The organism is Methylobacterium sp. CM6246 (assembly GCF_054818005.1).
Genome location: NZ_JBTXKY010000001.1, coordinates 3,056,785 through 3,111,721, shown reverse-complemented (window position 1 = coordinate 3,111,721; position 54,937 = coordinate 3,056,785). Strand labels below are relative to the sequence as shown.

Annotated in this window: 52 protein-coding genes (2 of these 52 running past the window's edge); 30 read left to right on the top strand and 22 right to left on the bottom strand. The window is 70.9% G+C overall.

The genetic code is table 11. The features are described from left to right. Together ACYQPG_RS15255 and ACYQPG_RS15250 are read left to right on the top strand one after the other, a co-directional pair. Window positions 1–305, top strand: partial view of a hypothetical protein gene (locus ACYQPG_RS15255; RefSeq protein WP_147908400.1) — the 3' portion only. The gene continues 34 nt to the left of window position 1, outside the view; the window shows 305 of its 339 coding nt (coding positions 35–339); its start codon lies beyond the left edge, outside the window; the stop codon is at window positions 303–305. Window positions 306–420: 115 nt separating this feature from the next. Beyond that, a complete protein-coding gene (locus ACYQPG_RS15250) occupies window positions 421–1,371 on the top strand; it encodes a DMT family transporter (protein WP_147940028.1) in 951 nt (316 codons plus the stop codon). Between the two features lie 30 nt (window positions 1,372–1,401). Here the strand turns inward: ACYQPG_RS15250 and ACYQPG_RS15245 are convergent, their stop codons facing one another. Continuing rightward, complete coding sequence (locus ACYQPG_RS15245; protein ID WP_147908398.1) at window positions 1,402–1,671, bottom strand: hypothetical protein; 270 nt, start codon at window positions 1,669–1,671, stop codon at window positions 1,402–1,404. Window positions 1,672–1,998: 327 nt separating this feature from the next. On the opposite strand from ACYQPG_RS15245, the gene ileS reads away from it, so the two are divergent. The 5 genes from ileS to ACYQPG_RS15220 all read left to right on the top strand — a co-directional run bounded on the left by ileS (window position 1,999) and on the right by ACYQPG_RS15220 (window position 9,522). Further along, entirely contained in the window at window positions 1,999–4,977 is a 2,979-nt protein-coding gene (ileS, locus tag ACYQPG_RS15240; protein WP_461231199.1) for an isoleucine--tRNA ligase, read from the top strand. Window positions 4,978–5,197: 220 nt separating this feature from the next. After that, on the top strand, window positions 5,198–5,728 hold the full coding sequence (lspA, locus tag ACYQPG_RS15235; protein WP_419829736.1) for a signal peptidase II: 531 nt from the start codon (window positions 5,198–5,200) through the stop codon (window positions 5,726–5,728). Window positions 5,729–5,888: 160 nt separating this feature from the next. After that, window positions 5,889–6,551: a hypothetical protein gene (locus ACYQPG_RS15230; protein WP_147857338.1), complete on the top strand. Its 663-nt coding sequence runs from the start codon at window positions 5,889–5,891 to the stop codon at window positions 6,549–6,551. A 160-nt stretch (window positions 6,552–6,711) separates the two neighbouring features. Beyond that, on the top strand, window positions 6,712–8,121 hold the full coding sequence (locus ACYQPG_RS15225; RefSeq protein WP_147910485.1) for a M16 family metallopeptidase: 1,410 nt from the start codon (window positions 6,712–6,714) through the stop codon (window positions 8,119–8,121). A 108-nt stretch (window positions 8,122–8,229) separates the two neighbouring features. Beyond that, on the top strand, window positions 8,230–9,522 hold the full coding sequence (locus ACYQPG_RS15220; RefSeq protein WP_419829735.1) for a M16 family metallopeptidase: 1,293 nt from the start codon (window positions 8,230–8,232) through the stop codon (window positions 9,520–9,522). Window positions 9,523–9,525: 3 nt separating this feature from the next. On the opposite strand, the gene ACYQPG_RS15215 is transcribed toward ACYQPG_RS15220, so the two are convergent. Beyond that, complete coding sequence (locus tag ACYQPG_RS15215) at window positions 9,526–9,846, bottom strand: HigA family addiction module antitoxin (protein ID WP_147856867.1); 321 nt, start codon at window positions 9,844–9,846, stop codon at window positions 9,526–9,528. Window positions 9,847–9,977: 131 nt separating this feature from the next. Between ACYQPG_RS15215 and ACYQPG_RS15210 the strand changes: the two genes are divergently transcribed. Both ACYQPG_RS15210 and ACYQPG_RS15205 read left to right on the top strand, forming a co-directional pair. After that, complete coding sequence (locus ACYQPG_RS15210; RefSeq protein ID WP_461231198.1) at window positions 9,978–10,928, top strand: ring-cleaving dioxygenase; 951 nt, start codon at window positions 9,978–9,980, stop codon at window positions 10,926–10,928. A gap of 241 nt (window positions 10,929–11,169) precedes the next feature. Then, complete coding sequence (locus tag ACYQPG_RS15205; RefSeq protein WP_147910481.1) at window positions 11,170–11,943, top strand: ferredoxin--NADP reductase; 774 nt, start codon at window positions 11,170–11,172, stop codon at window positions 11,941–11,943. 128 nt (window positions 11,944–12,071) lie between these two features. On the opposite strand, the gene ACYQPG_RS15200 is transcribed toward ACYQPG_RS15205, so the two are convergent. Further along, entirely contained in the window at window positions 12,072–15,587 is a 3,516-nt protein-coding gene (locus tag ACYQPG_RS15200; RefSeq protein ID WP_419829733.1) for a YhdP family protein, read from the bottom strand. A 175-nt stretch (window positions 15,588–15,762) separates the two neighbouring features. Here ACYQPG_RS15200 and ACYQPG_RS15195 point away from each other — a divergent pair, with 175 nt between their 5' ends. From ACYQPG_RS15195 to ACYQPG_RS15160, 8 genes are all read left to right on the top strand, one after another. Continuing rightward, window positions 15,763–16,230, top strand: coding sequence for a peroxiredoxin (locus ACYQPG_RS15195; protein ID WP_147910479.1), 468 nt, complete (start codon window positions 15,763–15,765; stop codon window positions 16,228–16,230). A 77-nt stretch (window positions 16,231–16,307) separates the two neighbouring features. Continuing rightward, window positions 16,308–17,603, top strand: a complete 1,296-nt coding sequence (locus ACYQPG_RS15190; RefSeq protein WP_461231197.1) for a peptidoglycan DD-metalloendopeptidase family protein — start codon at window positions 16,308–16,310, stop codon at window positions 17,601–17,603. A 149-nt stretch (window positions 17,604–17,752) separates the two neighbouring features. After that, window positions 17,753–17,968, top strand: coding sequence for a hypothetical protein (locus tag ACYQPG_RS15185; protein ID WP_419829731.1), 216 nt, complete (start codon window positions 17,753–17,755; stop codon window positions 17,966–17,968). Window positions 17,969–18,029: 61 nt separating this feature from the next. Next, window positions 18,030–18,593, top strand: coding sequence for a Uma2 family endonuclease (locus tag ACYQPG_RS15180; protein ID WP_147939422.1), 564 nt, complete (start codon window positions 18,030–18,032; stop codon window positions 18,591–18,593). Window positions 18,594–18,655: 62 nt separating this feature from the next. After that, window positions 18,656–18,997, top strand: coding sequence for a hypothetical protein (locus ACYQPG_RS15175; RefSeq protein ID WP_147910761.1), 342 nt, complete (start codon window positions 18,656–18,658; stop codon window positions 18,995–18,997). A gap of 144 nt (window positions 18,998–19,141) precedes the next feature. Further along, on the top strand, window positions 19,142–19,993 hold the full coding sequence (locus tag ACYQPG_RS15170) for a DUF1206 domain-containing protein (RefSeq protein WP_147910760.1): 852 nt from the start codon (window positions 19,142–19,144) through the stop codon (window positions 19,991–19,993). A gap of 91 nt (window positions 19,994–20,084) precedes the next feature. Next, window positions 20,085–20,243 (top strand): hypothetical protein, encoded by a 159-nt coding sequence (locus tag ACYQPG_RS15165; protein WP_187193597.1) that lies wholly within the window; start codon window positions 20,085–20,087, stop codon window positions 20,241–20,243. 109 nt (window positions 20,244–20,352) lie between these two features. Next, the gene (locus ACYQPG_RS15160) at window positions 20,353–22,353 is read left to right on the top strand and encodes an SDR family NAD(P)-dependent oxidoreductase (RefSeq protein WP_419829730.1); all 2,001 of its coding nucleotides are present in this window, start codon (window positions 20,353–20,355) and stop codon (window positions 22,351–22,353) included. A gap of 51 nt (window positions 22,354–22,404) precedes the next feature. Here ACYQPG_RS15160 and blaOXA read toward each other — a convergent pair whose 3' ends face one another. From blaOXA to ACYQPG_RS15135, 5 genes are all read right to left on the bottom strand, one after another. After that, complete coding sequence (gene blaOXA / locus ACYQPG_RS15155; protein ID WP_419829729.1) at window positions 22,405–23,211, bottom strand: class D beta-lactamase; 807 nt, start codon at window positions 23,209–23,211, stop codon at window positions 22,405–22,407. A gap of 59 nt (window positions 23,212–23,270) precedes the next feature. Further along, window positions 23,271–24,206, bottom strand: coding sequence for an NAD-dependent epimerase/dehydratase family protein (locus ACYQPG_RS15150; RefSeq protein ID WP_147939420.1), 936 nt, complete (start codon window positions 24,204–24,206; stop codon window positions 23,271–23,273). After that, on the bottom strand, window positions 24,203–25,240 hold the full coding sequence (locus ACYQPG_RS15145; protein WP_147910611.1) for an MraY family glycosyltransferase: 1,038 nt from the start codon (window positions 25,238–25,240) through the stop codon (window positions 24,203–24,205). The genes ACYQPG_RS15150 and ACYQPG_RS15145 overlap by 4 nt, the downstream gene beginning before the upstream one ends. Window positions 25,241–25,310: 70 nt before the next feature. After that, window positions 25,311–27,353 carry a protein meaA gene (locus ACYQPG_RS15140; RefSeq protein WP_147910612.1) on the bottom strand — a complete coding sequence of 681 codons (2,043 nt, stop codon included), beginning with the start codon at window positions 27,351–27,353 and terminating at the stop codon, window positions 25,311–25,313. Between the two features lie 177 nt (window positions 27,354–27,530). Next, a complete protein-coding gene (locus ACYQPG_RS15135) occupies window positions 27,531–28,637 on the bottom strand; it encodes a DUF3616 domain-containing protein (RefSeq protein WP_419829728.1) in 1,107 nt (368 codons plus the stop codon). A gap of 390 nt (window positions 28,638–29,027) precedes the next feature. Here ACYQPG_RS15135 and ccrA point away from each other — a divergent pair, with 390 nt between their 5' ends. Further along, window positions 29,028–30,314, top strand: a complete 1,287-nt coding sequence (ccrA, locus tag ACYQPG_RS15130) for a crotonyl-CoA carboxylase/reductase (protein ID WP_147857214.1) — start codon at window positions 29,028–29,030, stop codon at window positions 30,312–30,314. 212 nt (window positions 30,315–30,526) lie between these two features. Beyond that, a complete protein-coding gene (locus ACYQPG_RS15125; RefSeq protein ID WP_419829727.1) occupies window positions 30,527–30,832 on the top strand; it encodes an alkylphosphonate utilization protein in 306 nt (101 codons plus the stop codon). A gap of 32 nt (window positions 30,833–30,864) precedes the next feature. Here ACYQPG_RS15125 and ACYQPG_RS15120 read toward each other — a convergent pair whose 3' ends face one another. Continuing rightward, window positions 30,865–31,041 (bottom strand): hypothetical protein, encoded by a 177-nt coding sequence (locus ACYQPG_RS15120; RefSeq protein WP_187193595.1) that lies wholly within the window; start codon window positions 31,039–31,041, stop codon window positions 30,865–30,867. Window positions 31,042–31,345: 304 nt separating this feature from the next. Between ACYQPG_RS15120 and ACYQPG_RS15115 the strand changes: the two genes are divergently transcribed. Continuing rightward, window positions 31,346–32,725, top strand: coding sequence for a trypsin-like peptidase domain-containing protein (locus ACYQPG_RS15115; protein WP_419829726.1), 1,380 nt, complete (start codon window positions 31,346–31,348; stop codon window positions 32,723–32,725). Window positions 32,726–32,835: 110 nt separating this feature from the next. Here the strand turns inward: ACYQPG_RS15115 and ACYQPG_RS15110 are convergent, their stop codons facing one another. The 7 genes from ACYQPG_RS15110 to ACYQPG_RS15080 all read right to left on the bottom strand — a co-directional run bounded on the left by ACYQPG_RS15110 (window position 32,836) and on the right by ACYQPG_RS15080 (window position 38,542). Continuing rightward, window positions 32,836–32,991, bottom strand: coding sequence for a hypothetical protein (locus ACYQPG_RS15110; protein WP_007563230.1), 156 nt, complete (start codon window positions 32,989–32,991; stop codon window positions 32,836–32,838). A gap of 123 nt (window positions 32,992–33,114) precedes the next feature. Beyond that, window positions 33,115–34,164: a cysteine synthase A gene (locus ACYQPG_RS15105; RefSeq protein ID WP_419829725.1), complete on the bottom strand. Its 1,050-nt coding sequence runs from the start codon at window positions 34,162–34,164 to the stop codon at window positions 33,115–33,117. A 39-nt stretch (window positions 34,165–34,203) separates the two neighbouring features. Then, a complete protein-coding gene (locus ACYQPG_RS15100) occupies window positions 34,204–35,268 on the bottom strand; it encodes a sulfate/molybdate ABC transporter ATP-binding protein (protein ID WP_246692708.1) in 1,065 nt (354 codons plus the stop codon). After that, the gene (gene cysW, locus ACYQPG_RS15095; protein ID WP_419829724.1) at window positions 35,246–36,127 is read right to left on the bottom strand and encodes a sulfate ABC transporter permease subunit CysW; all 882 of its coding nucleotides are present in this window, start codon (window positions 36,125–36,127) and stop codon (window positions 35,246–35,248) included. The genes ACYQPG_RS15100 and cysW overlap by 23 nt, the downstream gene beginning before the upstream one ends. Further along, window positions 36,120–36,974, bottom strand: coding sequence for a sulfate ABC transporter permease subunit CysT (gene cysT, locus ACYQPG_RS15090; RefSeq protein WP_147939412.1), 855 nt, complete (start codon window positions 36,972–36,974; stop codon window positions 36,120–36,122). Before cysT ends, cysW begins: the two co-directional genes overlap by 8 nt. A 10-nt stretch (window positions 36,975–36,984) precedes the next feature. Beyond that, complete coding sequence (locus tag ACYQPG_RS15085; protein WP_461232469.1) at window positions 36,985–37,971, bottom strand: sulfate ABC transporter substrate-binding protein; 987 nt, start codon at window positions 37,969–37,971, stop codon at window positions 36,985–36,987. A 385-nt stretch (window positions 37,972–38,356) separates the two neighbouring features. After that, window positions 38,357–38,542, bottom strand: coding sequence for a hypothetical protein (locus ACYQPG_RS15080; RefSeq protein WP_147939411.1), 186 nt, complete (start codon window positions 38,540–38,542; stop codon window positions 38,357–38,359). A gap of 146 nt (window positions 38,543–38,688) precedes the next feature. Between ACYQPG_RS15080 and ACYQPG_RS15075 the strand changes: the two genes are divergently transcribed. The 5 genes from ACYQPG_RS15075 to fdhE all read left to right on the top strand — a co-directional run bounded on the left by ACYQPG_RS15075 (window position 38,689) and on the right by fdhE (window position 45,230). Next, window positions 38,689–39,030, top strand: coding sequence for a hypothetical protein (locus tag ACYQPG_RS15075; protein WP_147908862.1), 342 nt, complete (start codon window positions 38,689–38,691; stop codon window positions 39,028–39,030). Window positions 39,031–39,181: 151 nt separating this feature from the next. Continuing rightward, window positions 39,182–42,262: a formate dehydrogenase-N subunit alpha gene (gene fdnG, locus ACYQPG_RS15070; protein ID WP_419829723.1), complete on the top strand. Its 3,081-nt coding sequence runs from the start codon at window positions 39,182–39,184 to the stop codon at window positions 42,260–42,262. A 14-nt stretch (window positions 42,263–42,276) separates the two neighbouring features. After that, window positions 42,277–43,215 carry a formate dehydrogenase subunit beta gene (gene fdxH, locus ACYQPG_RS15065; RefSeq protein WP_147908864.1) on the top strand — a complete coding sequence of 313 codons (939 nt, stop codon included), beginning with the start codon at window positions 42,277–42,279 and terminating at the stop codon, window positions 43,213–43,215. A gap of 299 nt (window positions 43,216–43,514) precedes the next feature. Continuing rightward, the gene (locus ACYQPG_RS15060; RefSeq protein WP_147939409.1) at window positions 43,515–44,237 is read left to right on the top strand and encodes a formate dehydrogenase subunit gamma; all 723 of its coding nucleotides are present in this window, start codon (window positions 43,515–43,517) and stop codon (window positions 44,235–44,237) included. A gap of 3 nt (window positions 44,238–44,240) precedes the next feature. Next, window positions 44,241–45,230, top strand: a complete 990-nt coding sequence (gene fdhE, locus ACYQPG_RS15055; protein ID WP_419829722.1) for a formate dehydrogenase accessory protein FdhE — start codon at window positions 44,241–44,243, stop codon at window positions 45,228–45,230. Between the two features lie 67 nt (window positions 45,231–45,297). On the opposite strand, the gene ACYQPG_RS15050 is transcribed toward fdhE, so the two are convergent. From ACYQPG_RS15050 to ACYQPG_RS15040, 3 genes are all read right to left on the bottom strand, one after another. Further along, on the bottom strand, window positions 45,298–45,645 hold the full coding sequence (locus ACYQPG_RS15050; RefSeq protein WP_419829721.1) for a hypothetical protein: 348 nt from the start codon (window positions 45,643–45,645) through the stop codon (window positions 45,298–45,300). Between the two features lie 273 nt (window positions 45,646–45,918). Next, window positions 45,919–46,404 (bottom strand): SRPBCC family protein, encoded by a 486-nt coding sequence (locus ACYQPG_RS15045; RefSeq protein WP_147857467.1) that lies wholly within the window; start codon window positions 46,402–46,404, stop codon window positions 45,919–45,921. Between the two features lie 169 nt (window positions 46,405–46,573). Next, window positions 46,574–47,215 carry a L,D-transpeptidase gene (locus ACYQPG_RS15040; protein ID WP_461231196.1) on the bottom strand — a complete coding sequence of 214 codons (642 nt, stop codon included), beginning with the start codon at window positions 47,213–47,215 and terminating at the stop codon, window positions 46,574–46,576. Between the two features lie 333 nt (window positions 47,216–47,548). On the opposite strand from ACYQPG_RS15040, the gene ACYQPG_RS15035 reads away from it, so the two are divergent. Beyond that, on the top strand, window positions 47,549–48,838 hold the full coding sequence (locus ACYQPG_RS15035; protein ID WP_419829719.1) for an ArgE/DapE family deacylase: 1,290 nt from the start codon (window positions 47,549–47,551) through the stop codon (window positions 48,836–48,838). A gap of 70 nt (window positions 48,839–48,908) precedes the next feature. On the opposite strand, the gene ACYQPG_RS15030 is transcribed toward ACYQPG_RS15035, so the two are convergent. Then, window positions 48,909–49,970: an SDR family oxidoreductase gene (locus tag ACYQPG_RS15030; RefSeq protein ID WP_419829718.1), complete on the bottom strand. Its 1,062-nt coding sequence runs from the start codon at window positions 49,968–49,970 to the stop codon at window positions 48,909–48,911. A gap of 435 nt (window positions 49,971–50,405) precedes the next feature. Beyond that, entirely contained in the window at window positions 50,406–51,740 is a 1,335-nt protein-coding gene (gene aptA, locus ACYQPG_RS15025; RefSeq protein ID WP_147908871.1) for an omega-aminotransferase AptA, read from the bottom strand. Between the two features lie 152 nt (window positions 51,741–51,892). On the opposite strand from aptA, the gene ACYQPG_RS15020 reads away from it, so the two are divergent. The 4 genes from ACYQPG_RS15020 to ACYQPG_RS15005 all read left to right on the top strand — a co-directional run bounded on the left by ACYQPG_RS15020 (window position 51,893) and on the right by ACYQPG_RS15005 (window position 54,726). Continuing rightward, window positions 51,893–52,453, top strand: coding sequence for a cupin domain-containing protein (locus tag ACYQPG_RS15020; protein WP_147939403.1), 561 nt, complete (start codon window positions 51,893–51,895; stop codon window positions 52,451–52,453). A gap of 6 nt (window positions 52,454–52,459) precedes the next feature. Next, a complete protein-coding gene (locus ACYQPG_RS15015) occupies window positions 52,460–53,101 on the top strand; it encodes an alpha/beta hydrolase (protein ID WP_147939402.1) in 642 nt (213 codons plus the stop codon). A 33-nt stretch (window positions 53,102–53,134) separates the two neighbouring features. Further along, window positions 53,135–54,454 carry an MFS transporter gene (locus tag ACYQPG_RS15010; RefSeq protein ID WP_147939401.1) on the top strand — a complete coding sequence of 440 codons (1,320 nt, stop codon included), beginning with the start codon at window positions 53,135–53,137 and terminating at the stop codon, window positions 54,452–54,454. A 74-nt stretch (window positions 54,455–54,528) separates the two neighbouring features. Then, entirely contained in the window at window positions 54,529–54,726 is a 198-nt protein-coding gene (locus ACYQPG_RS15005; protein WP_147908875.1) for a hypothetical protein, read from the top strand. 6 nt (window positions 54,727–54,732) lie between these two features. Here ACYQPG_RS15005 and ACYQPG_RS15000 read toward each other — a convergent pair whose 3' ends face one another. Then, window positions 54,733–54,937, bottom strand: the end of a protein-coding gene (locus ACYQPG_RS15000; RefSeq protein WP_419829717.1) for an amidohydrolase family protein. The gene runs 665 nt beyond the window's last position; 205 of the gene's 870 nt are visible here — the last part of the coding sequence; its start codon lies beyond the right edge, outside the window; its stop codon occupies window positions 54,733–54,735.

Sequence of the window (54,937 nt, the reverse complement as noted above, 5' to 3'; positions counted from 1 at the left end):
TCCTCGGGATCGCCGCTCTCTCGACCGCCGCCCATTGGACGTTGCGCGTGCAGCGCGAATCCACCCCCGCGAGTCCGATCGCGGCCTTTGCCAGCTTGCCCGATCCAGCCGCGACCGGCTCGATCGAGCCGCGCCGGCCCGCGAGCGCGGCCGCCCTCGCGCCGGCCCCCGTGCCGGCTCCGGCCGCGGGCCTGGACCAGGGGCATCTGGCCGCGCTGATCGCCGGAGCGGCCCCGGCGAAAGCCAAGGTCGCCAAGACGGCGACGAAGACGGCGGCCGCCGACAAGGTCGCGGCCAAGCGCTGAGCCCGGCATCGGCGCCCGACGCCGTGCCGGCTGCATGGTTCCCCTGCGCGGCGGCGGGTGCCGCCGCGGGTGCACGCGTGGCAGATAAGCAGGCCTCCACCGAGATTTGGCAGGCATGAGCACGCAGGTCGCGACATCCGTCGCCAACGACAGGGCCTCCGCGCGTGCGGTCCCGTCACCCGACCTCGCGCACCGCCGGCGGATCGTCGGCATCGCCTTGATGTGCGGCGCGGTCGCCTTCTTCGCGAGCCTCGACGCCTGCGCCAAGACGCTGGCGCGGGCCGAGGTCGACCCGCTGGTCACCACCTTCATGCGCTACGCCGCCAGCGTCGCGATGATCTCGCTGTTCATCAACCCGGTGCGCACCCCCGGGGTGGTGAAGAGCCGGCGGCTGACGCTGCAGATCGTGCGCTCGCTGCTGCTGTTCGCCTCCACGGCCCTGAACTTCCTGGCCCTGCGCTACCTGCAGCTTGCCGAGACGATCTCGATCCAGTTCGCCGCCCCGCTCACGGTGGCGCTGCTGGCCGGGCCGCTGCTCGGCGAATGGTCGTCGCGGGCCCGGATGGCCGCGATCGGCGTCGGGTTCCTGGGCGTGCTGGTGATCGTCCGCCCGGGCCTCGGCGGGATGCACCCGGCCGCCCTGCTGTGCGTGGCCAACGTCGTGGTCTACGCCTTCTACGCGATCATCACGCGCAAGCTCGCGGCCTACGATTCCACCGCCACCACCATGTTCTACACCGGGCTGGCGGGCTTGGCGCTGATGGCGCCACTTCTGCCCTGGATCTGGACGAACCCGGCGAGCCTGACCCATTGGGCGTTGCTGATCGGGGTCGCGCTGTTCGGCACGCTCGGGCACTGGCTGCTGGTGATGGCGCATGCCCGCGCGCCGGCCAACGTGCTGGCGCCGTTCATCTATACGCAGCTGCTGTGGTCCGTGACGCTGGGCTTCCTGCTGTTCGGCGACGTGCCGAGCCGCTGGACGGTCGCCGGCGCCATGATCGTGGTTGGCTCCGGCCTCTATCTCCTGGCGCAGGAGACGATCCGGCGGGACAGGCCGGCCGCCTGAGGGCGACCGGCCGATGTCCGAGGCGGGGCTTTAGCGGCCCATGCGCTCCTGGCGGTCCATGCGCTCCTCGCGGCGGTTCTCGCGGGCGCGGCGGGCCGGATCCGGATCGGTGCCGAGCACGCCGCCGACAGTGCCGGTGGCCGCACCCACCGCGCCGCCCACGACGCCGCCGACCGGGCCGGCCGCAGCCGAGCCGTCCTCGACGCCGCGCTGGGCGCCCCTGGCCGTGCCCTGGGCCTCGGCACCGGTCGCGAAGGCCAGCGGGGCGAGGGCGAGGGCGGCGATCATCAGCTTCTTCATGGTCAACTCCTGGTCGTCGTTCGGGACGAGTTCCGCGACGTGCGCGTCGCGGAGGACGTACCGGTCAACGGTTCAAGCGCCGAAAGGTCTCATCAGGCATCGCAGGGCCGCCCGCTGGCATCGGGAAGGGGCCGCTGCTAGAGAACGGGTCATGTTCGCTTCGCATGCTCTTCGCGGCCTGGGCCGCAGGCTTCGAATTATTGGCCCGGCCTCCGCGTAAATGAGTGCCCGCTTCGGCGAGGCCGCGCGGAAGTCCGGGATCCTGCTGCCGCCCGCCCTGCCCTTGCCGGCCCATTGCCGCCGGCCCGACCGCCGATGCGAGATCCGATGACCACCCCCGAGACCGCGGCTGCCCGCGACTATTCCAAGACCCTGTTCCTGCCGCGCACCGAGTTTCCGATGCGCGCCGGCCTGCCGACCCGGGAGCCGCTGCTGCTGGAGCGCTGGGCCGCGATCGACCTCTACGGGAAGATCCGCGCCGCCGCTTCGGGCCGGCCGCGCTTCGTGCTGCACGACGGGCCGCCCTACGCCAACGGCAACATCCATATCGGCACGGCGCTCAACAAGATCCTGAAGGACGTGATGGTGCGCTCGGCCGGCGCCCTCGGCCTCGACGCCAACTACGTCCCGGGCTGGGATTGCCACGGCCTGCCGATCGAGTGGAAGATCGAGGAGCAGTACCGCGCCAAGGGCCGCAACAAGGACGACGTGCCGGTGATCGAGTTCCGGCAGGAATGCCGGACCTTCGCGGCCCACTGGCTCGACGTGCAGCGGGCGGAGTTCAAGCGCCTCGGCGTCACCGGCGACTGGGACCATCCCTACGCGACCATGGCCTACCCGGCCGAGGCGGTGATCGCCGACGAGCTGATGAAGTTCTCGATGAGCGGCCAGCTCTATCGCGGCTCCAAGCCGGTGATGTGGTCGGTGGTCGAGAAGACCGCGCTGGCCGAGGCCGAGGTGGAGTACGAGGAGCATGTCAGCGACACCGTGTTCGTCGCGTTCCCGATCCGGCAAGGAGCCGATGACGGGGCCGATGCGGCGCTGAAAGACGCCCGCGTGGTGATCTGGACCACCACCCCCTGGACCATGCCGGGCAACCGTGCCGTCGCGTACTCCAAGAAAATCGCCTACGGGCTCTACCGCGTCACGCAGGCCCCGGCCGAGAACTGGGCCACCCCCGGGCAGACCTACCTGCTGGCCGACAGCCTGGCCGCGACGGTGTTCAAGGCGGCCCGGGTCGAGGCGTTCGAGCGCGTCGGCGATGTGCGGCCGGAGACGCTGTCCGGCCTCACCCTGGCGCATCCGCTCAAGGGCCGCGGCTACGACTTCGCCGTGCCGATGCTCGACGGCGACCACGTGACCGACGAATCCGGCACCGGCTTCGTCCACACGGCGCCGAGCCACGGCCGCGAGGATTTCGATCTCTGGATGTCCAGCGGCCGGCTGCTGCAGGAGCGCGGCATCGACCCGGCGATCCCGTACACGGTGGATGCGGACGGCGCCCTGACCAAGGCCGCGCCGGGCTTCGAGGGCACCCGGGTGCTCACCGACAAGGGCGAGAAGGGCGACGCCAACAAGGCGGTCATCGCCGCGCTCACCGAGGTCGGGGCGCTGGTCGCCCGCGGCGTGCTGCGCCACCAGTACCCGCATTCCTGGCGCTCCAAGAAGCCGGTGATTTTTCGGAACACCCCGCAATGGTTCATCGCCATGGATCGGCCGGTGGACAGCCTGGGCAACCGCTCGCTGCGGGAGGTCGCGCTCCAGAGCATCGAAGAGACCCAGTGGGTGCCGCCCCAAGGAAAAAACCGCATCAACGGCATGGTCGGCAATCGGCCCGACTGGGTGGTCTCGCGCCAGCGCGCCTGGGGCGTGCCGATCACTGTGTTCGTCCACCGGGAGAGCGGCGAGATCCTCAAGGACGAAGGCGTCAACGCCCGGATCCGCGACGCCTTCAAGGAAGAGGGCGCCGATGCCTGGTTCCGGGACGACGCGGCGCAGCGCTTCCTGGCCCCCGACCACGACCCGGCCGCCTACGAGAAGGTGACGGACGTCCTCGACGTCTGGTTCGATTCCGGCTCGACCCATGCCTTCGTGCTGGACGATCCGGAGGCGTTCCCGGCGCTCGCCGGCGTGCGGCGCGTCCGCGACGGCGGCCAGGACCGGGTGATGTACCTGGAGGGCTCCGACCAGCACCGGGGCTGGTTCCAGTCCTCGCTGCTCGAATCCTCCGGCACCCGCGGCCGGGCGCCCTACGACATCGTCCTGACCCACGGCTTCGTGCTCGACGGCAAGGGCCTGAAGATGTCGAAGTCGAAGGGCAACGTCGTCGCGCCGCAGAGCATCATCAAGGATTCGGGCGCCGACATCCTGCGCCTGTGGGTCGCCGCCTCCGACTACACCGACGACCTGCGGATCGGCCCGGAGATCATCAAGACGTTCGCGGAGACCTACCGGAAGCTCAGGAACTCCCTGCGCTGGATGCTCGGCTCCCTGGCGCATCGGATCCAGGGGGATGACGTCGCGTTCCAAAATATGCCGGAGCTGGAGCGGCTGATCCTGCACCGGCTGGCCGAGCTCGACGGCGAGATCCGTGAGGCCTACGCGACCTACGACACCAAACGGGTCGTGGCGCTGCTCAACGGCTTCATGACCGGCGACCTGTCGTCGTTCTACTTCGACGTGCGTAAGGACGCGCTGTACTGCGACCCGATCTCGTCGGTGACCCGCCGGGCGGCCCTACAGGTGATCGACGAGACCTTCCGCCGCGTGGTGGTCTGGCTGGCGCCGGTGCTCGCCTTCACGGCGGAGGAGGCCTGGCTCGACCGCTACCCGTCCGCCGACGGCTCGGTCCACCTGCAGACCCTGCCGGAGACGCCCGCGGCCTGGCTCGACCCCACCCTGGCGGAGCGCTGGCAGAAAATCCGGAAGGTGCGCCGGGCCGTGACCGGCGCCCTGGAGATCGAGCGCGCGGCCAAGCGCATCGGCGCGAGCCTGGAGGCGGCCCCGACTGTCTACGTTGCGGACCCGGAGCTGCTCGCCGCCCTGGAGGGCTGCGACTTCGCCGACACCTGCATCACCTCCGCGATCACGGTGGAGGCCGGTGAGGGCCCGGCGGAGGCGTTCCGGCTCGACGAGGTGCTCGGCGTGGCCGTGGTGCCGACCCTGGCCGAGGGGCGCAAATGCGTCCGCTCCTGGCGGGTCACCCCGACGGTGGGCGGCGACCCGGACTACCCGGACGTCACCCCCCGCGACGCCCAGGCCCTGCGCGAGTGGGACGCGGCGCACCCGGAGGCGAGCGCGGCGTGAGGGTTTTGGGGGCCTACACCGCCGACGCCTCCCTCCCTCCTCTGCGGGGGAGGGTGGGCCTCGCGTCAGCGAGGGTCGGGAGAGGGGAGCGCCGTGTCCGGAAAGCGCGCGACACGCGTGAAACCCTGAAGCGTCGCGCTGCCCCTCTCCCCCCCTGCTTCGCAGGGTACCCTCCCCCGCAGAGGGGGGAGGGAGAGGCGCGTGTGTCCGGTCCCCGCCCATGACCCCCACCCGCGCCGGCCTGCTGGCCCTGTTCCTCACCCTGGTCCTCGACCAGACCTCCAAGCTCGGGCTCTATTTCGGCACCGACCTCGTGCTGACCCAGCCGTGGCGGCTGGCGCCGTTCGCCGACTTCGTGGTGGTCTGGAACCGGGGCGTCTCCTACGGCCTGTTCCAGCAGGAGAGCGGGTTCGGGCGCTGGTTCCTGGTGATCCTGTCGCTCGCCGCCGCGCTCGGCCTCGGCATCTGGATGACCCGGGCCGGGTCGCGGCTGCTCGCCGTGGCGCTGGGGCTGATCGTCGGGGGCGCGCTCGGCAACGCCATCGACCGGGCCGCCTACGGGGCGGTGTTCGACTTCGTCCACCTGCATGCCGGCGGCTGGTCCTGGTACGTGTTCAACGTGGCCGACGCGGCGATCGTCGCCGGGGTGATCGGGCTGGTCCTCGACAGCCTGAGCCCAGCCGGGCGCGGTACGTCCAAGGATCCGGCCAAGACCGGCCCGGGCCGGACCGATACGGCTCCGCGCCTATGATTCGCGCAACACACAGGCCCCAGTTGCCTCAAGGCTCTGGTGCGATGCGGTCAAGGCGCCATACGATCGCCGGAAACCGGTCCCACCCCGGGACCTGTCGGATCAGGCCGCGTGGCGGCCATCCCCGCGCCGGATTTCCGGCCGGAACCCGTGAGGCAGCATGACCGGGCATCGCAGGCTTCGTCTCATCCTCTCCGCGGCGGTCGCGCTGGCGCCGCTGCTGGCCGGCGGCGCGCAGGCGCAGGAGCGCGGCGAGTTCATGCGCGACGCGCTCTCCGGCATCGGCCTCCTGGAGAAGCGCCAGGACCCGATCGACTATCACGAGCGCCCGCCGCTGGTGATGCCGCCCAAGCTCGACGGCAAGGTCCTGCCGCAGCCCCGGGCCCGCTCCACCAGCACCGCCTGGCCCAAGGATCCCGAGATCGTCGAGCGCGAGCGCGCGGCCGCCGAGCGGCGCCGCCCGGTGGGCAACCAGGCACGCGGCCGCTACGACGACAACAACGCCACCTTGTCGGTGGACGAGATCCGCAACGGCCGCCGCGCCGGGGCGAGCGTCACCACCGAGGCCGAGCGCAAGCCGGGCGACACCAACCGCGACGACAGCCTGCTCAGCCCGTTCGACCTGCTGAAGGGCAAGAGCGCCAACGCCGAGCCCTCGGATGTCGAGCCGGCCCGGGACATCCTGACCGATCCGCCCACCGGCTACCGGCAATCTCCGAAGAAGCTGGCCCAGCCGCCGTCGCGGGACCCGATCAACAACGCCAGCCGCGAGCGCGACGAGGCCGACCCCCGGGCCTACCAGCGCCAGCGGGCCCAGCAGTAACCATCAGGCTGTGGCGCCGTTGCAACGGCGGCCCGGCATGGCAACATGACATGTCTGTCCCGGTACGGCTCTTGCCGGCCGGAGACGAGGACGGCCCCGATCCACGCGGGCGTTCCGGTCAGGGGCGTCGCCGGCACGGGGCCGGCAAAAGGAAAGCGGAATGCACCTGTTCAGGAAGGCGACGCCCACCCTCTTCCCGCCGCGTCCGGGCTCGCCCTACGGCGGCAGCGCCGGCCGGGGCGAGGCCGCGCCGTTCGGACGCTCCGAGGCGGGTGGACCCGAAGTCACGGCCTTCACCCTCGACAACGGCCTCGACGTGGTGGTGGTGCCCGATCACCGGGCCCCCGTCGCGACCCACATGATCTGGTATCGCAACGGCTCGGCCGATGATCCGTTGGGCCAGTCGGGCATCGCCCACTTCCTCGAGCACCTGATGTTCAAGGGCACCGAGAAGCACCCGGTGGGGGCCTTCTCGAAGGCGGTCTCGGGCCTCGGCGGCCAGGAGAACGCGTTCACCAGCTACGACTACACCGCCTATTTCCAGCGGGTCGCCCGCGACCATCTCGGCACCATGATGGCGTTCGAGGCCGACCGCATGGGCGGCCTCGTCCTCGACGACGCCGTGGTCGCCCCCGAGCGCGACGTGGTTCTGGAGGAGCGGCGCATGCGGGTCGAGACCGACCCCTCCGCCCAGCTCTCCGAGGCGATGGCCGCCTCGCTGTTCGTGCACCACCCCTACGGGATCCCGATCATCGGCTGGATGCACGAGATCGAGGGCCTGAATCGCGAGCACGCGCTGGCCTATTACAAGCGCTTCTACACCCCCGAGAACGCGATCCTGGTGGTGGCCGGCGACGTGACCCCGGACGAGGTCCGCAGGCTCGCGGACGAGACCTACGGGCGCGTCGCCCCCCAGGGCACCCGTCCCGAGCGCCTGCGGGCGCGCGAGCCCGAGCCCAAGGCCCTGCGGCGGGTCGCAGTCGCCGACCCGAAGGTCGAGCAGCCGACCCTGCAGCGGCTCTACCTGACCCCCTCCTGCATCACCGCCCGCGACGGCGGCTGCCACGACCTCGAGCTGCTCGCCGAGGTGCTGGGCGGCGGGTCGACCTCCTACCTCTACCGCAAGCTGGTCATGGAGACCGGCCTCGCGGTGAATGCCGGCGCCTGGTACATGGGCTCGGCGATCGACGAGACCCGGTTCTCCGTCTACGCGGTGCCGGCCGAGGGCGTCTCCCTGGAGGCTCTGGAGGAGGCCGTGGACAAGATCCTGCGCCGCGCCCCCGCGGAGGCGCTCGGCGCCGAGGCGATCGAGCGGGCCAAGACCCGGCTGGTCGCCGAGACCGTCTACTCCTCCGACAGCCAGTCCTCGCTCGCCCGGATCTACGGCTCCGCGCTGGCGATCGGCGAGACCATCGAGGAGGTCCGCCGCTGGCCGACCGACATCGAGGCGGTCTCGCAGGAGCGCCTCAAGCTGGCCGCCGAGCGCTGGCTGACCCCGGCCCGCTCGGTCACCGGCTACCTGACCAAGGCTCAGGACCCCGACGCCCCGGTCGCGATGGCCGCGGAGTAGTTCCTTCGGGCGCGGCCCGGCGGGCGCTTTCTCGCGCCGCCGGGACCTGCGTCAGGACGAGAGCTTGCTCCGCCTCCGCCCGTGACACGATAAGACAATGAGGTTCCCATGAGCGTCGCCGAGAACTTGGTCGACACCGCCGCCCCCGCCAGCTCGCCCACCACGGCCCTGCCGGTGACGACCGCCGCGGGCATCGAGGCGTGGCACGTCGAATCCCCCGTGGTGCCGATGATCGCGCTGGCCTTCACGTTCGAGGGCGGTGCCGCCCAGGATCCCGCCGGCAAGGCCGGCTGCGCTCAGATGCTGGCCCGGCTCCTCGACGAGGGCGCGGGCGACCTCACCTCCGACGCCTTCCAGGAGCGGCTGGCCGCCCGGGCGATCGAATTGTCCTTCCATGCCGGCCCCGACGCGGTCGGCGGCTCGCTCAAGATGCTGGTCAAGCACGCCGACGAGGGCATCGCGCTCCTCGCCCTGGCGCTGGCCAAGCCGCGCCTCGACCCGGACGCGATCGAGCGCGTCCGGGGCCAGGTCATCGCCGGCCTGCGCTACCAGCAGAACGACCCGGGCGTGCTGGCCTCGCGCCGGTTCTTCAAGGAGGCGTTCGCCGGCCACGCCTATGCCCGGCCCTCCTCGGGCACGGTCGAGAGCGTCGCCACCATCACCCGGGACGACCTCCTGGAGATGCATGCCCGCATCATCGGGCGCGGCCGGGTGAAGGTCGCGGCGGTGGGCGCCATCGGGGCCGAGCAGCTGGCCGAGGGCCTGAACCGCGCCTTCGGGGCCCTGCCCGAAGCCGGGACGCTGAAGGCGGTGCCGCGGACCGAGGTGCAGGATCTCGGCCGGCGCATCGTGGTCGACCTCGACGTGCCGCAATCGGTGATCCGCTTCGGCATGGCCGGCGTGCCCTGGCGCGACCCGGACTTCATCCCGGCCTACGTCCTGAACCACATCCTGGGCGGCGGCGCGTTCACCTCGCGCCTGTTCCAGGAGGTGCGCGAGAAGCGCGGCCTGGCCTACTCGGTGGGGACCTCGCTGGTCAGCCACCGCTCGGCCGCGATGACCTGGGGCTACACCGCCACCAAGAACGAGCGCGTCGGCGAGGCGCTGTCGGTGATCGGCGACGAGATCGGCCGGCTGATCACGGATGGCCCTGACGACGACGAGCTGCAGAAGGCCAAGGACTACCTCACCGGCTCCTACGCGCTGGGCTTCGACACCTCGACCAAGATCGCCCACCAACTGGTGCAGATCGCCTTCGAGGAATTGGGTATGGACTACATCGCCCGCCGCAACGCCCTGGTCTCGGCCGTGACCCAGGCCGACATCCGCCGCGCCGCCGCCCGGACCTTCGCGGACGGGAAGATGCTGGTGGTGGCCGCCGGCCGGCCGGTCGGGCTCTGAGGTTCAGGCCGCCGCGGGGGCGAGCGGCGCGATCCGCGCGATCTCCGGCCCGATGCTGAGGCTCAGCGTCTCCACCTCGTACTGACGCTGGAGGTTGAGCCAGAACTCTGCGCTCGTGCCGAAATAGCGGCTAAGACGCAGCGCCGTGTCGGTCGAGACTCCGATCTGCTCGGCGGCGATCCGTTCGATCCGGGTCCGCGGGACCCGGCAGGCCCGCGCCACCGTGCCGGCCGACAGGCCGAGGGGAATCAGGAAGTCCTCGCGCAGCACCTCGCCGGGATGCAGCGGCGGCAGGACGGTGTCGGTCTCGTACGCGACGGCCATCGGGTGTCTCCCAGAGGCGTGGGGCATCGCAGTCTACCCCCTTACGCCCACTGCAATCCAGCTTTGCGCTCGCAACGCCGTCGTCCGAACCCCACCTGAGGCGCCTCAAAGCGGGGCCCACACGAAAAGCCATGCAACTCACCGGCATCCATCATCTCACCGCGGTGACCGCCCGCGCCGCGGAGAACGTGGCGTTCTACACCGGCACGCTCGGCCTACGGCTGGTGAAGAAGACCGTGAATCAGGACGACGTCTCGGCCTATCACCTGTTCTACGCGGATGGCCTGGCGAGCCCGGGCACCGACATCACGTTCTTCGACTGGCCGGCGCCCCCCGAGCGGCGCGGGTCGAACAGCATCACCCGCACCCACCTGCGCGTGCCGGGCGAGGGCGCGGTGGCGTGGTGGCACACGCGCCTGCGCGATGCTGGTGCCGTGGCGGCCGAGCCCGCGCTGCGTGACGGACGCCTCACCGTGGATTTCGAGGATCCCGAGGGCCAGCGCCTCGCCCTGGTCGATGACGGCGGCACCGGCCCGGAGCACCCGGGGGACGCCTCCCCGGTGCCGGCGGCCTACCAGATCCGCGGCCTCGGCCCGATCCGGCTGTCCGTGCCGGCCCCTTCCCGCACTGCTGCCGTGTTGACCGATCTGCTCGGCATGCGCCTGTCGCGGCGCTTCAAGACTGCCGACGGCCCGGTCGAGGTCTACGCCATGGGGTCCGGGGGCCCGGCCGCCGAGGATCAGCTCCTCGCCGACGCCGCCCCGGCGGCGCAGCAGGGTGCGGGCGCGGTCCACCACGTCGCCTTCCGCATCCCCGATGCGGATTACCAGGCCTGGGCCGACCGGCTGAAGGCCGCCCGGGTGCCGAGCAGCGGGCCGGTGGACCGCTACTATTTCCGCAGCCTGTATTTCCGCGAGCCCAACGGCATTCTGTTCGAGATCGCCACCGACGGGCCGGGCTTCACCGCCGACGAGCCGTTGGAGAGTCTCGGCGCGCGCCTCGCCCTGCCGCCGTTCCTGGAGCCGCGCCGCGCGGAGATCGAAGCGGGGCTGAAGCCGCTGCGGCCGGTCACCGCCGGTTAAATATTCGAACGATTCCAGGCGATTCACTTCTTCGGCAGGTGTGATCCTGGTGCGCCTTGACGAGCGTGCTGCAACTGCGAAAGAAGCATCCGATCAGGGGTTCGACGTCCGGATCCCGGCGAGATCGCTCCCGGGGGTCGCCCCCGCAGCCGCGGGGCGGCGGTCGCCCGCCGAACCCCATGCGCCCTGATTCATCGGGGGCATGGGCCGAGCATCAGAGGATTCGAGGACTGATCCGTCGATGAGCAAGTTCTACGAGGAGCGCGTTCTGTCGGTGCATCACTGGACCGACAACCTGTTCTCGTTCCGCACCACGCGGGATCCGGCGTTCCGGTTCCGCAACGGCGAGTTCACCATGATCGGCCTCGAGGTCGAGGGGCGGCCGCTGCTGCGCGCCTACTCGGTGGTCTCGGCGAACTACGAGGAGGAGCTCGAGTTCTTCTCAATCAAGGTGCAGGACGGTCCGCTGACCTCCAAGCTCCAGCACCTCAAGGTCGGCGACCCGATCATCGTCGGCAAGAAGCCCACCGGCACCCTGGTGCTCGACAACCTGCTGCCGGGCCGCAACCTCTACCTGCTCGGCACCGGCACGGGGCTCGCGCCGTTCCTGTCGATCATCAAGGACCCGGAGACCTACGACCGGTTCGAGAAAGTCGTGCTGGTCCATGGTTGCCGTCAGGTTCAAGAGCTGGCCTACGGCGAGACGATCAACGAGTCCCTGCCCAAGCACGAGTTCCTGGGCGAGATGATCTCGAACCAGCTGATCTACTACCCCACCGTGACCCGCGAGCCGTTCCGCAACCGCGGCCGGATCACCGACCTGATGGTCTCGGGCAAGCTGTTTGCCGATATCGGCCTGCCGGCGATGTCGGTGGAGAACGATCGCTTCATGCTCTGCGGCAGCCCCGACATGATCCGCGACACCCGCGAGCTGCTGAGCAACGGCGGCTACGAGGAAGGCAATCACGGCGAGGGCGGCCACTACGTGATCGAGAAGGCCTTCGTCGAGAAGTAGTTCTTTGGGACTTTGGGTTCAGCCCGGTGCGGTCCGCCGCGCCGGGCTTTTTCATGCCGACCCAACCGCGTTCACAGTCGTCCGCCGGCAAGGACGGTGCTGCTCGAAGACGTGCCGGCGGCCACGCCTCACCGCTCCCCCTGCGGCACCGGTGGCAGGCCGTCCGCGAAGGGGCCGCCGCCGGCGCTGAACAGCTTGCGCAGGAAGCCCGGGGCGATCGCCGAGAGCGGGTTCACGCTCACGTCCGGCGAGGCGAGCTTGCCGGAGACGCGGAAGTTGACGGCGAACAGCCCCTCGTTGTGCCCGCCCCCGAGGAGCGGCCCGAGGAGAGGCAGCTGCGAGGCGACGTTGTTGAGCCCGTAGAGCGGCACGAAGGTGCCGGTCATGTCCGTGCGCTCCCGGCCGGTATCGAGCCAGCCCGACAGGGTGAAGCCCATCGCGGCGTTCGAGATCGCCGCGTCGCTGAAGTCGACCCGGCTGCCGCTGCGCACGAAGTTGGCCCGCATCCGGTCGAAGGTGACGTCGCCGGCCGCCCGGCCCGGGGCGATGCGGCGGCCGCGGACCGTCTCCGCCTCGGAGGGCTCCGGCCCCTGTGCCATGATGCTCGACAGGGCCGGCTCGTTGCGGAGCGAGAAGTCGCGGATCTGGACCACGCCGGCCTGCGGGCCGTCGTTGAGGCCGATCCCGGCGGTGAGGCGCCCGCCATACATCCGCCTGTAGACGTCGACGAAGCGCAACGTCGCGCCGGCATCGGCCGACTCCACCGCCAGCGTCGGCACGCCGCGTTCGCCCCGGGCGACGCTGGCGACGAACGCCGCAGCGCGGAAGCGCCCGGTGATGTTGGCCGCCCGCAGGGTCCGGCCGTGCAGCGACAGCCGCAGGTTGGCGTTGGTCAGCGCCTCGTCGTTGAAGCCCGCCACGATCGGGACCTGGATGTCGGCATCGACATCCTTCGGGTTGGACTCCTTCGCCTCCTTGCCGCTCTTGGCGTCCGGGCCGCCCAGGGACTTGAGGAACGGGCGCGCATCGACCACCGCGCCGCGGACCACGACCTTGTAGCCGTTGCCGGTGCGGTCGAGGCTCACCCGCAGGTCGTCGCCCGGCGACAGCTTGACATTCGTCAGGTCGGCGCGCTCCAGGCCGCCCTCCGGGCTGATCGTGAGGCTGCCGCGCGCGGAGGCCGGGGCGGCGTCGAGGGCGAAGTCGCGCAGCTCGTAGGTCTGGCCGGCATCCACCAGCGTGAAGCTGAGGCGGCCCGGCTTGCCCGTCGGCTTGGTCAGCCCGGGCACCAGCCCGTCGATGCCGGCCCTGGCGAGATCCGCCTCGACCCGGATCGGCGGCTTGGCCGTTCCCGGGCGGCCGATCGGCACCACGGCGCGGACCGGGATGGTGCCGGACAGCTGCGGTGCAGTCGGCAGGCCCTTCTTGCCGCGCAAGGCCTCGTCGAGGGCCACTGTGACCACCGCCTCGCCGGGCTGGCCGACCTTGGGCTGGCGCATGTCCACCGAGATGGGGGCGCCCGCGACCCGGCCGTCGCCCTTCAGCGTGAAGGCGCCGCGGTCGTACAGCAGAGTGAACCTGCCCGCCTCCAGCCGGTCCTTCCCCATCACCTTGTCGACCGAGAGGTCGGAGAGCGTCCCGGACAGGGTCACGGGCAGGCTCGGGAGGTCGGGCACGTGCTTGAGGTCGAGGGGGAAATCGACGCGCAGGTCGGCATTGCCCTTGATCGTGGCCGGGTCGAGATCGACGCTCATCAGGCTCTTGAACAGCTTCGCCTGGAGCACCGAGGCCATGCCGTCGGCCCCGCCGGTGAGCCGCATGCCGATCTGCGCCACGACCCGGTCCGGCGTGATCTGCGGGATCACGAAGCTGCCGTCCGTGACCGTGAGCCCGCGGCCGTCCGGGCCGTGGATCTCGGCGGTCACGTTGCGCACGGTGGTCGAACGGCCGGTGATGGTCCCGGAGACGTTGCCCTTCACCACCGGCGGCGCGTCGGCGGTGACGTCCAGCGCCGCGTCGGAGACGCGGAAGTCGATATGCACCGCGTCGTCGGGGGCGGGCTCGCCCCGGGTCGCGGCGGCCAGCACGGTGCCGGACATCTTCACGCGGATGTCCACGGCGTTGATCCGGCCGCGCCGCAGCTGGTCCACCAGGTAGGTGCGGGCCGGCGGGGCGATATGCTCCGGCCACAGCCGCAGCCCGGTCCGGACCTCGCCGTCGTGGCCGAGGATGCGCAGGGTCAGGCCGCCCTCGTCGGCGGTGGTGCCGATCGTGCCGGTGATCACCCCCTGCACGCCGGGGGCCGCCACGTTGAGCGCGTCGATGGCGATGCCGCCGTCGCGGCCGGTGAGCTGCGCGTCGATCGCGTCGATCTTCACCGGCGCGTCCCGCGGGGTCGCCCCGCGCAGGACGGCGTCGCGGCTCGCGAGCGTCGCGGTCCAGGCGGTTGCGGCGTCCGGCGGGCTCTCCGTCCAGGCGCCGGTCAGGTGGACCGCGTTGCCGGCCCCCCGGTAATCCAGGCCGGTGAGCGACATCACCCGGCCGGTCTCGTCCCAGTTCAGGGTCGCGTCCAGGCTCTCGACCGTGACCGGGTTGAAGTCCTTCTCCTCGATCAGGAAGGTGCCGTCGCCGGTATGGACCTTGGCGTTCATGGACGTGATCCGCCCGGCCGTCAGGCTCACGTCGGCGCGGGCCGAGAGCTTGAGATCGGTGGTCAGCGGCAGGCTCGATTGGCCCGTGAGCAGCAGCAGGTCGGGCACCGGCAGGTCGTCCAGGGTGATCACCCCGGAGCGCGCCTGCGGCGTGCCATCCTGCGTCTTCCCATCCTGCGTCTTCCCATCCCGCGTCTTGCCATCTTGCGGCTCGCCGCCCTCGCGCAGGGAGCCGCCGAAGCGCCACTCGCCGTGGGGGCCGTCCAGGCGCAACTCGAAGTTGCGGGTTCCGTTCACGGGATCGCGCCCGAACAGTCCGTTGACCCGGGCGAACACCGCGCGCTCGCGGCCGTCGTCGTCGATCAGCCGCAGGCGCGCATCGGTCAGGCGGGCGCGGTCGAGGGCGCCGACGATGCCGCTGGAATCCAGCACCACCCCGAAGATCGAGGCCAGGGTCGCCGAGATCGGCGAGACCTTGCCGCGCGCGTCGTCCACGCTCGGCGGCGTGTGCGGCTCGATGTCGACCGGGTGGTTGGCCTCGGAGGCCGCGAACGCGATCGAGCCGTCCCGGTGCACGAGGGCGGTGGTCTGGGTCTCGCGGAACTCAATCGAGCGCGGCTGCAGGTTGAGGTGCAGGAGGCCCCAGGGGTCGAGGCTGACCACGGCGAGCGGCGCCCGCACCACCAAGTCGCCCTGCGGGTTGCGGATGTCGAGGCCGGAGAAGCGCAGGCTCAGGGCGTTCTCGCGGTCGAGTTCGAGGCTGCTGCCGCGGATGGCGATGCTCCAGCCAGGCCCGATCCGCTCGGCCACCGCGGCTGCGACCCGGCGGGACAGGGCATCGATCTGCAGCGGGCCGTTGGACAGGCGCAGGGCCGCCAGCCCGATCCCGCCGCCGACGAGCAGCACCAGGGTCAGCGCGCCGACGAGGCAGAACCCGCCCCAGCGTCGCGCCGTCCCCCGAGGCTTGCCTGCCAAGGTCGTCTCGTCCGCCATCGGGACCCTTGTTCCGGGGCTTCGCGCGCGGAACTCCGCGGCCGGTGGATCGAAGCGCGGCCACGCTTTACAGCGGGCGCGTCTCCGAGTTTTGCTCGGGCGGCGCGACGCAACCTGATGGTGCTGCCGCGCATGGCGGGACTGCACACCATCAATCGGCCGAAAGGAAGGCACGATGCCACTATCAGAAGGCGATCAGGCCCCCGATTTCGACCTCCCCGCCTCCGGCGGAGGGCGGATCGCCCTGTCGGCGCTCAGGGGTCACAAGATCGTGCTCTACTTCTACCCGAAGGACGATACGAGCGGCTGCACTTTGGAGGCGCAGGACTTCAACGGCCTGCTGCCGGCCTTCACGGGCGCCGACGCGCAGGTGATCGGCCTGTCGCCGGACCCGGTGAAGAGCCACGACAAGTTCTGCGGCAAGTACGGCCTTACCTTCCCGCTCGCCTCCGACGAGGACAAGGGCGTGCTGGAGGCCTACGGGGTCTGGGTCGAGAAGAGCATGTACGGGCGCAAGTACATGGGCGTGGAGCGCACCACCGTGCTGGTCGACCGGGAGGGGCGCATCGCCCGGATCTGGCCGAAGGTGAAGGTGCCCGGCCATGCCGAGGCGGTGCTGGACGCCGCCCGGGCCCTGCCCTGACCGGACGGAGCGCGCGCGGCGCGACGGATCCTTAACCCTAAGCGGGTCTGAATGGCGGCTCCCACGGGGCCGTCCCGATGCATCGCCCGCCGCTTCCGAAGATCCTCGCCGCCGGGCTCGCCCTCGCCCTCGTATGGGCGCTCGGCGCCTCCTACCTGATCGTGTTCCACGACGACGTGCTGGCCGGCTTCGTGGCCCGCCAGGGGGCGATGCGGGACGCCTACGAGGCCCGGCTCGCCGAGCTGCAGGACCGGCTCGACCGCACGCACCGTGACCGGGCCGGGGCCGAATCCAGCCTGGCCGAGCGGGTCGCGGCGGCGCTGGAGCGTCAGGCCGAGCTGGAGCGCCGGCAGGCGGCCCTGGCAAATCTCGGATCCCAAAGTCTCGGATCCCAAAGTCTCGGATCCCAAAGTCTCGGATCCCAAAGTCTCGGATCCCAAAGTCTCGGATCCCAAAGTCTCGGATCCCAAAGTCTCGGTTCGGAAGGTCTCGGATCGCAGATCCCCGATCCGCTTACCACCGGCGCCCTGCCGTCGAAGCGCGATGACGAGTTCCGCCTGCGCCCGGCCGAGGCCGGCGCGCCGGCCCGGTTCCCGTCCCCCGCCCTCCCCCGCCGGAGCGCCCTCGACGCCGAGACCGGGCTGATCCGCCTGGAAGCGCGGCTCGACGGCGTGCGGGCCGCCCAGGGCGCGCGCCTCGCCCAATTGGTCGAGCGGGCCGGCGACACGGTCCGGCGCCTGCGCGGACTGATCGGCCGCACCGGCCTCGATCCCGACCGTTTCGACCGCAGCGCGGCGGGCACCGGCGGCCCGCTCGTCCCCCTCGATGCCGGCGCCCTGGACGGCATCGCCTTCGAGACCGGCTTCGACACCCACTTCGACACCCGGTTGGCCCTCGCCCGCCGGGCGCTCGACGACGGCGTGCGCCTGCACCAGTTCGCCGCGACGCTGCCGCTCGGCCGGCCGATACGCGGCCAGCCCACGGTGTCGAGTCCGTTCGGCACCCGCCTCGATCCGTTCACCCGGGGCCTCGCGCTCCATACCGGGCTCGACCTCAAAGCCGAGTACGGCGAGCCCGCCCGCGCCACCGCGCCCGGACGGGTCAGCGCCGCGGAATTCGCGGGCGGCTACGGCAACATGGTCGAGATCGATCACGGCCATGGCGTGGTCACCCGGTTCGGGCACCTCGCCCGCATCGCCGTGCGCCCCGGCCAGCGCGTCGCCGCCGGGGACGTGCTTGGTCTGGTCGGCTCGACCGGGCGCTCCACCGGGGCGCACCTGCACTACGAGACGCGCATAGACGGCGAGCCGGTCGATCCGCAGCGCTTCCTCGAGGCCGGCGCGGACCTCGCGGCCGCGCGCTCGACGGATTGAGCCGGCGCCGGCTTCTGCGATTCATGATAGCGTCGCGCGCATGCGCGTTGCCGAATACCGGCGCTGGGTGGAGCCGCGCCCTGACGAGGAGCGCCGGGAGCTGCGCGATGGCGGGCCCGTGCTGATGGCGCCGCCGAGCGCCCGGCACCATGACCAACGACCGCGGCCGCAAGCGCGCCTTCTACGCCACCGTCCCGAGCCTCCAGACCCTGCTGGTCGTCTATCGGGACGAGGCCCGGATCGAGGTCTGGCGCCGGGATGCCGGCTGGACGATGCGGGTCGCCGGGCCGGACGCGTCGATTCCCCTGCCGGAACTCGGTGGCGGCCTGCCGGTGTCCGAGGTCTACGCCCGCGTGGCGTTCTGAACCACCGCTGTTGCGGCCGCGCCCGCGGGTGCTACCATCGCGCCTGGATCGGAGGGCGGCGATGGCTTTGGCCGCGAAGCGCGAAGCGCGCATGGATGTTGCCGAGTTCAGGCATTGGGCGGAGAGCCGCCCGGATGGGGAGCGCTGGGAGCTGCTCGACGGCGACCCCGTGCTCATGGCGCCGCCGCGCGAGCGGCACCAGCGCATCGTCATGAACTTGGCCGGACGCCTGGATGCGCTCGCCGAGCCGCGGGGCTGTCGCGCCATGCCGGGGCTCGGAATCCTCAGTGCGGTGCAGGACGACTTCGTGCCGATCCCCGCCGTGGTCGTGCGCTGCGGGCCATCGCTGCCGGACGGGTACGCCGAAGACCCGCTGCTCGTCGCCGAGGTGCTGTCGCCCTCGACCATGAGCCTGGACCGGGGCCGCAAGATCGATTTCTACCGGACGGTGCCGAGCCTGCAGGTCCTGCTGATCGTCTATTCCGACGAGGTCCGGGTTGAGGTCTGGCGGCGCCGGGGCGACGACTGGAGCGTGCAGGCGCTGGGTCCCGACGGCAGCGTCGCGTTGCCGGAACTGGACGGCGCCGTGCCCGTGCCCGACATCTACCGCGGTCTCGCATCCTGAGCGGCCGCACCCGATCTCAACCGGCCGGCTTCCCCGGCCCAGCAGAGCGTCAAGGCACCGACTTGCCCCACTTCGAAGATTTCTACGCGGCCAAGCTACGCGGCGCCCTCGGCGTGACGGATGCGGAATCGGTGCTCGACCTGCGCGGCACCAACCGGGCGACCGCCGAGGCGTCGCTCAAGGACATGCTGGAGCGCAGCCGCTTCGCCAAGGGCAAGACCGTGGCGATCCGCCTGGACCCGCCCCCGGAGGGCGGCGGCGAGACCCTGTTCCAGCCCGCGGGCCGCCTGCTCCTCGACGCGAAGCGCCGCGGGCTGATCGAACGCCTGCATACCCTGCCGGCCCAGGACGGGCTCGGCTTCTACGTCGCCCTGGCCGGCCGGGCGGACCGGACGCCGATGTGATCCGGCCGCGTACCGGCCCTGTGATCCGGCGCCTGCTGTAGAGCCGGCAACGGATCGCGCGTGGGCATCCGGGCGTTGAACGGTCCCACGCCATCGGATCCCGCCCATGCCGTATCTAGAACCCCGACTCGCCCGGTGCCGCGCATGAGGCCCGTCCCCGGTGGCCGCAACACGATCGAGCGCATCGCCCGCTTCGGCTACGGCGCCCGCGGGACCGTCTACGTCGTGGTCGGCGCCCTGGCGCTGCTCGCGGCGATCGGCCAGGGCGGCCGGGCCGGCGACAGCAAGGATGCCCTGCGCGCGGTGCTGGCCGGGCCGTTCGGCGCGGTGGTCGTCGGGCTGATCGCCCTGGGGCTTGCCGGCTTCGCGCTCTGGCGCTTCGTCGAGGGCGTGACCGATGCCGACCGGCGGGGCACGTCCGCCAAGGGGCTGGCGGTGCGCGGCGCCCACCTGGTCAGCGCGGCGATCTATATCGGCCTCGCCGTCAGCGCGGCCTCGCTCAGCCTCGGCCTTGGCATGAGCGGCGGCGACGGCATGCACGACGGCACCGCGTGGCTCCTGTCCAAGCCGTTCGGCCGCTGGCTCGTGGCCCTGGGCGGGCTCTGCGTGATCGGCGGCGGCTTCGGGTTCCTCGGCAAGGCCTGGCGGGGCGACGTCACCGACCGGCTCGCCCTCGACGCCGAGGCCCGCGAGCGCTGGGCCGGCCCGGTCGGCCGCTTCGGCTACGCGGCCCGGGGCATCGCCTTCCTGATCATCGGCGGCTTCCTGGTTGCGGCGGCCTGGCACCAGCGCTCGTCGGACGCGAAGGGACTGACCGAAGCCTTCGCGCTGCTGCGCGCGCAGCCCTATGGCTGGATCCTGCTCGGCCTGGTCGCGGCCGGCCACGCCGCCTTCGGGGCCTTCGGGCTGATCCAGGCCCGCTACCGGCACATCGACGCCCCCGACATCGACCGGGTGGACGATGCGGCCGGGGCGGCAGTCCGGGCTTTGTCGTGAAAGATAAGTCTTTGTAAATTGTCGCCCGTGCCCCATGTAGAGTTCACCCTCCGCGCAATTCCGTGCCCTGGGCGACGACGCGGAGGCGATAATGGCCCGGACTCTTATTACTGGTCGAGCACAAACGGTTACGACCGAGGATTTCAACGAGCGCGTCAGGATCCTGCTGGTCGACAAGATCTACCCGCTCAAGGGTCGGACCTACCAAAAGAACTTCAAGACCGGCTTCTCCGGCGCGATCGTCAAGTAGGCCGTTTCGCCGGCCGGATGCCCTCGAGGCGGCCGGCTGCGCGCTGATCGCTCGCGTTGACAGGGCGGGTGCCGCGGCGGATACCGCGCGGCACCCCATCCGGCCCCCGATGCAGCAGCGCTTCTACAAGATCGCGGTGATGGTGGCCCACGACCTCGCGGCGACCGCCGCCGCCGTGGTGCTAACCTTCCTGTTCCGCTTCCAGGGCGGCATGCTGGCCGAGCGCCTGCACGCCCTGCCGCTCCTGCTGCCGCCCTTCCTCCTGTTCGCCGGCCTGGTCTACAGCCGGTTCCGGCTGTACCGGACCAAGTGGCGCTTCGCCTCGCTGCAGGACCTCGCCGGGATCGTCCGGGCCGCCAGCGTCCTGGCGCTGGCCCTTCTGGTGATCGACTGGGTCCTGGTCTCGGCCGACCTGTACGGTTTCTACTTCTTCGGCAAGATCGCGATCCTTTTGTACTGGGTGCTGCAGATCTTTCTGCTCGGGGGCGCGCGCCTGGCGTTCCGGTACCTGAAGGACAGCCGCTCCCGGCAATCGAGCGCCCGGGCCGCCACCGTGCCGACGCTGCTGCTCGGGCGTGGCGCCGACATCGACGTGCTGATCCGCGCCATCGAGGCGGGCTCGGTGAAGAAGCTGGCGCCCCGGGGGATCCTGTCGCCCCGGGCGGACGAGACCGGGCAGTTCATGCGCGGCGTTCCGGTGCTCGGCGCCTTCTCGGACCTCGAGCGCGTGGTCGCCGACCTCGCGGGGGGCGGCGAGCCGGTGCGGCGGCTGGTGGCGGCCCCGAGCGCCCTCGTGCCGGAGGCCGCCCCCGACGACCTCATCGCCCGCGCCCGACGGCTCGGCCTTCCGCTCGCCCGGGTGGTCGGGCTCGGTGAGGGCGCGCAGGGTCCCGAGCTGGCGCCGCTCGAGATCGAGGACCTGCTCCTGCGCCCCACCGTGGCGATCGACCGGCCGCGGCTGGAGACGTTCCTGGCCGGCCGCCGGGTGGTGGTGACGGGCGGCGGCGGTTCGATCGGCTCCGAGATCTGCCTGCGGGCCGTGGCCTTCGGGGCCGCCGCGGTGCTGGTGCTCGAATCCTCGGAGCCGGCCCTGCACGGCATCCTGAGCCACCCGGCGATCCTGTCCGCCCAGGCCACGGTGACCGGCGTCCTCGCCGACATCCGCGACCGGGAGCGGGTCCATCAGGTCATCGCGGCGTTCCGGCCCGAGTGCGTGGTCCACGCCGCCGCGCTTAAGCAGGTGCCCTACCTGGAGCGTGACTGGCAGGAGGGCATCAAGACCAACGTGTTCGGCTCGATCAACGTCGCAGACGCCGCGGTGGCGGCCGGCGCCCGGGCCCTCGTGATGGTCTCCACCGACAAGGCGATCGAGCCGGTGTCGCAGCTCGGCGTCACCAAGCGCTTCGCCGAGATGGTCGCCCAGGCGCTCGACGCCGAGCAGTCGGCCCGCCCAGGCCACCCCACGCGGCTGATCGCCGTGCGCTTCGGCAACGTGCTCGGCTCCGTCGGCTCGGTGGTGCCGGTGTTCAAGGCGCAGATCGCCCGCGGGGGGCCGGTCACGGTCACCGATCCCGACATGGTCCGCTACTTCATGACCGTGCGCGAGGCCTGCGACCTCGTGCTGACGGCCGCCTCGCACGCGGACGGCGAGGGCCGTGCCGCCCCGGAGGCGGATCGCGCCGCGGTCTACGTGCTCAAGATGGGCCAGCCGGTCCGGATCGCCGAACTCGCCGAGCGCATGATCCGGCTGGCCGGGTTCGAGCCGGGGGCTGAGATCGAGATTGCCTATACCGGCGCCCGGCCCGGCGAGCGCCTCAACGAGATCCTGTTCGCCCGGGAGGAGCCCCGGGTCACCCTGCCGGGCATCGACGGGGTGATGGCGGCCCGCCCGGTCTTCGCCGACCGGGCCCGGCTCGACGCCTGGGTGGCGCAGCTGCGGGCGGCCGTCGCGGCGGGTGACCGGGAAGCCGCGGAAGCCGTGTTCGAGGCGGCGGTGCCGCATTTCCGCGAACGCCATGCGCAACGGCCGGCCGGGCGGAATCCTGCCCCGGCCGGGGCGGCGGTCGAGGCCGGGCCTATGGCGGGTGCGGCGAGCGCTGCGATCGGCTGATCGGGCCGGCGGCTCCGACACGACGGAAAGTCCTGGCAGGCCGCCGCGCGATCAGCGCCCCACCTCCGTAAAGAGCTGGGGCAGCTCGGCGATCATCGCCACGCGCGCACGGATCCCGGCCGGCCCGGCCTCGCGCCGGTCGTCCTGGATGAGGCGCGCGAAGGCCACGGTCTGGGGACCGCGGCGTGCCCAGCCGACGAACCATCCATAGCCATGCGCTTCGTCGAGGGAGCTGTCCGGGTTGCGCGGGAACCCGGTGCCGGTTTTGCCGTGGATCTCCCAGCCATCCGAGGGGGCCTCGATCCGGGTAAGGGTTTCGGTCATCGCCAGAGCCGCGTCTGAGACGGGCAGGTCATGCCGGACGAGCCGGCTCAGGAAAGCGACCTGCTCCAGCGGGCTGATCGCCAGGGATGAACTCAGCCACGCTCGCGTCAAACCGTCCGCTTGGCCGGCATCGCCCGACACGTCCGCATTGCCGTACCTGAACCGGGTCACATAGGCTCGGAACCGATCCGCGCCGAGGGCGCGTGTGATCCGCTGCGAGTACCAGACCACCGAATCGCGGATCCAGCTCTCGGGATCGACGGTCTTCCGCCAAGCCGGATTCCAGGCGGCGTCGCCCTCGCGGAACGGGAGGGCCGGGTCGTGCACGTCCGCGAGGAAGCCGCCATCGAAGCCCATCAGACTGATGGCGATCTTGAACGTCGAAGCCGGCGTGACCCGCCGGCTGCAATCGCCGCGCTGGAGCAGGATGCGACCGTCCGTGGCATCGGCAAGCGCGGTACAGACAACGTCACTCGCATGCGTCGGGCCGGCGAGCGCGACAATGCCCAGGGCGAGAATTGCCGATATCCGCATGTCGATCGTGCGCCTCGTCAGGACGTAGGGCGGGGGCTCGGGCAGGCTGCCGGCGGCGCTCAGCCCCCGTCCCGCGCCAGCCGGGCCAGCCCGTCCCGGGTCGGCGCGGCCGGGCGCCATCCCAGCGCCGCGAGGCCGTCGGCGCGGGCTTCCAGGCCCTCCGCGACGCGGGCGAACAGAGCCTCCCGGCCGGTCAGTCGGCAGGCGAGGCCGAGGAGCCCGGCCGGCACCGGGACCAGGCCGGGCTTGCGGCCGAGGCCGGTGCGCAGCGCCGCGATCATCTCGGCCAAGCTCAACGGGTCCGGGTCGGCGGCGATCAGCGCGGCGCGGAGTGTGTCGGGCGCCCGCAAAACCGCGTCCACGGCGCCCGACAGGCTCTCCAGGGAGATCAGCGAGCGCCGCGCCGCCAGCCCGCCGAGCGGCAGGGGGTAGGGGCTGCGGGCGAGCCGCAGCAGCGCGGCCATATTGCCCTTCACGCCGGTGCCGTAGACCAGGACCGGGCGGAGGGCGACCCAGTCGAGCCCGGTCTCGGCCAGCGCCCGCTCGGCCTCCAGCTTGGAGCGGCCGTAGGCATCGGTGGGCCGGGGCTCATCGCCCTCCCCGACCACGCCGGGCGCGCTGGCGCCGACCTGCGCGCGGATCGAGGACAGGAACACGAACCGGCGCACCCGCGCGCGGGACGCCGCCTCCGCGAGCTTGCGCGTCGCCTCGGTGTTGAGCGTCCGGTAATCGTCCTCGGGGGCCCCCGACAGGGACGTGGTGAGGTTGGCGTGGGCGAGGCCCGCCGAGTGCACCACCGCGTCGACGCCTGCGAGCGCCGCCGCCATGTTGATCGGGCGGGTCAGGTCGCCGACCACCGCGCTCGCGGCGCCCTCCGGCAGCGCGGTCGGCCGGCGCAGCAGCACCCGGACCCGGTAGCCGCGGGCGGTGAGGTCGGCGAGCAGGTGGCGGCCGATGAAGCCGGTGGCCCCGGTGAGCGCGATCAATCCGGTCACGGGCGTGCGGCACCTTCGGCTGGAGCCGGCGCGGGGGCGCGGGCGAAGCGGCGGAGCAGGGCCGCGACCAGGGCGAGCCCAGCCGCGAGCGCTCCGAGCGTGACCGGCCAGGACGGCCAAAGCAAGGTCGCGGCGGCGAGCCCGGCCAGCACGAGGTTGACCCCGAACAGCCGCGCCACGACGCCGGGGACGGTCAGGCCGTGATCGGTGGCGCGCTGGTAATGATGGCCGCGATGCGCCTCCCAGACCCGCTCGCGCCGGGCGACTCGGGCGGCGAGCGTCAGGCTGGCATCGGCGAGGTAGGCGAGCGGCAGCAGCAGCGCCGCGGCGAGCCCCCCCGCCAGGGCGAGCTGGCACAGCAGCCAGGCGGTGACGAGCCCGACCGGCAGCGAGCCGACATCCCCGAGGAAGAGACTTGCCACCGGCCGGTTGAACGGCGCGAAGCCCAGCATCGACCCGAGCAGGCAGGCCGCTACCAGCGCCGGCAGCGCCGGCAGGTATCCGGCGAGCCCGAGCAGCAGCAGCGCGCCCGAGACCGGGACGATCTCGGCCACCGTCATCCAGTCGAGCCCGTCCATGAAGTTCGTCAGATTGACGAACCATATCCCGGCCAGCAGCGCGAGGCCGCGCTCGAGCCACAGGGGCGCCCCGGGCAGCAGACGGCCGTCGAGGTGCCAGACCAACACGCCGACCACGCCTGCCTGAACGGCGAGCCGCAGGCCGGCCGGCAATGGCCGCAGGTCGTCCACGGCGCCGAGCAGCGCCAGGACCAGGGTGCCGCTCGCAAGCCGGACCCAGTCCGGCCGGCCGCCGATCTCCGGCGCCGCGATCAGCAGCCCCGAGATCGTCACGAGCGCGGTCACCACGGCGATCCCGCCCCCCTGGGGCGTCGGCACGGTGTGGCTCGACCGCGCGTTCGGCCGCGCCAGGGCGTAGCGCTGCAGCACCGGCCGCAACCGCAGGATCAACCCGGCCGACAGGGCGGCCGCGAGCGGGACGGCGAGGAGGAGGATCGTGTCGAGCGCGGACGGCATCGCGCCGTCCTACGCGATCCGGGGCGTGCCCGGGAAGGCGCGCCAGCCCGCCTCCCGGTCGGGATGCGCCTCAATAAACCTGCGCGCCCTCCCGCGGCGGTTCCGCCGGGCCCGACGCACGGTCCAGGCTCTTGTTCACCACCTTGGCCAAGCCGATCATGATCGCGTCGATGGCGTAGTCCTTGGGCGTGTAGACCGCGCGCACGCCCATGTTCTTCAGGACCAGCTCGTCCTCGGGCGAGATGATGCCGCCGACCACCACCGGGATGTGGTCCAGCCCCGCCTCGCGCATCTGGGCGCGGACCTCGCGCACCAGCGGCACGTGGCTGCCCGACAGGATCGACAGCCCGACCACGTGGGCGCCGGTCTCCTTGGCCTTCGCGACGATCTCGGCCGGGGTCTGCCGGATGCCGTCGTAGGTGACGTCGAAGCCGACGTCCCGGGCGCGCAGCGCGATCTGCTCGGCGCCGTTCGAGTGGCCGTCGAGGCCGGGCTTGCCGACCACCAGCCGCGGGGTCTCGCCCAGGCGCTCCCCGAGATCGGCGATCAGGAGCTTGGCCTCGTCGGCCGCCCCGGAGGAGACGGTCTCGGGGCTGACCCCGGTGGGCGCCCGGTACTCGCCGAACACCTGGCGCAGGCGCTCGCCCCACTCGCCCGTGGTTACCCCCGCCTTCGCGGCCTCGATCGAGACCGGCATGATGTTGGCGCCGGAGCGCGCGGCCTGCTCCAGGGCGTCGAGCGCCCGGCCGACCGCCTGGGCGTCGCGCTTGCCCCGCCAGTCGCGGATGCGCCCCTGCGCCTCCATCTCCACCGTCTCGGACACGGAGAAGATCGCGCCCTCCCCGGCGGTGAGCGGCGAGGGCTCGCCCTGCTGCCACTTGTTCACGCCGACGACGATCTGCTCGCCGGCCTCGATCGCCGAGATCCGCTTGGCGTTCGACTCGACCAGGGCGCGCTTCAGGGCGCCGGTCTCCACCGCGGCGACCGCGCCGCCGATGCCGCCGATCCGCTCCAGCTCGGCCCGGGTCTGCACCTTCAGCGCCTCGACCTTGGCCTCGATCACGTGGCTGCCGTCGAAGATGTCTTCGTATTCGAGCAGGTCGGTCTCGAAGGCCAGGATCTGCTGCATGCGCATGGACCATTGCTGGTCCCAGGGCCGTGGCAGGCCGAGCGCCTCGTTCCAGGCCGGCAGCTGCACGGCCCGGGCGCGGGCGCGCTTCGAGAGCGTCACGGCCAGCATCTCGATCAGGATGCGGTGGACGTTGTTTTCCGGCTGCTGTTCCGTCAGCCCGAGGCTGTTGACCTGGACCCCGTAGCGAAAAATGCGCTTCTTCGGGTCGTCGATGCCGTAGCGCTCCTGGGCGATCTCGTCCCAGAGCTCGGCGAACGCCCGCATCTTGCAGATTTCGGTGACGAACCGCAGCCCGGCATTCACGAAGAACGAGATCCGGCCGAACACGTCGGAGAAGCTCTTTTCGTCGAATTCCGGGTCGTCTCGCACCGTGTCGAGCACCGCGATCGCGATGGCCAGCGCGTAGGACAGCTCCTGGACCGGCGTCGCCCCCGCCTCCTGCAGGTGGTAGGAGCAGACGTTCATCGGGTTCCACTTCGGCACGTTCTTGGTCGTGAACAGGATCACGTCCTTGGTGAGCCGGAGCGAGGGCGCGGGCGGGAACACGTAGGTCCCGCGCGACAGGTACTCCTTGATGATGTCGTTCTGGGTCGTGCCCTGGAGCGCGTCCAGCGGGGCGCCCTGCTCCTCGGCCACCGCCAGGTAGAGCGCCAGCAGCCACGGAGCCGTGGCGTTGATGGTCATCGAGGTGTTCATCTGGGCGAGCGGGATGTCCTGGAACAGGGCCCGCATGTCGCCGAGATGCGCGATCGAGACGCCGACCTTGCCGACCTCGCCGCGCGATAGCTCGTGGTCCGGGTCGTAGCCGGTCTGGGTCGGCAGGTCGAAGGCCACCGACAGGCCGGTCTGGCCCTTGGCGAGGTTGCCCCGGTAGAGCTTGTTCGACTCCGCCGCGGTCGAGTGCCCGGCATAGGTGCGGATGATCCAGGGCTTGTCGCGGCTCGACGTGTCGCCCTTGGTCTCCGCGACGCTCGCGCCCATCGTGGCCTCCCTGTGGTCTTGTTCACTATCCGCGCGCGGGGCGCAGTCTTGGCCGCACCGTAGCGAAGGCAGCCGAGCGCGTCATCCGTGACAGACGGGCAAGACGGCCCGGGAGGGCTCGGAAAGACTTTAAAAAACTTGTGCGGGCCGGCAGCCGGATTTGAAGGGCCCGGCCGATCAGCGCGGCAGCATGAGCGCGCGCGGGGCGCCCTCCTTCGGGCCGTCGAAGAACACCAGCACCCGCTGCCCGTCCGAACGCTCGTCGAGGGGCAGCAGCGCCTCCGGCTTCTCCCGGTCCGGGTAGCCGGGCAGGTCGAGGCGCTTGCGCGGCGCGCCCGTGCCGTCCCACGCGAACACCGTGTAGTCGCCGGCCGCGACCGCCCCGCCCTCGGGGTCGTGCATCGGCCCCGCCAGGATCAGGAAGCCGTCCGGCACGGCCACGAGGTCGCGCACGCCCCGCTTCTGCCCGCGGCTGTCCGGGCCCAGCGCCACCGTGGCGAGGGTCCCGGCGGCCGGCTTGCCGTCGAACAGGCCGGCGAGGGGCACCGACACGACCGCAGCGCCGCCATCCGCCAGCACGGGGCCGCGCAGGCCGGCATGGAGCCGGCCGCCCCGCACCGCCACGCCCTCAATGGTGACGCCGCCCTCCTCCAGGGCCCGGTCGTGGAAGGGGGCCAGCGCCGGGATGTCGGCGATGATCCGCGCCAGCGCCGCCGTGCCGGCGATCTCGGGCTCGGCGCGAAGCTGGCCGGTCTCCGGGTCCACGGCGTTGGGATCGAGGCGGATGCGGAACAGGTGCCGGGTCGCCTCGGCCCGCGCGTCGCCCTCGGCGTCCTGGCCGTGCTCGCGCCGGGGGCGGCCATGCGAGCCGATGACGTAGAAGGCGCCGTCCGCATAGGCCACGCCCTCGGCGTCGAGTTCCAGCGGCTTGCCGTTTCGGGTGGCGTCGATCAGCCGGATGAAGCGTCCGGCCACGAGGCTGCCGTCCTGCAGGATCGCCACCTGGGCGCCCTGCGACTCGTCGTCGGCCACGAGGCAGATCCGCGGGAAGCCGGTATCGGTGGCGCAGGCGATGCCGCTCACATCTCGGGCCTTCTCGCTCCGCTCCGCCTCGGCGGGATGTTTTGGGTCGGGCTCGCCGAGGAGCTTGCCGCTGACCTTCCACGGCTTGGACTGATCCTTTGCCGAGACTGTCACCGGCAGCGCCGCGAGCCCGCAGGCGAGCGCGATCCGGAGCAGACCCGTCTCGGCCGGGCGGCCGAGGATGGCGCTGACGTTGAGCATGGCGCGGCACATCCCCGGAGCGGAGTCTCGATCCGCTCGCGATAGTCCAAAGCCGCTCCCGACGCACCCGACGCGGCGTCGGTCGAGCGGATGCCCTGTGGCCGCAGCGCCGTGTCCGGGCTCATCGGTGGTATAAAGTCTACCGGACGGTCCGGCGCCCCGTCCCGGAAGGTCTCGGGTCCGGTCGGCGGTGGCCCCCCGCCGAATAATACTTGGTCGGTTCGCAAGCCGAATTTGAATACGTCGGCGCCGGCCTTGGGCAGGGCGCTTTTTCACGTTCGAAACCCTCCGATTTCGACTTTCGGCCCACTTGGACGCCTCCGACATCGCCGCTATAGCGCGGGAGAGAACCGCGGCCGTGAGAACAGCGCGGGATGAGAGGAGAGCGAGATGGCTGCGAGCGGTGCGGTCCGTCCGGCGGACGGTGAGGTCAAGGATCTCTACGAGATGGGCGAGATCCCGCCGCTGGGTCACGTGCCGGCCAAGATGTACGCCTGGGCGATCCGGCGCGAGCGTCATGGCCCCCCGGAGCAATCCCACCAGCTCGAAGTCCTGCCGGTGTGGGACATCGGCGACGACGAGGTGCTGGTCTACGTCATGGCCGCGGGCGTGAACTACAACGGCGTCTGGGCGGGCCTGGGCGAGCCGATCTCGCCCTTCGACGTGCATAAGGGCGAATACCACATCGCCGGCTCGGACGCCTCCGGCATCGTCTGGAAGGTCGGCGCCAAGGTGAAGCGCTGGAAGGTCGGCGACGAGGTCATCGTCCACTGCAACCAGGATGACGGCGACGACGAGGAGTGCAACGGCGGCGACCCGATGTTCTCGCCGAGCCAGCGCATCTGGGGCTACGAGACGGGCGACGGCTCGTTCGCGCAGTACTGCCGGGTGCAGTCGCGCCAGCTCATGCACCGGCCCAAGCACCTCACCTGGGAGGAGGCGGCCTGCTACACGCTGACCCTGGCTACCGCCTACCGCATGCTGTTCGGCCACGCGCCGCACACGGTCCGGCCCGGCCAGAACGTGCTGATCTGGGGCGCCTCCGGCGGTCTCGGCGTGTTCGGCGTGCAGCTCTGCGCGGCCTCGGGCGCCAACGCCATCGCGGTGATCTCGGACGATTCGAAGCGCGACTACGTGATGAGCCTCGGCGCCAAGGGCGTCATCAACCGCAAGGACTTCAACTGCTGGGGGCAGTTGCCCACGGTGAACTCGCCCGAGTTCCACGCCTGGACCAAGGAGGCGCGGAAGTTCGGCAAGGCGATCTGGGACATCACCGGCAAGCAGGATGTCGACATCGTCTTCGAGCATCCCGGCGAGGCGACCTTCCCGGTCTCGGCCCTGGTGGTGAAGCGCGGCGGCATGGTGGTGTTCTGCGCCGGCACCACCGGCTTCAACATCACCTTCGACGCCCGCTACGTCTGGATGCGCCAGAAGCGGATCCAGGGCTCGCACTTCGCCCACCTCAAGCAGGCCTCGGCGGCGAACCAGTTCGTGATGGACCGCCGGGTCGACCCGTGCATGAGCGAGGTGTTCCCCTGGGACAAGATCCCCCAGGCCCACACCAAGATGTGGAAGAACCAGCACCCGCCCGGCAACATGGCCTGCCTGGTCAACTCTCCGCGCGCCGGCCTGCGCACGGTCGAGGACGTGATCGAGGCCGGTCCGCTCAAGCGCTGACGCCCCCCCCGGCCTCCGCCCGCATGCGGAGGCCGGATCGCCGGCCCCGGCCACTGCTCGCCTCTTCCTCCCCCCTCTTGCCCCGGGCCCGGCCCGGCGCGAGAACGGCCGCGCTTGTTCCAGCACCCCCGCCGGGGCGATGACCGATTCGGCGTGAGGGGCGCGGACGCGCAGGGTGACGGGCGCAGCGCCCGGACCCGGCATCGGGGGTTATGGCATTGGCCGGCGACGAAGAATCCTACGTGTACGACGAGGCCACGGGCGAGTGGCTCCCGCCTGGCCAGGCCGCCGCGGCGCCGGCCCGGGCCGAGGCCCGCGACGCGGCCGGCAACGTCCTGGCCGACGGCGACGCGGTCACGCTGATCAAGGACCTCAAGGTCAAGGGCGCGAACCAGACCCTGAAGCAGGGCACGGTCATCCGGTCGATCCGGCTCACGGACGATCCCGAAGAGATCGATTGCCGCCACGACACGATCAAGGGGCTCGTCCTGCGCACCGAGTTCGTGCGCAAGCGCTGAGCCCATCCGGAGGAGACGGCGGCGGAGAAATTCTACCGCTTGCGCGTCTCTTCCTGCGGCAGGTGCCGCCCGTAGGTTTCCTGCTTCTCGGCCCGTTCCTGGATCAGGTTGGCATAGGCCTGCCGCATCTCCGGGGAGACGCTGACGCTCTTGCCCTTGGTGGGCTTGCGCTTGGGCGCCTTCTTGAAGGTGTTGCTCGTCTCGCTCATGCCGGGCTCCGCGTCGGACCATGGCGGCGGCGCGCGGCCGGCAGGAGGTCCGAGACGATTCGGAATCCGGGCCGGCCCGCGAGGCCGGACCCCTGCCCTCTAGCGCATCGCGCGGCCGCGTGCACGGGCCTGCGGGGCGGTTCGAACAGATTCCGCGCACGCGCCCGGTCTGGCGCGCGCGCGGAGGCTCTGCCAAGGTTGCCGCGGTGCAAGGTTACCGCGGTGTGTGTCGAGGGCGGCGATGGCTTCGCGCGGGGCAGGATACGATCCGGGTCCGGAGACGCCCCCGTGGGGCCGGTGGACGATGCCTCTGCTGGCGGCCCTGCTGCTCGCGGGCCTGACGGCGCCGGCGTTCGCCCAGGATCGCCCGGTGCCGACCCGGCCGGCCCAGCCCGTTCCGAAGGCTGCCCCCCCTGCCCGCCTGCCCGATCCCGCCTTCGAGGCGACCAGGGTCGCGTTCGAGGCGCTGCCCGAGGCGGAGCGCAAGGCGGTCCAGGACGCGCTGGTCTGGACCGGTGATTTCAACGCCGTGGTCTCGGGGGCGTTCGGGCGCCGGACCTTCGACGCGCTGACGGCCTACCGCGCCCGGGCCGGCGGGGCCGATCCCCTGGAGCCGCGCGGCCGGGCGGCGCTGCTGGCGGCGGGCGCGGCGGCCAAGGCGGCGGCGCGCTTCCGGGTCGCCGTCGATCCGGCGAGCGGTGCGATGATGGGCGTGCCCGAGCGCCTGTTCTCGAAGCGCACGGCCCTGCAGGCCGGCACCCGCTGGCAGAGCGCGGACGGGCGCGTGACCCTGGAATCCCGTGCCATCCCGCCCGGGGGCGAGACCCTGGACGGCCTGTTCGACCAGCTGACCGCGCCGCTGCCCGCCCGCAAGGTCACCTACAAGCTGCGCCGGCCGGACTCCCTGGTGGTCACCGCCGAGACCGGAACCGGCCTGTCCTACGTTCGGTACGATGCCGGGCCGCAGGGCGTGCGCGGCTTCCTGATCGGGTACGACCGGGCGCTCGCCGCGGAGGTCGGCCGTCTGGTGATCGCGGTGGCCAACGCCTTCGAGCCGTTCCCGACGGCTGCCGCCCCCGAGCCCGCGAAGGTCGCCGCGGACCTGCCGCCGGCATCCGCCGCGGCGGTGCCGCCCACGAGCGCCGCCGGCGCGGAGGCCGGGACCGGACTTGTGATCGCGCCGGGGCGCGTCCTCACCGCCGCTTCGGTGCTGGAGGGGTGCCCCGCGCCGCGCGTCGGGGCGGTACCCGCCCGGGTGATCGCGACCGACCCGGCCGGGCTCGCCCTGCTCGAGGCGGCGGGCATCCCGGCCCCGATCCGGGTGCCGGTCTGGACCGATACGCTCGCCGCCGAAGAGGTTCTGATCGCGTTGGCCCCGGGCTCGGACGGGGTTCTGGCCGCGCCAGCCACGGCCGTAGCCGGCGGCGTGATCGCGCCGCTCCAGCCGGGCTCCGCGGGAGCGCCTTTGCTCGACCGGTCGGGGCGGCTCGTCGGGCTCGTCGCCCGCTATCCGGCGGCGGTGCGGCGTGTCGCCGGCATCGTGCCGCCCGCGCGCCTGGCCCTGGTGCCGGCCCAAGCGATCGCGGCGTTCCTGGCCGGCCAGGGTGTGGCCGAGGCGAAGCCGGCCCCGAATTCCGGGCCCGGCGCGGTGGCCCCGGCCATCGTCGGGATCAGCTGTCGATAGGGCCCGCCTCGCGGACCGGGGAACGTTCCCCGATCCATGAAGCGGGCACGCTGCTTCGGACGCGCCCGCCGAACCGGAGACGCTTCGGCGGGGCTGCGTCCGAGGGGCGCTTACAGGCGGCCGGTCACCAGCAGCACGATCAGCACGATGAGCAGGATGCCGCCGAGGCCGAAGCCCGGGCCGCGATAGGCGCCGCCGCCCAGGAAGCCGCCGCCGCCGAAGGCCAGGATGATCAGGATGATGAGGAGAATGGTAACGAGGGACATAAACAGGCTCTCCGGACGGTCGCTGTTGTTGCGAGCGTGACCGTTGAAACGCTGCGACAATCCGTTCCGTTCAACGCCGGACCGCACTTTTGCGGGGATATTCGCCGGTTGACGCGGTAGATCTCAGGCGTGCCAATCCGGCAACACATCCTGCGGTGCCGCGAGCCAGTCCGGGACCGGCAGGCCGCGCTCGGTCAGGAAGGCCGGATTGAACAATTTCGAGGCGTAGCGCGCCGCCCCGTCGCACAGGATCGTCGCCACCGTGTGGCCGGGACCGAGCTCCCGGGCCAGCCGGATCGCCCCGGCGACGTTGATGCCGGACGAGCCGCCGAGCGACAGCCCCTCCTCCCGCATAAGGCCGAAGACGATGTCCAGCGCCTCGCGGTCCGGGATCCGGAAGGCGTGGTCCGGGGTGAAGCCCTCAAGGTTGCGGGTGATGCGGCCCTGGCCGATCCCCTCGGTGATCGACGAGCCCTCCGCCTTCAGGGTGCCGGTGGTGTAGTGGGCGTAGAGGGCCGATCCCTCCGGGTCGGAGAGCGCGATGCGCACGCCCGGGCTCCGGGCCCGCAGGGCCGCCGCGGTGCCGGCCAGCGTCCCGCCGGTCCCGGCCGCGCAGACGAAGCCGTCGACGCGGCCGCCGGTCTGCTCCCAGATCTCGGGCCCGGTCCCGTCCACGTGGGCCTGCCGGTTGGCGACGTTGTCGAACTGGTCGGCGAAGAACGCCCCGTTCGGCTCCGTGGCGGCAAGCTTGTCCGCCAGCCGGCGGGCGACGTGGACGTAGTTGTTCGGGTTGGAAAACGGCACCGCCGGGACTTCCACGAGGCGGGCGCCGGCGAGCCGCAGGGTCTGCTTCTTCTCCTCGGACTGGGTGACCGGGATGACGATCAGCGTCCGGTAGCCACGCACGGAGGCCACCAGGGCGAGGCCGATGCCGGTATTGCCTGCGGTGCCCTCCACAATGGTGCCGCCCGGCCGGATCAACCCCTTCGCCTCGGCATCCTGCACGATGGACAGCGCCGCCCGGTCCTTCACCGACAGGCCGGGATTCAGGAACTCGGCCTTACCAAGGATCTCGCAGCCGGTCTCCGCGGAAGCCCGGCGCAGGCGGATCAGCGGCGTCTGGCCGACCGCGGAGAGGACATCGGACTGGGCGGTGCGATTCAGGGTCGTCATGGGCGGGAGCCTAGGTGGATGTGCAGCGTCTGACGAGGTTCACCCGAACACATGCCCCCCGTTGATCCGCAGGCCCACCGGGTGGCCGGCCGGATGGCGGATGCCGTCGAAATCCTCCACCGCCAGGACCCGCCCCTCGGTATCGACCACCTCGATGCGCTGGCGGCCCTGGCTGCGGTAGGAGCTGCGCACGGTGCCGGACAGGTGCGCCGCCTCGAACTCGGCGAGCTGCAACTGCCACGGCCGGACGTAGAGCTTGACCGGGCCGATGATCCCGGCCGGCGCGGCGACGGGCGTCTCGCGGCCACGCACCAGGACACGGCCGCCCTCCGCGAGGGCTTCCACCTCGACGTGATCGCCCAAAAACTTCATCACGGTCGCGGAGGCCGGGTGCTCCTGGACCTCGTCCGGGGTGCCGACCTGCTCGAGGCGGCCGCGGTCGAGCACGGCGACCCGGTCCGACAGCTCCAGGGCCTCGTCCTGGTCGTGAGTGACGAAGATCGTGGTCTGGCCGGTGCGGTCGTGGATCTCGCGCAGCCAGCGGCGCAGGTCCTTGCGGACCTGGGCATCCAGCGCGCCGAAGGGCTCGTCCAGCAGCAGGACCCGCGGCTCGACGGCGAGCGCGCGCGCGAGCGCCACCCGCTGGCGCTGGCCGCCGGAGAGTTGCGACGGGAAGCGGTCGCCGAAGCCCGAGAGCCGGATCAGGTCGAGCAGGTCGCCGACCCGGCGCTTGATCTCAGGCTTGGCCGGCCGCTCGGCCCGGCGCCGCGCGTTCAGCCCGTACGCGATGTTGTCGGCCACGCTCATGTGCTTGAACAGGGCGTAGTGCTGGAACACGAAGCCCACCGCCCGCTCCTGCACGGCAAGCCCCGTGGCGTCGTCGTCGCCGAACAGGATCCGGCCCCGGTCCGGCGCGTCGAGCCCGGCGATGATCCGCAGCAGGGTCGTCTTGCCCGAGCCCGAGGGGCCGAGCAGGCCGAGCAGCTCCCCCGCCCGCACGTCGATCGACAGGTCGTGCAGCACCGCGGCCGTGTCGAAGGTCTTCGAGACGTTCTCGACCCGGATCGCCGTCGAGGGACGGTCAGTGGGCGCGGCCGTGCGCAAGGTCGCCCGCGAAGCGCCATTCGAGGAAGGATTTGAGGACGAGGGTGATGAGGGCAAGGACGGCGAGGAGCGAAGCGACGGCGAAGGCGGCGACGAAGTTGTACTCATTGTAGAGGATCTCCACGTGGAGTGGGATGGTGTTGGTCAGGCCGCGGATGTGGCCGGACACCACCGACACCGCCCCGAATTCGCCCATCGCCCGGGCATTGCAGAGGAGCACGCTGTAGAGCAGGCCCCAGCGGATGTTGGGCAGCGTCACCGTGCGGAACGCGTGCAGGCCCGAGGCGCCGAGCGTCAGCGCGGCCTCCTCCTCCGCGGAACCCTGTTCCTGCATCAGCGGGATCAGCTCGCGGGCCACGAACGGGAAGGTGACGAACACCGTGGCGAGCACGATCCCCGGCAGGGCGAACAGCACCTGGAACCCGTGGTCCATGAGCCAGGTGCCGAACAGGCCCTGCGAGCCGAACAGCAGCACGTAGATCAGCCCAGAGACCACCGGCGAGACCGAGAACGGCAGGTCGATCAGGGTGATCAGCAGCGACTTGCCGGGGAACTCGAACTTGGCGATCGCCCAGGAGGCCGCCAGGCCGAACACCACGTTGAACGGCACCGCGATCGCCGCCACCGTCAGGGTCAGGCGGATCGCGCTCCAGGCATCCGGCTCCCGGAACGCCGCCAGGAAGGCATCGAGCCCCTTCGAGAGCGCCTGGGTGAACACCGCGAGCAGCGGCAGCACCAGGAACAGCGCCAGGAAGGTGATCGCGATCCCGATCAGGACGAGCCGGGTTCCGGCGCCCTCCGAGGCGACGGGCTCCGCCCGCGTGGCCGGCGCGACGGTCGGGGAGAAGATCTCAGACATAGCCGAAGCGCCTCCGGCTCCAGGCCTGGATCAGGTTGATGGCGAGCAGGGTCAGGAACGAGATGCCCAGCATGATCGTGGCGATGGCCGCCGCGCCGCCGTAGTCGAACTCGGACAGCTTGATCACGATCAGCAGCGGCGCGATCTCCGAGACGTAGGGCAGGTTGCCGGCGATGAAGATGATCGAGCCGTATTCGCCGACCCCCCGGGCGAAGGCCAGGGCGAACCCGGTGAGCACAGCCGGGATCAGCGGCGGCAGCACCACCCGGGTCAGGGTCCCGAGCCGGGTGGCGCCCAGGGTGGCGGAGGCCTCCTCGATCTCCTTGTCGATCTCGGCGATCAGCGGCTGCACGGTCCGCACCGCGAAGGGCAGCCCGATGAACACCATGGCGATGAAGATCCCCACCGGCGTGTAGGCCGCCTGGATGCCGAGACGGGCGAGCGGCGCGCCGAGCAGCCCGTCCGGCGCGTAGAGCGCGGCGAGCGCGATGCCGGCCACGGCGGTCGGCAGGGCGAAGGGCAGGTCGACCGCCGCGTCGACGATCTTCCGGCCCGGGAAGCGGTAGCGGGTCAGGACCCAGGCGACCAGGAAGCCGAACACCGAGGCGGTGAGCGCCGCGACCGCGGAGACGCCGAAGCTGAGCTTCAGGGCGCTGGCCACCCGCGGATCGGTGGCCACGTACCAGATCCCCGAGAGCCCGAGGCCGGACGCCTTGGCGACGAGCCCGGCGAGCGGCAGGAGCACTACGAGCCCGAGGCAGGTCAGCGTGTAGCCGAAGCTGAGCCCGAAGCCCGGGATCACGCTGGGACGGCGGAAGGTCCGTTTGCGACGCGGTGTCTCGACCATGGTTCCCGCCTCAGCGGCCGGCCCGGCTCAACCGGTCGAACAGGCCGCCGGCGTCGAAGTTCCGCTTCTGGATCTCGTCCCAGGACCCCTGCATGTCCTCGATCTTGAACAGCTTGATTTCGGGGAGCTGGGCGTGGTCGGCCGGCGCCGCCGCCTCGCGGCGGATCGGGCGGTAATGGTGCTTGGCGAAGATCGCCTGCGCGCGGTCGCTGTAGAGGAAATCGAGATAGGCCTGGGCGGCCTTGGTGGTGCCCTTGCGCTCGGCGTTCACCGCCACGAGGGCCACCGGCGGCTCGGCGTAGATCGAGGTCGGTGGCGAGACGATGTCGAACTTGTCGGCGCCGAACTCCTGCAGCACCAAGTAGGCCTCGTTCTCCCAGGTCGGCAGCACGTCGCCGAGCCCGCGCTGCGCGAAGGTTACGGTCGAGCCGCGCGCCCCGGTGTCGAGCACGGGCACGTTCTTGTAGATCTGGCCCACGAAGGCATCCGCCTTGGCGGTGTCCTTGTCCTGGCCGTAGGCGTAGCCCCAGGCGGCCAGGAAGTTCCAGCGTCCGCCGGCCGAGGTCTTCGGGTTGGGGGTGATCACCTTCACGTCGGGCTTGGTCAGGTCGGCCCAGTCCTTCACGCCCTTCGGGTTGCCCTTGCGGACCAGGAACACCACCGTCGAGGTGTAGGGCACGGCCTCGTTCGGGAGCTTGCTGCGCCAGTCGTCGGGGATCTTGCGGGTGAGCTTGGCGATGGCGTCGATGTCCGACGGGATGCCCAGCGTGACGACGTCGGCGTCGACGCCGTCGATCACAGTCCGGGCCTGTGCACCCGAGCCGCCATGCGAGGCGCGCACGGTGATCGCCTCGCCGGTCTTGGCCTTCCACGCCTCGGCGAAGACCGCGTTGATCTCGCGATAGAGTTCCCGGGTCGGGTCGTAGGAGACGTTCAGCAGTGCGGTCTCGGCGTTTGCCGGCAGGAGCCCGCTCAGCAGGCCGGCGCCGACCAGCATCGAGAGGCCGAGCGCGCCCACAGCCCGGTTCCGTGCCGCACCGTTCTTCGTCACGTCGATTCTCCCCGCCGGCCACGGTTGCGCTGTAAAAAGGCGCACGCCAGGGACCCTGGATCGTTCGTTTTACCGAACGAAGTCAAGCCAGGCGGCGGCTCTCGCATCGTCGTGCGCTTGAAGCAGGATCGGCGGAATTCCCGGAAACACAAGCGTGTCCGAGTTCGCCCCTCGGCGGAGCACATGGATCTTCTCCCGCAGAATGCGCAGGGAGAAGAATGTCGCCACAGGAGTAAGTTTCATAGAAAGAACGACTTGGTGTGCGCTGACGCACCTGCCGCGTGCTGCCGTCTGGGCCCGCGCGCCTCCGCGATCCGAAGTTGGGCGCCGCTTACGGCTTCGCTTTACCGAGCTGCTTCACCAGGGCTTCGAGGCGCTGGTCGATCGGCGCAGCGAACGTGTCGGCGTAGACCGAGCGCAGGTTCTGGCCGAGATGCCGCCGCACGCTCGGGCTGAGCGGGGCCACGGTGGAGGAGGCGGTCTCTTCGGAGGGGCGCTCCGGATACGACTTCGTCATGATCCCGAGGCTCCCGTGTGTCCCGCCCTGAGAATGGCAAAGCTTGGTTAAGAGACCGTCACGGATGGCCGATGTCCGCGCTCGGAACTGGCCACGCCGGGGGCACGTTGCCGCCCATGACCCCTCGCGCAGATCGGATTCACCCTTTGTCCCGCTCGATGTCCCTGACCCTCTCGGCATTCCTGATGGTGGCCGCGACGGCTGCGCCTGCCCTGGCCCAGACCAAGCCCGGCGAGATCAAGGGCATCGACGCCATGGGCGACAAGTCGCGCAGCGCCCAGGATGGCTGGAGCCAAGCCCCCGTTCCCCGCGAGCAGTCGGCCGCCAAGGACGCGCCGAACCCGGGTGGCCACTCCATCGACGAGAACGCCAAGCGGCCCGTCCCCGGCGCCAACACCGGCGGGTCTTCGGCGACGGAGCCGCAGGCACCGCTGGACCACCGCACCGGCGGCCCCTCCGGCACGAACCCGGCCGCGCCCTCGAAGTGAGAAAGTCCAACGCGCGCAAGGCGATGGTGCCGAATTCAAGGGGCCGATCAACTTAAAACATCAGCGGGCTGTGTCACGCAACCACACTTGCCTCGTGCACGCTTTTTTGGGACACACTGGAATTATACCAGATCGCCTTTAAGGAGCGGAGATGACGGTCCAGGTCTCTAGGCGTGGCCTGCTCAAAGGGGCCGGCGCCGGCCTCGCGGGCGGCTCGCTCGGCGCACTCGGCTTCGGCGGCCTCCAGCCGGCCATGGCCGCCGCAGTGCGGCCGTTCAAGCTCGCGCAGATGCGCGAGACCCGCAACACGTGCCCGTACTGCTCGGTGGCGTGCGGCGTCATCCTGTACAGCCTCGGCGACCGCTCGAAGAACGCGCGCTCCTCGGTGATGCATGTCGAAGGCGACCCCGATCACCCGGTCAACCGCGGCACCCTCTGCCCGAAGGGCTCGGCGCTGCTCGACTTCGTGCATTCGGAGACCCGCACGAAGTACCCGCTCTACCGCGCCCCGGGCACGTCCGCGTTCAAGCGCGTCTCCTGGGACTTCGCCCTCGACCGGATCGCCACCCTCCTCAAGGAGGATCGGGACAAGAACTTCCTGGCCAAGAACGAAGAGCTCACGGTCAACCGCTGGACCACGACGGGCTTCCTCGGCGCCTCGGCCACCACCAACGAGACGGCCTGGCTGACCTACAAGACAGTCCGCAGCATGGGGGCCCTGGTCTTCGATAATCAGGCCAGGGTTTGACACGGTCCGTCGGTCGCCAGTTTGGCGCCCTCCTTCGGACGCGGTGCGATGACCAACCTCTGGATGGACATCAAGCACGCGGACGTGATTACCGTGATGGGCGGCAATGCCGCCGAAGCGCATCCGTGCGGATTCAAGTGGGTCGTCGAGGCGAAGGCCCATAACAACGCCAAGCTCATCGTCGTCGACCCGCGCTTCACCCGCACGGCGTCGGTGGCCGATCTCTACTGCCCGATCCGGCAGGGGACCGACATCGCGTTCCTGTCCGGCGTCGCGAAGTACCTGATCGACAACGACAAGCTGCAGCACCGCTACGTCGCGGCCTATTCCAACGCGGGCTACGTCGTCCGCGAGGGCTACGATTTCAGCGAGGGCCTGTTCGCCGGCTACGACGCCGACAAGCGCGACTACGACAAGACCACCTGGGACTACGAGATCGGTCCCGATGGCTACGCCGTGGTCGACGAGACGATGCAGCATCCGCGCTGCGTCATGCAGCTCCTGAAGAAGCACATCGCCATCTACACGCCCGAGATGGTGGAGCGGATCTGCGGCTCGCCGAAGGAGACCTTCCTGAAGGTCTGCGAGCTGATGGCGACCACGTCGTCCCCTGAGCGGACGATGGCCTCGCTCTACGCGCTCGGCTGGACGCACCACTCCAAGGGCTCGCAGAACATCCGCTCGATGTGCATCGTCCAGACGTTGCTCGGCAACATCGGCATGCTCGGCGGCGGGATGCAGGCGTTGCGCGGTCACTCCAACATCCAGGGGCTGACCGATCTCGGGCTGATGTCGAACCTCATCCCGGGTTATCTCAACCTGCCCGTGGAGAAGGAGCCGGATTACGCGAGCTACATGGCCAAACGGCAGTTCAAGCCGCTGCGCCCGGGGCAGACCAGCTACTGGCAGAACTACAACAAGTTCTTCGTCTCGTTCCAGAAGATGATGTGGGGCGACAAGGCGACGAAGGAGAACGACTGGGCCTACGATTACCTGCCCAAGCTCGACGTGCCGACCTACGACGTGATCCGTGGGTTCGAGCTCGCCAAGCAGGGCAAGATGACGGGCTACATCATCCAGGGCTTCAACCCCCTGCTGTCGTTCCCGAACCGCGCCAAGATGACGGAAGCCTTCTCCAAGATGAAGTTCATCGTGGTGATGGATCCGCTCAAGACGGAGACCGCCCGGTTCTGGGAGAACCACGGCGAGTACAACGACGTCGACCCGACCAAGATCCAGACCGAGGTGTTCGAGCTGCCGACCACCCTGTTCGCGGAGGAGGAGGGCTCGCTGTCGAACTCCAGCCGCTGGCTCCAGTGGCACTGGCAGGCCCAGGAGGCTCCGGGCGAGTGCCGCTCGGACATCGAGATCATGTCGGAGATCTTCCTCCGCGTGAAGGCGGCCTACAAAAAGGACGGCGGCGCGTTCCCGGACCCGATCGTCAACCTGAAATGGGACTATGCCATCGCCGAGTCGCCGACGCCGACCGAGCTCGCCCGCGAGCTGAACGGCTACACGGTGGCGCCGACGCCCGACCTCAACGGGACGGTCATGCCGGCGGGCCGGCAGCTCGACGGCTTCGCCCAGCTCAAGGACGACGGCACGACCGCCTGCGGGTGCTGGATCTACTCGGGCTGCTACACCGAGAAGGGCAACACCATGGCCCGCCGGGACAACACCGATCCCGGCGACCGCGGCATCGCGCCGAACTGGGCCTTCGCGTGGCCGGCCAACCGGCGCGTGCTCTACAACCGGGCGTCCTGCGACCCGGAGGGCAAGCCCTGGTCGGAGAAGAAGAAGCTCATCGAGTGGAACGGCAAGCAGTGGATCGGCTTCGACGTCCCGGATTACGGCGTGACCGTCGCCCCCGATAAGGGCGTCGGCCCGTTCATCCTGAACCAGGAGGGTGTCGCCCGCCTGTGGACCCGGGGGCTCATGCGCGACGGGCCGTTCCCGACGCACTACGAGCCGTTCGAGTCGCCGATGGCCAACATCCCGTTCCCGAAGATCAAGGGCGCCCCGGCGGCCCGGATCTTCAAGGACGACCTGGCCGATCTCGGCGACGCGACCGAGTTCCCCTACGCGGCGACGAGCTACCGCCTGACCGAGCACTTCCACGGCTGGACCAAGCACGCCCGGATCAACGCGATCCTCCAGCCGGAGGCCTTCGTGGAGATCTCGGAAGAGCTCGCGAAGGAGAAGGGCATCGCCAAGGGCGGCTGGGTCCGCGTCTGGTCGAAGCGCGGCTCGCTCAAGGCCAAGGCGGTGGTGACGAAGCGGATCAAGCCGCTGATCTGCGACGGCAAGCCCGTCCACGTCGTCGGCATCCCGCAGCACTGGGGCTTCATGGGCCTGACGAAGAAAGGATGGCACCCGAACTCGCTGACGCCCGTGGTGGGTGACGCGAACACCGAGACGCCGGAGTTCAAGGCCTGGCTCGTGAATATCGAGCCGACCACGCCGCCGTCCGACGCGGTCGCCTGAGGGGAGCTGACAGCATGGCCGATTACAGCTCCCTCGATATCCGCCAGCGCTCCGCCTCCACGGAGACGCCGCCGGATATCCGCCGCCAGGTGGAGGTCGCCAAGCTCATCGACGTGTCGAAATGCATCGGCTGCAAGGCCTGCCAATCGGCTTGCGAGGAGTGGAACGACCTGCGCGACGACATCGGGATCAACCGCGGTGTCTATGACAACCCCCACGACCTCACCCCGAAGTCGTGGACCCTCATGCGGTTCACCGAGTACGAGAACCCGGAGACCCAGAACCTCGAATGGCTGATCCGCAAGGACGGCTGCATGCACTGCACCGAGCCGGGCTGCCTCAAGGCCTGCCCGTCCCCCGGGGCGATCGTGCAGTACTCCAACGGCATCGTCGACTTCATCGAGGAGAACTGCATCGGCTGCGGCTACTGCGTGAAGGGATGCCCGTTCAACATCCCGCGCATCAGCCAGACCGACCACAAGGCGTACAAGTGCACCTTGTGCTCGGACCGGGTCGCGGTGGGTCAGGCCCCGGCCTGCGCCAAGGCGTGCCCGACCGGCTCGATCATGTTCGGCACCAAGCAGGCGATGATCGAGCAGGCCGAGAGCCGCGTCGAGGACCTGAAGTCGCGCGGCTTCGAGCATGCCGGCCTCTACGACCCGGCCGGCGTTGGCGGCACGCACGTCATGTACGTGCTGCACCACGCCGACCAGCCGAGCCTCTATGCCGGGCTGCCGAACGACCCGAAGATCTCGCCGCTGGTGGCCTTCTGGAAGGGCGGCGCCAAGGTGTTCGGGCTCGCCGCGATGGGCTTTGCCGCAGTTGCGGGCTTCTTCCACTACGTGACGGCCGGCCCGAACGAAGTCGTGCCGGAAGAAGAGGAAGAGGCGGTCGAGTACGACGAGGCCAAGCGCCGCGGCGAGACCGGCGGCGGCGAGGCTCGGCCGCACTAGACGCGACGGTCTCCCTCCCCCCCCTGCGGGGGAGGGTGGCCCCCGAAAGGGGGTCGGGAGAGGGGAGCGACGGTGCAGGATGGGCGTTGCCCGTCATGCCGGTCGCATCCTTTCCTGAGCCCGGGTTCCCCTCTCCCGACTCCTGCTGACGCAGGGGCCACCCTACCCCGCAGGGGGGGAGGGAGAGCCGCGCGGATCCGGAATCGACAGGGTGGCACCGTCGAGGTCATGCCGCCCTACATTAAGTTTCCGGGTCGATCCGTGCCGCGGAGCCGGCCCCGTCACGCGCGAGAAGGCCGATGACGAGCCAGAACGAGATCCGGGACGGCGATTCCCGCCCCCTCCACCACGCCAAGTCCGAGGCGCCGGAGGTGATGTACGTCCCCCGCTACACCGGGGTGCAACGCGTGAACCACTGGATCACCGCGATCCTGTTCACGCTGCTGACCCTGTCCGGGCTGGCGATGTTCACGCCCTACCTGTTCTCGCTGACCGGCCTGTTCGGCGGCGGGCAGGCGACGCGCGCGATCCATCCGTGGTTCGGCGTCGCCCTGGCGGTGAGCTTCTTCTTCCTGTTCGTGCGCTTCTGGAAGCTCAACATCCCCAACAAGGACGATGTCGCGTGGTCCATGAAGATCGGCGACGTCGTCACCAACCGGGAGGACCGCCTGCCCGAGCTCGGCAAGTACAATGCCGGCCAGAAGGGCGTGTTCTGGGGCCAGACCGCGCTGATCGGGGTGATGTTCGTCACCGGCCTGATGATCTGGAACACCTATTTCGGCGGGCTGACCACCATCGAGACCCAGCGCTGGGCGCTGCTCGCCCACTCGCTCGCGGCCGTGATCGCCATCGCGATCATCGTGGTCCACATCTACGCCGGCATCTGGGTGCGCGGCACCGGCCGGGCGATGGTGCGCGGCACGGTGACGGGTGGCTGGGCCTACCGGCATCACCGCAAGTGGTTCCGGCAGATCGCCGGATCCAAGGCGCGCCGGGGCTCGGTGGACAAGCGCGGATCCTGATGCGTGGCCAACTTCTTCAGGCGCAAGCCAACGGTACCGTCCGGGACGACGCCCGCCGCGTCCGAGCCCAAACCCCGGCGGCGGGATTTTAGCGAGCTGAAGCCCGATCCCGACAAGATCGGGATCGCGGGCTCGGTCCCGTTCGTGCGGCTGCCCGATCCCGGAACGCTGTTCGCCGACCGGGCCGCGCGCCTGATGGCGGCGGCACCGGGGCATCCGATGGAGGCCTATCTCCGGTTCGTCGCCGAGGTGGCCCGGGCGCAGGCGTCCGTGCAGGCGGCGTTTCCACCCGCCGAGGCCCCGGCTGCCTCCGACATGGCCCTGCGGACCGAGCACGGGATGCCGCCCCTGTCGCGCCAGCGGCTCGAGGCGGATGCCGGCTTCGACGGTTGCCTCACCGCGCTGCTGGACCAGCTCGACCTGTCGGTGTCCCCGGAGGCGTCACAGGCCGCCCGCGCGAGCCTGCTCGCGGCCTCCCCGGCGGACCGGCTGGATCTCGCCGTGCAGGTCGTGGAAGGCGCGCTGCCGGTGGAGCGGATCGCCGAATGCGTGTTCGTGGCGGCGGCTCTCCAGGTCCGGTTCGCCCAGGATGCGGCGCGCCTCGACGCCTCGGCGCTGAAGCCCGTGGCCGACGGCGTTTGCCCGTGCTGCGGCGGCGCGCCGGTGGCGAGCGTGGTGGTGAGCTGGACTCCGGCCGACAAGGCCCGGTACCTGAGCTGCTCGGTTTGCAGCACCCTGTGGAACCACGTCCGGATCCGCTGCACCGCCTGCGGCTCCGGCGAAGGCATCAGCTATTACGGGCTCGACGAGGTCTCGAAGGACGTCCAGGTCGAGACCTGCACGACCTGCCACAGCTACATCAAGCACCTGCACCAGCACCGGGCGCCGACCCTCGACCCGGTGGCGGACGATATCGCGTCCTACGGCCTCGACCTGAAGATCGCCGAGGACGGATTCCGCCGCGCGGGCTTGAACTTGCTGTTCATCGTTTAAGTCCCGGATCAACCTGGTCCGGGACCGCGTGAAGGGGCAGAGCCGAGCCCTGCCCGATCCCGCGCGCTCAGCGATACCCGTACCGGCTCTTGGCGGCGGCCAGCAGGTGGAGCGCCGGGCCGGACTTGCCGGCGCCGCATTCCGCGGCGGCCTGGCTGAGGTCGGCGTTGAACTGGTCGCCCACCGGCTTGTTGAGGTTGCCGGTGGCCACGTCGCTATCCACGATGGCCTTGGTGCGCGCGATCTCCGGGCCGCAGCCGCTGCCGGCGGGCAGGGACAACGGCGCCGGAACGATGGGCGAGGGCTCGGAGACCTTGGGCGCGGCGGCGCGCTGCTGGCAGGCACCGAGCGTCGCGGCGGCGAGAACCACGAGGCTGAGGCGCATCGGAAGACGTGACGCGGGCACGGCGATCATCCTGTTGCGGCGCACGGGCTGCGCCGCCAGGGTTTTGGGCCGAGCTTGGCAGTGGGTCAATCGCCCGGGCGGCATACCCGCACGCTGTGATGATCACACATGGGGTTCCGGGTGGTCTGAGGCTCGATCAGGTGCCCGATCCTGAACCGGGACGCGCCCATCCTCCCCGCAAACGGGGAGGGAACGCGCCCTCCCTGGACGGCACGTTCCGTTGACCGTGTGCATCGTCCCGGGCCCGATCCGCAGATCCGCCGGCCCGGGCGTCGGCGCGCCCTATTTGGCCTTGTCGGACAGCGCCTTCAGGCCGGATTCGTAGATCCCCTGGATGGCGTCGACCGCCACGGTGTCGGGGGCGCCCTTGGCGTTGAAGGTCCCGCTCCAGGTCACCTTGGAGCCCGTGCCCTCGGGGGCGACGGCCAGCGTCGACTTGTAGTCGGCGACCGGCAGCGGGCCCTCCAGGATCGTGTAGGTGTAGCTCATCACCTTGTCGTCGCGGGAGACCTGCTCCTCCTTGAGGGTGCCGCCGCCCTTCAGGCTCAGCGTGCGGACCTTCAGGCCGTCCTTGTCGGACAGGACGCACTTCTCGATGGCCGGGTGCCAATCGCCGATGCCGCAGAACTCGCCGATCGTCTGCCAGACCTTGGCCGGCGGCGCGGCGATGTCGGCCGAGCGCGTCACCTCCAGGGCGTGGCCCGCGACGGTGGAAGCGGCCAGCGCCAAGGCGGCAAGCGGCAGGGGCCGGCTGAAAGCGAAGGGCATCGGGGGGTCTCCATCCATATCGATCGCGGCGGGCGCCGCGCAGGCTCTGGGGCCGCGCAGGAGCTAAGCCGCGAGACCCGCCGGGGCAATGGGCCGGCCTGACGGACGGCGGCTTCCGCGCCCAGACGACGCGGCGGGCGGACAGGGCGTCCCGGTCGAAGCCCCTACCCTACCACCCCTCCCCCACGTCGCCCTCGACCGGGTCGCCATATCCCTGCACCGGCGCGTAGGCCGGGCGCACGGCGGTTCGGGCGTACGAGGCCGGGAGCGTGCGCCGGCCCATCTGGTCCAGGTCGGCCAGGGTGTCGTCCGGGGCATAGGGATCGCGGCTCCGGGCGAGCCGGCGGGTGCGCGTGCCGCGCTCGGCCACCAGGGCATCGGTGCCCTCGATCTGGACGCGAGTGTGGCTCGCCCCCTGGGCCTTCACGAGGTTGAACAAGGTCGCGGCGTTGCGCACCGACAGCCGCACGCAGCCGTGCGAGGCCGCGCCCCCGAGGCTGCGGACGTGGTTGGTGCCGTGGATCGCGTGGCCCTGGTTCGTGAAGAACATCGCGAACGGCATGGGCGCATCGTCCCACTCCTTCGAGAAGTGGGTGCGCTCCATCCGGAACGGCCGATAGGAACCGGACGGCGTGTCGTAGGCCTCGACCCCGGTGGAGACCGGCCAGGTGTAGCGCGGCTGCCCATCGACCGTGACCTCCATGCGCTGGGAGGATTTGTCGACGGTGATGAGCACATCCGCCCGGGCCGCCGGGGACGCGGCGCCCCACAGGAGCAGTCCGGACAGGACCGAGACCAGACCGATACGCATGAATGACCTCGATGGAGGAGGAAACCGCTTCGAGATAGGCTAAGCCCTTGCTAACGCCAAGGTTCCTGGGCGGGATCCTGCCGCCGCGGGGTTCGACTGCGCAGGCGCTGCGACGGCCGAGGGGCCGCCCGGATCCGGCCGCCTGCATCGTCGTCGCGGGCGGTCCCGAACCCACCCGGTGGAGCGCTTGCACGCGGAACTTGGCTTGGTCCTTGGCCGCTTCCCCAGGCGGGCGGCCCGGCTTCGGCACGGAAGATGCCCCCCGGAAGTTGCGCCCGTTGACACCCGCCCGCCGCCGGGCGCCTCCTACCCCATCCCAGATCCGGAGATCTTATGGCCCTCGACCCCGCCCTCGCCGCCGAGATCGAAGCGTCCGTGGCCGAAGGCTTCGCCGACCAGGTCGCGCACACGCAGGCGCTGGTCCGGTTCGCCTCGCTGCGGGGCGCGGAGCATGCCTGCCAGGATTACGTGTTCGGGACGTTCCGGTCCCGGGGCTACGCCACCGAGCGCTTCGCCATGGACCGCGCCGCCATCGCGGCCCATCCGGGCGGCTCGAAGATCGACGAGCGCCACTCGGACGCCCCGATCGTCGTCTGCCACCACCGCCCGCAGACCGAGACCGGGCGCTCGCTGATCCTGCAGGCCCATGTCGACGTGGTGCCGGAAGGGCCCCGCGACCTGTGGACTCACCCGCCCTTCGATCCGGTGATCGAGGGCGACTGGCTCTACGGCCGCGGCGGCGGCGACATGAAGGCCGGGCACGCCGCCAACCTGTTCGCCCTCGATGCGCTGGCCCGCCTCGGCCTCCAGCCCGCCGCCGCGGTGACGATCCAGTCAGTGGTCGAGGAGGAATCCACCGGCAACGGCGCGCTCGCGACCCATCTGCGCGGCTACCGGGCCGACGCCGTGCTGATCCCGGAGCCCGAGGACGAGAAGCTGGTGCGCGCCAACACCGGCGTGCTGTGGTTCACCGTCGAGGTCCGGGGCGTGCCCGTCCACGTGCGCGAGATGGGCGCCGGCGCCAACGCGATCGACGCGACCTATCGGGTCATCGCCGCCCTGCGGGAGCTCGAGGCGCGCTGGAACGCCGAGAAGGGCGCGCACCGCCACTTCGAGGCCGAGGACCACCCGATCAACCTCAATATCGGCCGGATCGAGGGCGGCGACTGGGCCTCCTCGGTGCCGGCCTGGTGCCGGATCGACTGCCGGGTGGCGCTTTATCCGGGCATGGAAGCGGCCCGGGCCGCCGCCGAGATCGAGGCCGCGGTCTCGGATTTCGCCCGCTCGGATTCCTTCTTGGCCAACAACCCGCCGCGCGTCGCCTTCAACGGGTTCTTCGCCGAAGGCTACGTGCTGGCGGAGGGCTCAGAGGCGGAAGCCGTCCTCGGTCGCGCCCACGAGCGGGCGAGGGGCGCCAAGCTGCAGAGCTTCATGTCGCCGAGCTACCTGGATACGCGGGTCTACGCCCTCTACGACCGGGTGCCGGCCCTGTGCTACGGGCCGATCGCCCAGAACGTCCACGGCTTCGACGAGCGCGTCAGCCTCGTCTCGGTCAAGCGCTGCACCACCGCGATGGCGCTGTTCGTGGCCGAGTGGTGCGGGACGGAGCGGCGGGCGGGCTGAAGCACGGGCTCCGCGCGAGCGGTTCGCTACGACCTGCCTGCCCGATGTGAGCGCCCGCGATCCCCCTCTCTCAGGGGATCAGCCGGTCCGCCCGGAGCCGGGTGAACAGGTCGTAGAACGCGTCGTCGGTGGGCTGATACGCCGTAAAGCCCAGCCGGCGGCTCTTGCTCATGTCGGTGACGACCTCGATCGGCCGGCCGAGATCGGCATCGGTGTGCCAGGGGGAGGCGAGCTTCGCGAGGTCCGTCTCGGCCAGGCCGTGGCGCTCGGCGAGCTCGGCCCAGGCCGGCCCGTCCTGCGCCATCCTGTCCTCCAGCGGCCGGACCGTGCCGTCGAAGGGCACCGCCTCGATCCCGAACCAGTCGGCGATCCGGCCCCACATCCAGCTCCAGCGGAAGACGTCGCCGTCGACCACGTTGAACGCCTCGTTGGCGGCCTTCGGCTCGGTGGAGGCCCAGAGCAGCTGGCGGGCGAGCAGCCTCGCGTCGGTCATGTCGGTGAGCCCGTTCCACTGGGCGGCCGAGCCCGGGAATGTGAAGGGGCGCCCCAGCTCCCGGCACAGGGTGGCGTAGCAGGCCAGCGTCGTGCCCATGTTCATGGCATTGCCGACCGCCTTGCCGATGATCGTGTGCGGGCGGTGCACGCTCCAGGTGAAGCCGTCGCGGGCGCTGGCCGCGAACACCGCGTCCTCCTGGGCGTAGTAGAAGTTCTCGACGTCGAGCCGGCCCTGGTCCTCGCGGAACGGCGTCTGCGGCAGGGTGCCTTTGCCGTAGGCCTCGAACGGGCCGAGATAGTGCTTCAGCCCGGTCACCAGGGCGACGTGGCGGACGCTCTTCTGGGGCCGCAGGGCATCGAGCAGGTTCTCGATCATGGCCCGGTTGACCCGGATCATCTCCGCCTCGGTCGGGCGCCGCTGCCAGGTCGCCAGGAACACGTGGCTCGGTGCGAGGCCGGCGAGCGCCTTGTCGAGGGAGTCCGGGTCCTGAAGGTCGGCGACGACCGGCTCGACCCCCGCCATCGCCACAGGCTTGCGGGCGAGCCCCGCGACCCGCCAGCCATCCTCGGCCAGCAGCGCCCCGGTGGCGCTCCCCACGATCCCGCTGGCGCCGACGATCAGGGCGGTGTTCGACATGCACATCCTCTCGACCCGGCTCACATCCCGGTTGAGCGGCAGATGCGGCCGCCCCCCATAGGCTTCAAGGCCGCCCGACGCCGCCCTCCCCCGCGTCGCGGGTATTGGCGGAGGCGCTTGGTAGACAGGCGTTCTCGTCGCTGGCCGCTTTCAGGATGGGACCGATCGTGCTCGTGGAGGACTCGGGCGCAGAGAGCTATTTCTTCTTTGAAGGATGCGGGCGTTGCACCGCCGTCCGAACATCCTCCTTGTCATCCCGGGGCCGCGAAGCGGAACCCGGGATCCATAACCGCCGACAGCGCAAGCACTTTCATCGTCGGCGGATCTGGATTCCGGGTTCGCCTTCGGCGCCCCGGAATGACAAAGCGGTTTATTGTGCCGCCAGAGCATCATCATCGATCGGTGTCGTGATGCGCGGCCGCCGCTCCCCGCTCCTCACGCCACCCGGTCGATCGCCGCGCCCAGCACCTCGACGATCTCGCCGATCTGGCCGTGTTCGATGATCAGCGGCGGCGACAGGGCGATGATGTCGCCGGTGACGCGGGTGAGCAGGCCGCGCGCGAAGCAATCCACGAACAGGTCGTAGGCGCGCTTGCCGGGGGCGTCGGGCCGGGGCGCCAGCTCGATGCCGGCAATCAGCCCGATGGTGCGGATGTCGATGACGTTCTTGCGCCCGCGCAGGTCGTGCATCGCCGTGGCCCAGTCGTCCGCGAGGTCGGCGGCGCGGGTGAGCAGCCCCTCCTCCCGGTAGATGTCGAGCGTGGCGAGGCCGGCCGCGCACGCCACCGGGTGCCCGGAATAGGTGTAGCCGTGGAACAGCTCGATCCCGTCCGGGCCGTTCATCAGCGCGTCGTGCACCGCGCGGCTCGCGAACACCGCGCCCATCGGCACCGTGCCGTTGGTCAGGCCCTTGGCGCTGGTCACGAGATCGGGCACCACGCCGAAATAATCGGTGGCGAAGGGCGCGCCGAGGCGGCCGAAGCCGGAGATGACCTCGTCGAAGATCAGCAGGATGCCGTGCTTGGTGCAGAGCGCGCGCAGGCGTTCGAGATAGCCCTTCGGCGGGATCAGCACGCCGGTGGAGCCCGCCACCGGCTCCACGATGCAGGCCGCGATGGTCTCGGCCCCATGGAGCGCCACCAGCCGCTCCAGGTCGTCGGCCAGCTCCGCCCCGTGCTCGGGCTGGCCCTTCACGAAGGCGTTGCGGGCCGGATCGTGGGTATGACGCAGGTGATCGGTACCGTTGAGCTGCGGGAAGACCCGGCGGTTCGACACGATGCCGCCCACCGACAGGCCGCCGAAGCCGACGCCGTGATAGCCGCGCTCGCGGCCGATCAGCCGGGTGCGGGTGCCCTGCCCGATCGCCCGCTGGTAGGCGAGCGCGATCTTGAGGGCGGTGTCGACCGATTCGGAGCCGGAATTGGTGAAGAACACCCGGTCGAGGCGGTTGTCGGGGCCGCCCGGGGCGATCTCGGCGAGCCGCTCGGCGAACTCGAACGCGATCGGGTGGCCCATCTGGAAGGTCGGGGCGAAGTCCAGCGTCGCGAGCTGGCGCTCTACCGCGGCGGAGATCCCCCGGCGCCCGTGCCCGGCATTGACGCACCAGAGCCCGGCGGTGCCGTCCAGCACCGTGCGGCCGTCATCGGCCGTGTAGTGCATGCCCTCGGCGGCCACCAGCATCCGCGGCGCCGCCTTGAACTGGCGGTTGGCGGTGAACGGCATCCAGAAGGCGTCGAGCGACGGCGTGTTGCGCAGGGGATGGTCGGTCATGGGTCGGCTCTCCGGGGCGACGTCCAGTCCAGGGGACACCCTGGCGGATCGGGCAACAAGTCCTTTTCTGATCGCCGCCAAGCCCTTGCAGAATCGGGGCCGCGGACGGCACCGTTGCGGGATCCTCAACACCTGAAACGGGGCCGGGACGGATGAGCATCGATGTCGGCGCGCGCCTGCGCTTCGTGCGGGCCCGCCACGGCCTGTCGCAGCGGGCGCTGGCCAAGCGCGCCGGGGTGACGAACTCGGCGATCTCGCTGATCGAGGCGAACCGGGTGAACCCCTCGGTGGGTGCCCTCAAGCGCATCCTCGACGGGGTGCCGATCGGCATGTCCGAGTTCTTCGCGCTCGAACCGGAGCCGGAGCGCAAGGCGTTCTTCGCGGCACACGAGCTGACCGAGATCGGCCGCAAGGCGACCAAGGGGGCGATCTCGTTCCTGCAGGTCGGCGACAGCCTGTTCGGGCGCAAGCTCCAACTCCTGAAGGAGCGCTACGAGCCCGGGGCCGATACCGGCCGGGTGCCGCTCTCCCACGAGGGCGAGGAGGGCGGCATCGTGCTGTCCGGCCGCCTCGAGGTCACGGTCGGCGAGGAGCGGCGCATCCTCGGCCCCGGCGATGCCTACAGCTTCGACAGCCGCCGCCCGCACCGGTTCCGCTGCGTCGGCCCCAACCCGTGCGAGCTGGTCAGCGCCTGCACGCCGCCGAGTTTTTAGAGCCGGATGCCGGGCGACAGCGTCATCCTCCTCCACGGTCTCGGGCGGACGTCCGCCTCGCTCGCGCGGATGCGGGCGGCGCTGACCGCCTCGGGCTACCGAGCGGTGGCGCTCGACTATCACTCGACCCGCCACGCCCTGCCGGACCTCACGGCCTCACTCGGCCCCCGCATCGCCGAGATCGCGCACGGGACCCCGGGGGATCTGCACTTCGTCGGGCACTCGATGGGCGGGCTCCTCGCCCGGGCCCTGATCGCCCAGGCGCGGCCGGAGCGGCTCGGCCGGCTGGTCATGCTCGGGCCGCCCAATCGCGGCAGCGAGATCGCGGACCGGCTGGGTCATCTCGGGCTCTACCGCCGGGTCTTCGGGCCGGCGGGTCTCACGCTCGGGACCCGCAGCGTCCCGGTCTGGCCCGATCCGGATTACCCGGTCGGCGTTATCGCCGGCACCCGCACCGTCGATCCGATCGGCTGGCTGATGCTGCCCCGGCCCAATGACGGCCGGGTCAGCGTGGCCGCGACCCGGATCGCCGGTCTGCAGGGTCATCTGGTCCTGCCGGTGAGCCACGCGCTGATGATGCATCATCCCACCGTCATCGCGCAGACTTTGCGGTTCCTGGCGGGCGGCGGATTCGGTACTGGCAGGTGAATGCAGAATGCCACCGCGAGCGCGCGAGGATCGATGGCCGTCACGCAGGAAGCCCCGGGATCGGCACCCGGGAAGAGCCAGTCGACGCGGGCGGCGGTGGCGGCCTTCGTGGGCACCACCATCGAGTGGTACGATTTCTTCATCTACGGCACCGCGGCGGCCCTGGTGTTCGGGCCGCTCTTCTTCACGGCGGAATCGCCCTACATCGCGACGCTTGCGGCCTTCGGCACGTTCGCGGTCGGCTTCCTGGCCCGGCCCCTCGGCGGGGTGATCTTCGGGCATCTCGGCGACCGCTTCGGGCGCAAGCGCGCCCTGGTGGCGACCCTGGTGATGATGGGCATCGCCACGTCCGGGATCGGGCTGCTGCCGACCTACGCGTCGGTCGGCCTGTGGGCGCCGGTGCTGTTGGTCGTGCTGCGGCTGGTGCAGGGTATCGCGGTCGGCGGCGAGTGGGGCGGGGCCGTGCTTATGGCCGCCGAGCACGCGCCGGCCGGGCGCAACACCTTCTTCGCCTCGTTCGCGCAGCTCGGCAGCCCCGCCGGGCAGATCCTGTCGCTCCTGGCTTTCCGGCTCGCCAGCCTGCTGGACAAGGAGACCTTCCTGGCCTGGGGCTGGCGCCTGCCGTTCCTGGTGAGCGTTCTGCTGCTGGGCGTCGGCCTCGCGATCCGGCTCGGCGTCGCCGAATCGCCCGCCTTCGAGAAGACCCGGGCCGCGGGCGGGCCGCCGCAGGCCCCCGTGCGCGAGGTGCTGTCGTCCTTCCTCAAGCCGGTGCTGCTGGCGGCCGGCGCCAACACCTTCGCGATCGCCTCGGTCTACCTGTTCAACACCTTCATGATCGCGTTCACGACGCAGTATCTCGGAATCGCCCGCGCGACGATCCTGGACGCGCTGCTGATCGCGGCCGTGGTGCAGCTGGTGATGACCCCGGTGGGCGCCCGTATCGCGGAGCTCATCCGCAACGAGCGGCTGTTCCTGCAGGGCGCGCTGGTCTGGGCGATGCTGGCCCCCTACCCGCTGTTCTGGCTGGTCGAGACCCGGTCGGTGAGCTTGATCATCCTCGGGCTCGCCCTGAACGTCGTCGGCACCGCGACCTTCTACGCGGTGATCGCCGGCTACCTCGCGGGCGCCTTCCCGGCCCGGGTGCGCTATACGGCGATCTCGATCGCCTACCAGTTCTGCGGGGCGCTGGCCGGTGGCCTGACACCGATCGTCGGCACGGTGCTGGCCGAGCGCTTCCAGGGGCATTGGTGGCCGATCGCCGTGTTCGGGACGGTCCTTGCCGGGATCTCCTTCCTCTGCGTGACGCTGATCGGCGGCTACCGGGCGCGCCAGCGCGGCTTTCAGGACGACTGAGGGTCCCGGGTTTTCACTCAAAGGCGGCGGATCCGGCTAACGCCGGATTCAAGGGCTCGCGTTAGAACGGTCGCATGAGCACCCTCGCCGCCACGGCCAGCCAGATGCTGGCGACGTCCCAGAACCAGGCGATCGGCACCGCGGTGGCGCGCCAGCAGATCGCCGCCGAGAAGGCGGTGGCCGGCCTGGTGGCGGAGACCGCCCAGGGCGGCGCCGCATCCGGGCCGCCGGCGCCTCCCGGCCAGGGCCAGCGCCTCGACCTACGGGTCTGAAATCGCCTACCCGAAGCCGTAGAGCCGGCGCGGGTTGTCGACGAAGAGCCGGCGGCGCCTGTCCGCGTCCGGCACCCACTCGGCCATCAGGTCGAGGAGGTCGGACAGGCGCGGCGGGCCGTCCCAGGCGGCGACGTGCGGCCAGTCCGAGCCCCAGACGCAGCGCTCGGGGGCGGCCTCGTTGAGGGCGCCGGCGAACGGAATCGTATCG

Bases quoted from the DNA above. Each gene is read 5' to 3' on its own strand.
- ACYQPG_RS15250 (WP_147940028.1), top strand. From the start codon at position 421: ATGAGCACGCAGGTCGCGACATCCGTCGCCAACGACAGGGCCTCCGCG.
- ACYQPG_RS15245 (WP_147908398.1), bottom strand. From the start codon at position 1,671: ATGAAGAAGCTGATGATCGCCGCCCTCGCCCTCGCCCCGCTGGCCTTC.
- ileS (WP_461231199.1), top strand. From the start codon at position 1,999: ATGACCACCCCCGAGACCGCGGCTGCCCGCGACTATTCCAAGACCCTG.
- lspA (WP_419829736.1), top strand. From the start codon at position 5,198: ATGACCCCCACCCGCGCCGGCCTGCTGGCCCTGTTCCTCACCCTGGTC.
- ACYQPG_RS15230 (WP_147857338.1), top strand. From the start codon at position 5,889: ATGACCGGGCATCGCAGGCTTCGTCTCATCCTCTCCGCGGCGGTCGCG.
- ACYQPG_RS15225 (WP_147910485.1), top strand. From the start codon at position 6,712: ATGCACCTGTTCAGGAAGGCGACGCCCACCCTCTTCCCGCCGCGTCCG.
- ACYQPG_RS15220 (WP_419829735.1), top strand. From the start codon at position 8,230: ATGAGCGTCGCCGAGAACTTGGTCGACACCGCCGCCCCCGCCAGCTCG.
- ACYQPG_RS15215 (WP_147856867.1), bottom strand. From the start codon at position 9,846: ATGGCCGTCGCGTACGAGACCGACACCGTCCTGCCGCCGCTGCATCCC.
- ACYQPG_RS15210 (WP_461231198.1), top strand. From the start codon at position 9,978: ATGCAACTCACCGGCATCCATCATCTCACCGCGGTGACCGCCCGCGCC.
- ACYQPG_RS15205 (WP_147910481.1), top strand. From the start codon at position 11,170: ATGAGCAAGTTCTACGAGGAGCGCGTTCTGTCGGTGCATCACTGGACC.
- ACYQPG_RS15200 (WP_419829733.1), bottom strand. From the start codon at position 15,587: ATGGCGGACGAGACGACCTTGGCAGGCAAGCCTCGGGGGACGGCGCGA.
- ACYQPG_RS15195 (WP_147910479.1), top strand. From the start codon at position 15,763: ATGCCACTATCAGAAGGCGATCAGGCCCCCGATTTCGACCTCCCCGCC.
- ACYQPG_RS15190 (WP_461231197.1), top strand. From the start codon at position 16,308: ATGCATCGCCCGCCGCTTCCGAAGATCCTCGCCGCCGGGCTCGCCCTC.
- ACYQPG_RS15185 (WP_419829731.1), top strand. From the start codon at position 17,753: ATGACCAACGACCGCGGCCGCAAGCGCGCCTTCTACGCCACCGTCCCG.
- ACYQPG_RS15180 (WP_147939422.1), top strand. From the start codon at position 18,030: ATGGCTTTGGCCGCGAAGCGCGAAGCGCGCATGGATGTTGCCGAGTTC.
- ACYQPG_RS15170 (WP_147910760.1), top strand. From the start codon at position 19,142: ATGAGGCCCGTCCCCGGTGGCCGCAACACGATCGAGCGCATCGCCCGC.
- ACYQPG_RS15165 (WP_187193597.1), top strand. From the start codon at position 20,085: ATGGCCCGGACTCTTATTACTGGTCGAGCACAAACGGTTACGACCGAG.
- ACYQPG_RS15160 (WP_419829730.1), top strand. From the start codon at position 20,353: ATGCAGCAGCGCTTCTACAAGATCGCGGTGATGGTGGCCCACGACCTC.
- blaOXA (WP_419829729.1), bottom strand. From the start codon at position 23,211: ATGCGGATATCGGCAATTCTCGCCCTGGGCATTGTCGCGCTCGCCGGC.
- ACYQPG_RS15145 (WP_147910611.1), bottom strand. From the start codon at position 25,240: ATGCCGTCCGCGCTCGACACGATCCTCCTCCTCGCCGTCCCGCTCGCG.
- ACYQPG_RS15140 (WP_147910612.1), bottom strand. From the start codon at position 27,353: ATGGGCGCGAGCGTCGCGGAGACCAAGGGCGACACGTCGAGCCGCGAC.
- ACYQPG_RS15135 (WP_419829728.1), bottom strand. From the start codon at position 28,637: ATGCTCAACGTCAGCGCCATCCTCGGCCGCCCGGCCGAGACGGGTCTG.
- ccrA (WP_147857214.1), top strand. From the start codon at position 29,028: ATGGCTGCGAGCGGTGCGGTCCGTCCGGCGGACGGTGAGGTCAAGGAT.
- ACYQPG_RS15125 (WP_419829727.1), top strand. From the start codon at position 30,527: ATGGCATTGGCCGGCGACGAAGAATCCTACGTGTACGACGAGGCCACG.
- ACYQPG_RS15120 (WP_187193595.1), bottom strand. From the start codon at position 31,041: ATGAGCGAGACGAGCAACACCTTCAAGAAGGCGCCCAAGCGCAAGCCC.
- ACYQPG_RS15115 (WP_419829726.1), top strand. From the start codon at position 31,346: ATGCCTCTGCTGGCGGCCCTGCTGCTCGCGGGCCTGACGGCGCCGGCG.
- ACYQPG_RS15110 (WP_007563230.1), bottom strand. From the start codon at position 32,991: ATGTCCCTCGTTACCATTCTCCTCATCATCCTGATCATCCTGGCCTTC.
- ACYQPG_RS15105 (WP_419829725.1), bottom strand. From the start codon at position 34,164: ATGACGACCCTGAATCGCACCGCCCAGTCCGATGTCCTCTCCGCGGTC.
- cysW (WP_419829724.1), bottom strand. From the start codon at position 36,127: ATGTCTGAGATCTTCTCCCCGACCGTCGCGCCGGCCACGCGGGCGGAG.
- cysT (WP_147939412.1), bottom strand. From the start codon at position 36,974: ATGGTCGAGACACCGCGTCGCAAACGGACCTTCCGCCGTCCCAGCGTG.
- ACYQPG_RS15085 (WP_461232469.1), bottom strand. From the start codon at position 37,971: ATGCTGGTCGGCGCCGGCCTGCTGAGCGGGCTCCTGCCGGCAAACGCC.
- ACYQPG_RS15080 (WP_147939411.1), bottom strand. From the start codon at position 38,542: ATGACGAAGTCGTATCCGGAGCGCCCCTCCGAAGAGACCGCCTCCTCC.
- fdxH (WP_147908864.1), top strand. From the start codon at position 42,277: ATGGCCGATTACAGCTCCCTCGATATCCGCCAGCGCTCCGCCTCCACG.
- ACYQPG_RS15060 (WP_147939409.1), top strand. From the start codon at position 43,515: ATGACGAGCCAGAACGAGATCCGGGACGGCGATTCCCGCCCCCTCCAC.
- ACYQPG_RS15050 (WP_419829721.1), bottom strand. From the start codon at position 45,645: ATGATCGCCGTGCCCGCGTCACGTCTTCCGATGCGCCTCAGCCTCGTG.
- ACYQPG_RS15045 (WP_147857467.1), bottom strand. From the start codon at position 46,404: ATGCCCTTCGCTTTCAGCCGGCCCCTGCCGCTTGCCGCCTTGGCGCTG.
- ACYQPG_RS15040 (WP_461231196.1), bottom strand. From the start codon at position 47,215: ATGCGTATCGGTCTGGTCTCGGTCCTGTCCGGACTGCTCCTGTGGGGC.
- ACYQPG_RS15035 (WP_419829719.1), top strand. From the start codon at position 47,549: ATGGCCCTCGACCCCGCCCTCGCCGCCGAGATCGAAGCGTCCGTGGCC.
- ACYQPG_RS15030 (WP_419829718.1), bottom strand. From the start codon at position 49,970: ATGTCGAACACCGCCCTGATCGTCGGCGCCAGCGGGATCGTGGGGAGC.
- aptA (WP_147908871.1), bottom strand. From the start codon at position 51,740: ATGACCGACCATCCCCTGCGCAACACGCCGTCGCTCGACGCCTTCTGG.
- ACYQPG_RS15020 (WP_147939403.1), top strand. From the start codon at position 51,893: ATGAGCATCGATGTCGGCGCGCGCCTGCGCTTCGTGCGGGCCCGCCAC.
- ACYQPG_RS15015 (WP_147939402.1), top strand. From the start codon at position 52,460: ATGCCGGGCGACAGCGTCATCCTCCTCCACGGTCTCGGGCGGACGTCC.
- ACYQPG_RS15010 (WP_147939401.1), top strand. From the start codon at position 53,135: ATGGCCGTCACGCAGGAAGCCCCGGGATCGGCACCCGGGAAGAGCCAG.
- ACYQPG_RS15005 (WP_147908875.1), top strand. From the start codon at position 54,529: ATGAGCACCCTCGCCGCCACGGCCAGCCAGATGCTGGCGACGTCCCAG.